Raw genomic sequence first — 55,513 nt, forward strand, 5'->3', positions numbered from 1 at the left:
CCAGGTGATCGGCTTGCCGAGAATCGCCGTCAGCGTCGCGGCGATCTCATCGCCGGTCAACGCCTGCGGCCCGGCGATGTCAAACGTGCGGCCTGCGAGGTCGGGCCGGGCAAGCGCGGCGGCGCAGTACGCCCCGACCTCGTCGGCCGACACCCACGAGAGGGGATAGTCGTTGGGCAACGCAAAGGCGAGAACGCCGGAGCGTTGGATGCCCGGCAGGATCCACGGACCCAGCCACACGTCCATGTAGAACGTCGGGCGCACCACGATGGTCGGCACGCCGCTGTCGCGCAGCCCATCGAGCACCTCTTGGCGCACGTTGTAGACGTCGACGTCGGTTCCCTCGTAGACATGGGCAGTGGTGTTGATCACCACCAGTTCGACGCCGGCCTCGCGCGCCGCGGCAATCGCGTTGGCGCCGTAGGTTCTGTGCAACGCGAAGTCGTATTGGAGTGGTAGGTGAAGGAACACGCGGTCAACGTCGCGATGCGCCTCCCGCAGGCTGTCGAGGTCGCCGAGGTCGCCGACCGCCACCTCCGCCCCGCGCGTCTCGAGATCTCGAACCGTCGCCTGGTTGCGCACCAGCAACCGCACCCGCTCGCCGGCACTGACAAGCTGTTGCGCCACCGGCCCGCCTTGGGTTCCGGTCGCTCCGTAGGACAGCACCACACCCATGCCCACTCCATTCGGGTTGCAGGGCGCACGGTCCTGTTACGCGCATGCCGCGGGCCCCGCTGCGCAGGTCCCGCTCAACGTACCGCTTCCGGGCGAAACGGACGTGAAAACTTCGCCGGGGAGAAAGCGCGGTGAGCCTGGGCGTCGTTGGCTGACCGAGGCGAGGAGCAGCACCGCCTTGGGGGGTGGCGCGTCATCCGGCCCTCGGACCCCAGTGTGACGGGCGACCCTCGGGGCGGCTCGACGTGTGGCCTCATGAGTCGTCAATCGGCCGTCGTCGGCTGGTTCGCGCGCGTGTTCGTTGGTGTCGGTCGCCTCGCTGACGTCGAGCGCCTCGACGCGGTCAGCGAGGTCGTCCACGCGGGCGACCTGCGCGGCGGCGTCGCCCTCGACCCGCAGCGCTGCCGCGACCGGCGCGCGGTTGTGTGGCTGTACGTCTCGGATCTGCCCGTCGCTGGACGCGACGAACACGGGCTGTCATGCTCGACGCTCTCGGGAGGGTGAATCCGTCGCCTGTCAGCGTAGGCGATCGCCTCGTCGTTGGCCGCCCGGTGCGCTGATGTGTCATGCGACCGATCCGGTGTCGACGCCGTGGTGTGACATGTGGTCAACTACGAGGAATCCGTGAGCGTGCGGCCATCAGCTCACGAAGTCATGTTGTGCACAAGTGAGACACCCGAACGTGCGAACTGCCCTGCGCGTGCTGAGAGGGGTCGATCCGACGTCGGGCGCCCTGCGCGAGTCGCTGGTCGCCGGCATCGGGCTGCGGCGCGACGGTCGCGAGACGGTCGAGCGTCGGCTGCTGGACTCGTTCGACTGGCGCGTGTGGGATGCGGGAGCCGTGCTCGAGCACGACATGACACCCACGGCCGCATGGCTCACGTGGCGCCGTCGCGCCACGTCCGCGGAGCCTGCACGTGTGCTCGGCCGTCAGGCTAGCCCGACGACGCCATCGACTGCGGCCGATCTCGCAGGCGGCCCCGTCACCAGGCTGCTCGCGCCGGTCCTCGGGCTCCGCGCCCTGTTGCCCCGCGCCGAGATGAGGGTCGAGCGGGAGCTCTTCAGCCTTCGCGACGGCGAGGACAAGAGCGTGGCCCGTGCGGCGATCGAGCACATCACCGTGACCGGGCCTGGCGACATGGACGACAGGGACCTCGGATGGCGCGTCGTCGTCACCGGCGTGAGGGGGTACGACGACGTGCTGGCGGACCTCGTCGACCGGCTGGAGGGCGCACCGGGTCTCGTCGCCGGACGCGACGACGCCGACCGGTCGCTGTTCGAGTCCGCCGGCGCGCAGCCGGCGGACTACTCCTCGAAGCTACGGGTGGCGATCGAGCCGGAGGCGCCGACGCTGCAGGCGCTCAGCACCATATGCTCGACGCTCCTCGACACGATCGAGGTCAACGAACGCGGGGTCCGCGACGACATCGACACCGAGTTCCTCCACGACTTCCGGGTGGCGATCCGGCGCACGCGCTCGATGTTGAGCCAGGCGGGGGAGGTGATCCCCGAGACGGAGCGCAGGTTCTACGGCGACGCCTTCAGATGGCTCGCAGGGGAGACGAGCGAGCTGCGGGACCTGGACGTGTACCTGCTCGGATTCGACGATCTCACGGCCCAGTTGCCCGCCGAGCACCGAGCCGACGTCGAACCGCTCCGGGATCTGCTCGAAGACCTCCGGCGGGACGCGTACACCCGGCTCATGGTTGCGCTCGACTCCCAGCGCTATCGGGAGCTGATGGCCTCGTGGCGCGCGTTCCTCGACGCTCCGGACGGAGCCGGGGCTGCATCGACCCCCGTCGGACGCACCGCCGGCGAGCGCATCTGGAAGGCGTACCGCAGCATCGTCAGGCACGGCCGTCACATCGACGACGACTCGCCGGCCGAGGCCGTCCACGACCTCCGCAAGCGGGCCAAGAAGCTCCGGTACCTGCTCGAGGCGTACCGGTCCCTGTACCCCAGGGGCGACATGAGGTCTCTCACCGCCGAGCTCGTGACGCTGCAGGACAACCTCGGCACCTACCAGGATTGTGATGTGCAGATCAGCAGCCTGCGGCGGTTCGCTGAGCTGCTCGGCCAACGCCCCGGCGCGACCGGACCGGCCGTGCTGGCCATGGGGGTGCTCTCGAGCCAGTTGGCGCAGCGCCAGCAGCAGGCGCGTGCGGAGTTCCAGGAGCGCTTCGCGCGCTTCGACCGTCGGAAGAACCGGCAGCGCTTCCGCCGGCTCTTCGAACCGATCGCGGAGCCCGTCACATGAGGGTACTCGCCGCGTACAGCCTCAAGGGTGGTGTCGGGAAGACGGCGGCCGCGGTCAGCCTCGCGTACCTCGCCGCCCGCGATGGCACGCCGACGCTCGTGTGGGACCTCGACCCGCAGGGCGCAGCGAGCTACAGCTTCCGGACCCGACCCAGGATCAAGGGTGGCGTCAAGGCGCTCGTCACGGGCACGCGAGATCTGGACGACGTCATCAAGGGCACCGACTACCCGTCGCTCGACCTGGTGCCGGCCGACTTCTCCAACCGCTACCTGGACCTCGTGCTCGACGCAGTGAAGAAGCCGATCCGCCGCATCCGGCGCGCACTGCGCGAGGTCGGCGACGAGTACGAGTGGGTGATTCTCGACTGCCCCCCGGGCATCTCGCTCGTGTCGGAGATCATCATCGGGGTGTCCGATGTCCTGCTCGTGCCGGTGATCCCGACGACGCTGTCGCTGCGGATGCTCGAGCAGCTGGGCACGCTCACCGATGATGCCCACGGCACCGATGCGGTCGTCCTGCCGTTCTTCTCGATGGTCGACCGTAGGAAGCGTCTCCACCGCGAGATCGTGGCGAACCTGCCGGGCGAACGTCCCGAGCTGCTCCGTGCGGTGATCCCGTCCTCGACGGACGTCGAGAAGATGAGCGTCAGACGCGAGCCGGTCGTCGCGTACGCGCCCCGCAGCGTCGCGACCGCCGCCTACACCGCGCTGTGGGCAGAGATCCGGTCGCGGGTCGACGGGACGACGACCGCGGCCCGATGACCACCACGCTCCAGGGGCGTGGAGCGTGGCACGTGGCGTGCGTCACCGAGCTGCGCAGGGTGTGCCGTCGCAGCGCAGCGACTCAGCGGTCGTGCGGGCTGCGCCGCACGCCGACCAGCACAGCGATGCCCGCAGCGACGAGCAGCAGGGGCCACGCGCGCAGCACGACCAGCAGTCCAGCACGCTCGCTCCGCCCAGCAGGTGCGCACCGCCGATGGCGACGAAGAGCAGGCCCGCGCCGAGTGACAGCACGTCGAGTCGATGGGGTGCATCAGTTGACCCCGCGCGCTGTTGCTGCTGTCGCGCCACCGGCGACAACGCCGCCATGCGGGTCGAGATCCTCGCCAACCGGCTGCGCGACGACCGCGTCGTCCCGGTCCTCGCCCCCACCGCCCGCACCACCAGCGAACTGCTGCGCGTCCGCGACGCCACCGGCCGCGTCGTCCGCCTGGGCGATCAGTCCGAGCGTCGCTACACCACGATCGACCTGCTAACCGCCTGAGGCCGAACTGCTCCACCGCGCCATGCGTCGCCAGCACGGTGGGGTCGCACGCATCCCGAAGACGACCGTCGACCAGGTCCGCGCCGCACACCCGTCCCTCGACGAAGACCAGCGGACCCATGGTCCGCACGCTCGCCACGTCCGGCGCCGGGCGTCGACGTCGTCGTCGGCAAGGCCGGGACCGGCAAGTCCACCGCGCTCGGCGCCTACCGCGCCGCCCTCGACGCCGCCGGCATTCCTGTCGTCGGCGTTGCACCCTCTGCGACCGCCGCGCACCAACTCGCGGTGTCCGCCGGCATCACCGACACCGCCACCGTCGACCGGCTCCTGGTCGAGCTCCGTCACGGCCGCCGCAAGCTGCCTGGCGGTGTGGTCGTGATCCTCGACGAGGCCGCGATGTGTCCCACCCGCACCCGCCTCGCCCTGCAACGCGCGGTTGATGCGGCCGGTGGCAAGGTAGTCGACGTCGGTGACCACCGCCAGATCCCCTCGGTCGATGTCGGCGGCGGCCACTACGCCCTCGCGCAACGCCTCGGCGCCGCCGTGCTCAGGCACAATCACCGGTTCCGCGACCCCGTGTACCGTGACGCCGCCGAAACTCCTCCGCGACCATCAACCGCCGCCGCCATCGACGTCCTGCGCGCGCGCAAGGCGCCGTGTCCGACTACCACGCCAGGCCGGTCGACGTCATCCGGATGACGTGACGACGACGTAGCTTGCTGGCCGAGTGTCGATCAGCGACTCCCACGCTTGGAGTAGACGCAAGGGTGTGCGACGACAGCATCTGTCGGTGCGATGGCGTGGTCTGGCCTGGTTTCCCGAAGCCTCCAACGAACCCGCGGCGGTTCAATTGATGATGTTGCGTTCCTTGAAGATCGGGCAGCGTTGGGCTGACCGCCAAGCCACCGAGCACGTCGTTGACGGCCTTGTCGGTGGGCTTGGCGCCACCCACGACGAACAGCGCCGGCGGGGCCGACTCAGGGAGAGATCGGGATAGACCGCCACCCGCGCAGAACGTACCGTCTCGTCGGGGACGTGAAGTCGGTGGCTCCGCCAGCGTTCCGGTTCTCGCGCCTGGGCCCGAGCAACCAACGGCATCCGGACGCGGCACTGCGTTGACGGTTGGCGCTGGCGATGCGCTTCTTTGGGACCGAGGAACACATCCCCGCCGGCCACACCTACTTGGGGTCAGACGCGGCGCCTCGAGGCCCGATGTAGTGCGGCTCTTCCCCAGGGTCGCTGGCGGACCGCAATTGGCGTATGGCATGATATCCCGACCTAATTGGACCAGGGAGTCGGTCATGGCGTTGGACGCCAACCCCAGCGAGAACTTCGATACGACTGCGTCGGACGTGCGCTTGCGGCTGCCGCTGCTGAGACGCAACGACGACGACGAGAACATCGGCTACACACGCCGGATGAAGCAGATGCTGATCGAATTGAACGCGCAGACTGGATTCACACACATCCAGTTGCACATCGACCGGCCGTTCGGAGCGAAGACAGAGGAAGTGGTAAGACGGTTTCAGCAGATTCCGGGTTTCCATCACGAGAGCCCGCTGCCCGAGACGGGCACAGTGGACAAGGCGACCTGGCAGGCGTTGCTCCGGACATGGCTGAGCGACTTCAGCGCAGGTTGAACCCACGCCGCCGCTGCCCTTCATTCGATATCGCTGGGCGGTGGCACCACGTTCGATATCGCTGGGCGGTGGCACCACGTTGTCGCGCGTCGGACCGACTCCTGCGGGCTTGAGCGGTCCACCGTCGCGGGCCTGCTCCGGACACCGCCACACGAATCACTGCGTCAATATTTGGGTGCTTGATTACTGCGTCGCGCAATTAGCAATTCTCCGCAAGCAGATAAATTGGTTCCCGTCAAACAGATCTCACGGCAGTCCATGCCACCTGCTGACGGTCCGGTGTATGCCGGTCGAGACTAAAGGGTTGAGCGCGACGATGCGGCCGTCCCTTGACACCGTCCGCGAGTCTGCGTCGGTGCGGCGACCCGATCGATGGCGAGGTTGCCGAGTAAGCTGCCGGCTCGAGGAGGACGGGTCGTCGACGATGACAGCTCGGCGCCGGTCGTTGCACGCGGGCTCTTCGGACTGCGTCGATGGCGCGACACGCTCAACGTGATCTGGCCCTCGGGCAACGTCAAGGTATCCCCTGATGGATACCCTCAGTGGCTGGCTTCTATGTTCGATGAGTACGTGGCAGCCGGGGCGGGTGCTGCCTCCGACGAGGTGACGTCGTGAACTGCTTGTCGTGCTGTGTGTGCGTTTCGTATCAGCGATGCGTGTCGATGAGGGCTCGCGCGGCGGCCGTGAGCCCGGTGGCGGGGTTGTGGGGTCCGAACATGCGGGCGGCGACCCATGCGCCGTCCATCAGCAACAGCAGCTGGTTCCCCAGATCGTCGGGGTCGCGGAGACCCGCCTGGCGGGCCAGTTCGGCGAACCGGTCGCGGACCTCCTTCTTGTGGGTCAACGCGACCTGGTGGCCAGGATGGCCGCGGTCGGGGAACTCGGCGGCCGTGCCCTGGAACGTGCAGCCCAAGCACTCCGGGCTCGTCGAGAGCTTCTCGATGGCCTCGAACATGGCGATCAGCCGGTCCACCGGATCGTCGGCGCCTGCTGTTGCGCCCTCGAGCCATTCCCAGAACTGCCGGTTCGACTCCTCCAGGTAGGCGACGATCAGGTCGTCCTTGGAGGGGAAGTGACGGTACAGGCTCATCTTGGCGATGCCAGCCTCGGCGATGATGGTGTCGATCCCCACGGCGCGGAACCCGTCCCTGTAGAACAGCCGCTGCGCGGTCTCCAGGATCCGCTCCCGTACCGGCCGCTCTCGAGTGTCGCTCATCGGGTTGACATGATACAGACCGGTCTGTACGTTGCCAGCCACCGATAGACAGACCTGTCTCTATCAGGAGGAGGCGGCATGAGGATCGCAGTGTTGGGTACCGGCCCGGTCGGCCAAGCGATCGCGGGCAAGCTGGCGGAGCTGGGCCACGACGTGACCGTCGGAACCAGAAGCGTTGCGACCGCGATGGCGCGCACCGAGCCCGACACGTTCGGGAACCCTGCGTTCCCGACGTGGGTCGCACAGCACCCCGAGGTCGGCGTGGCAACGCTCGCCGATGCAGCCGCTGCCGGAGAGCTGGTGGTCAACGCCACCAACGGAGGCGGATCCATCGCGGCGCTGGAGGCGGCCGGGGAGGAGCGTCTGACGGGCAAGGTGCTCATCGACATCGCCAATCCGCTGGACTTCTCCGCCGGCATGCCTCCGTCGTTGTGGGTGAGCAACACCGACTCCCTGGCGGAACAGATCCAGCGCCGCTTGCCCGAGACCCGGGTGGTGAAGGCGCTGAACACGATCAACGCCTACGTGATGGTCGATCCCAAGCAGCTGGCCGGCGGGGACCACACGGTGTTCGTCTCGGGCAACGACCCCGCCGCCAAGACCCAGGTGACCGAGCTGCTGCGATCGTTGGGCTGGTCGGACGTGATCGACCTCGGCGACATCACCACGGCGAGGGGCACCGAGATGTACCTGCCGCTGTGGGCCCGCCTCTGGGCAGCCACCCAGAACCCGATGTTCAACATCAAGGTGGTGCGGTAGCTCGCCGTCGACGTCGACCGCCACGCCGCACCACGTCGGGGGGCCGTGGCACCGACGGGATGACCGAGGCGACCGCGGCGGCGGCCCGGGTTGCGTCTGGCGTGCGACGGGCGACGACCCACGCGGTGTCGAACGAGGAGACCAGCATGGACCATGTGACCCTGGGTGGCAGCAGCCTGCGGGTTCCACGCCTGGGCGTCGGCGCCATGACATGGGGCCAGGCACGCGGGCTCGCACGTCTGCACCCGGCCAAGCTGGCGTACGGAGGCGCCCACGGATACGAACAGGAGAGACGCGCGCTGCAGGCGAGCCTCGATGCTGGTGTCAACCTGTTCGATACCGCCGCCATGTACAGCGGCGGCGCCTCCGAACGGCGTCTCGGCGAGCTCGCCAAGGGTACGACCGCGCTGGTCGCCAGCAAGTTCCCGGCCGGGTTCCGCTTCCGCGTCGAGGACTTCCCCAACGAGCTCGAGGCCAGCCTGACCCGACTGCAGCGCTCCACCATCGATCTGTACCAGCACCACTTCCCGACGAGACGGGTGTCGATCCCGCAGCTGATGGAGCGGCTGGCGGATGCGGTCGATGCGGGAACAGTGCACGCCGTGGGGGTCAGCAATTACTCCGCGCACCAGCTGCGTCACGCCCACGCCGCGCTCGCCGAACGCGGCATCCCGCTCGCCTCCAACCAGGTCGAGTACTCCCTGCTGCATCGACGACCCGAGACCGACGGCGTGCTCGACGCGTGCCGCGAGCTCGGTGTCACGCTGATCGCCTACACCCCCCTCGCCGGGGGTCTGCTGACGGGCAAGTACTCCAGCCAGAACCGGCCGGGCGGGCTGTTCAGGCGCATCCTGCCCCGCTACCGGCGCACGGCACTGGACGCCATCCAACCAGTGGTTCGCCTGCTGACCGAGATCGGCGAACGGTACGCGAAGACCGCCAGCCAGGTTGCGCTGCGGTGGCTGATCGAGAACCCGCTCGTGCTGCCGATCCCCGGCGCGAAGAACGGCACGCAGGCACGAGCCAACGCCGGCGCCCTGGCGTTCTCGCTGACGCCCGATGAGGTCGACGCTCTCAGCCGGGCAACGCTGGCGTGGAAGAGGTGACCGACGCAGCGGCGACCGTGAGGGAACACTCCGCGGTACCGCCAACCTTCGCGGAGCCCCGGCTATCGAGTGGTCTGAGGATGCGGGACGGCGACGACGTCGAGGTCGTCGATGCCTGAGAAGTCGTTGGGGTTGACCGTGTAGATCGGCAGACCGTTGGCGATCGCCACGGCTGCGATCATCGCGTCGTATGCTCGCGCGGTGGTCTTGCGGCCAGCGCGCCGCAGTGACGCCGCGACGCGGCCGAATGCTCGGGCAGCGGCCGTATCGAATGGCAGCGCGGCGAAGTCGGCTTCGGCCTGCTGTACGTGTGCCTGTCTGGCAGCGCGCTGCTCCTCGGTGGTCGCGACCAGCGGCCCGACCGACAGTTCCGCGAGCGTGATCGTGCTGATAAGCGGCTCGGTAGGCAGCAGCGACGGGTCGTCGAGCTGCGGCAGGAGGATGACCGTGATGGTATCCAGCAGCCCATGCTCGGCCGGTTCGGTCACAGGCTGGCGTCCATGACCGCGTCGAGGTCGCGACGGAGCTGGTCGGGGTCGATGTGTGGTAGTCGGCGCCATCTGGCGAGCAGCACGGAGGCCAAGGTCGCCTTGCGCGGCAACGGGCGGAGCTCGGCCACCGGGACCCCGGCACGGGTGACGGTCAGGGTCTCACCTCGGGTGACGCGGTCGAGCACCTCGCTGCCGTGGTTACGCAGCTCGCGCACGTTCACTTCGGTCATGACCTGAATGTATCACCCGTGATACATGTCGGCCAGCGCGTGCCGATCGAGTCGGTCCGGCCTCGCGCGCACTTCGCCAGTGACGTCACTGCGAGAACCGAGCCCTCCTGTGGCTACATCGACACGATCGCCGTGCCGAATCCGACGTCCACAATCGGCGACCGCGGACGACGCCATGACGGATCTTCCTCGTCCGCCCACACACGAAGAGCGCTCGGCTCGCGACCATCCGTGGACCCGCGACACACAACGCGGCTATCCGTTGATCTCGGCGCTCATTCGTGGCGGCAGCACGCGGCCCAGCGGCTGACCTTGAAGATCCCCGAACGAGGAGGCGACATGGGCACCGACACGCATCTCAGGACCAACGTCCATGAACGCGGCGCCCCAGCTGGTAGCTGTCAGTCCCCAAGGCTCCCGGTGGTCCTCGAGGAACAACAGATGCGTTGCTTGTCGATCAAGGTTGGGTGGTGTGCCCTCGATCTCGAGGGTCCCGACGCGGGCGTCGCTGGATCGTGCGCTGGTCACGTACTTCGGCCATCGGATGGTCAAGCGACCATCTCCGGAACCCTTCAGGTACTCGTCGACCCTGAGGTGCAGATCGACGTCCTCCATCCACTCCTCGCCTCCGGTGTTTCACCATCGTTGCCATCGAAGCGCGCGCCGCCGGTCTCGCCGACGACCTGCGCCAACACGACGTAGTCGCTCGCGTTGACGGCCCCGTCGACATCGCGGGGACCATCCTCGTCGAGCTGCATGCTGACGACAGGGAGGTCGGTGGGCAGCCGGAATGGCTGCCGGAGTCGATGCAGCGCCCATCGGAAGACCCCGGCTCACCCATCGCTGCCTCCAGCCTGGGCGTGCCGAGTGGCCGTGCACCGCTCGGCGGGAACCGGTGTGAGTTCGCAGACGTCGTACGGTCATGTCGATGAGGTTTCGCAGCGTGCTGACGATGCTCGGGTGCCTCGCCGTGCTCGGTGGGTGTGGGCCCGCGTCGTCGGACGGCCTGTGCGCAGCCGTGCTGGAGTTCGACGGGCGCTCGTACACGGGGCACGGCGAAGGGACCGTGGTGCCGCCAGACGTCGGCGACCTCGGCAGCGGCACCTTCCCGCCGTGCGACGACGGGTACGGCGGCGGTTCGACCGACACGGTGTTGTGCGACGACTCGAGGGCTTCGACCCTGCCGAGATGTCGTCGTCGTCGTCGTCGACGACGACGACATCTACCTCGCCGACGACCTCGACCCCATCCCGAGGCAGCGTCTGCGGCCCTACTTCGATCCCGTGCGCTGTGCGACCGAGGGGCCGTTCGTCGTCGAAGGCAGCTGGCTCGGCGTGTCGGCCATGCCGACCGAACGCGACGGCGAGCTCGCACCGCCGTACCGGATCACGATGCAGGTCCGTTCCGGGGACGACGGCGGCGAGACCTACCAGCGATCCAACCTGGTCGTCCGTGTGACCCGCGACACCGATCCGCACCGGACCGCGGCGATGTCGAGGTCGCACTGTGGGAGCTCGGCACGCTCACTATCCAGATGCACTGCGAGGACGGTGACTTCGTCGCAGACGCGATCGACGCGACACCAACCGTATAGCTCGATCTTCGTTGTTGGCCGTTGCCTACCGGCATCCCGGTTACATGTCATTCACGCGTAGGCGCTTCGGCGGTGTGCGACACTGCAGCGGGCGGCGAATGTGCCGACCTGGCGAGGGACCTCGTGGTCGCACTGGCTGTCGGTATGGTCGCGGCGGTTCTGGGAACGGTGGTATTCCTGCTGCGGCGCAACGCGCAGCTGCGCCGGCAGGGGGATCGAGCCAGAGGACGCCCGCCGGTGAGGGCGCAAGGAAGCCTCGTTACATCCGCTCGACCCACTCTGCCCGCCATGGCGGCGCATCGAACTGCTCGCCGTAGTAGCGGGTTTCGCGCCAGATCCTCCCGTCGCGGAACTCGACGATGTCGGCCACGTGGAAGACCTGACCGTCGCCATAATCCGACCGGCCCTCGACCACCCATACGTCGCCCGATCCGACCACTCGACGTGGCTCGATGGTCGGCGGGTTCGGATACGCCTCTTGAAAGGCGCGCATCGCGTCGCGCCCGCGGATGCGTTCACCCGACTGGGGCATCTCCATGACATAGTCCGGATGCCGTAGCTCGTACTCGGCATCGGCGCTCAGGTGCTGAAGCCGCTCGAAGAACAGCTCACGGACCTCGTGTTCGTCCATGTTCATCCCGTCAGATCGTTCGTGGTTCGGTCGTCGGTAGACCACTGCGGCCTGAGCACGAGTGTCAGATGTTGAGGCGGGTTGAGCGACCCGGCGATCGCTTCGGCGCGGCTCGACGACAGGTGCCGTAGAGCTGGTGAGCTTGCGGTTTGCGGTCGCCCCTACCATGCGAGCCTCGACTGCTGTCGTCGACGATGACAGCTCGGCGCCGGTCGTTGCACGCGGGCTCTTCGGACTGCGTCGATGGCGCGACACGCTCAACGTGATCTGGCCCTCGGGCAACGTCAAGGTATCCCCGGTACTACGTCGGTCCATCGATCGTCCGGGCGGCCGTCTGAGGGGCGTCGACCCTCCACGTTCCGGCGCTGTGCATGGCAACGTGGTGGGCGATGTCCTCCTCCCTCAATGATCGCGTCAACGAGCTGCTCGCCGATCTGGCGCACGAGTGCATGGCTTCGAGTCAGCACCCGTTCGTGGCCGGTTCGATCGCCGATGTGGAGTGTGGTCGGGACGGCGCTGTCGGAACAGACACAATGCCGCATCCGTACGGCTTCGCGCATCTGGCGCTGCGTGCCCTTGTCTACAGTGCCGGTGAGCGCGTCGAGTCGACCCGACTGCTGATGTACCGCGACCCGCCACATGTCCTCAGCGTGCACGACACCGCTCGACCGGCTGCCGAGGCTGCCGCTACGGCCGCCTGGCTGGGACACCCGAGTGCGGACGGCCCCCGGCGGCTCAACAGATTCGTCGGCCTGGTGGCCGAGTCCTCGCAGTATGAGACGCAGCTGCGCGCTGCGCTCGGCCTCACGACCGGCTCGATGTATGAGCACAACGTGCTCGTTTGGGCTGAGGACTCAGGTATCGAAGGTGAGCGAGTCGGACTCGCCGAAGGCGTGCGGCAGGCGGCCACGCATCGCGGCCGTGCCGACTACAAGCGACTGACGAACGTGACCCACAACGCGTTGTGGGCCGTCGTCGCGGGCTGGCAGGCAGTCGTCGCCGCGCAGGACGGCCACGTCGAGCCGATCTGGGCGCACGCCATGCTCGCGGCGTTGGCCACCTGCCCCTACGTGCTGGCAGGCGTTGAGGCTGCTGACCGAGCTGCAGGTCAACGCGACTCACAGCGTGACGCGCTACAGCAGAGAGTGGCCGCCTTGGAAGACGAGGTGCACTCGCTTGCGGATGCCACTGCATGGCCGGACCTCGGGAACGCTGCTGCCACGTGATCGGAGACGCTCGAACGCCGATGCTGGTGTCAAGGTGGCGACATGGCGTCTGACAACTCGTGTAGATCGCGAGCTGCGACCAACTCGGAGGCGGCGTCCGTCAAGCTGACGCCATCAATCCCTTCATCCCGGTTGCAGCCGTCCAATTCGCGGTTGTCCAAGACATGAAGGCCGGAGCCCTTCGGGTGGTCACAGCGCCCCGTGAGTAGGCCCGACCGCGCCTGGGTCGGGACCGAGCTGGTCGTCACGCGCGCCGCCGGTGATGCGATGTGGCCGTACGGTCCTGGCCAGGCCGGGTACAGGCCGGGTGAGTCCGGCCACGAGTGGCAATGCGCGGCAAGGAGTGGCAGACGCTCGACACGGCCTATGGCCGTCTGACCAGCACAAACACCGGTCTGACCTGGGTGCCCCCGGCAGGAATCGAACCTGCGACTCCCGACTTAGGAGGTCGGAGCTCTATCCACTGAGCTACGAGGGCGTCCGGCTAGCAGCGTAGCGACTCAGCGGTCGTCGGCGCGGCGGATGATGCCGGCGAGGACGGCGACGCCGGCGCCGACCAGCAGGATCGGCCACAGGCGCGTGATGCTGAGCCAGATCGCCGCCGCCGGACCCGCCAGCAGGTGCCCCAGGCCGAGGGCCAGGAACAGCAGGCCGGCGAGCAACGACAACAGATCCAGCCGGTGGCGTTCCATCAGATTCCCTCCGCAGCCGGGCGCAATGCAGGGCCTCGCTCGCCGGATCGGGCGACCTCGATCTCACCGAGCACTGCTGACAGATCGAGGTCGATGGTGCCACCGTCCTCGTCGCCCTCCTCGGCGATGGTCAGCGTGGCCGGCGTCCCGTCGCTCGTCCGGTCGAGCACGTCGACCGCCCCCACCTGCACCTCTGCCTGGCCTTCGAGGGTTGCGCCTTCGGGCACGACCACCTGGAGCGACCCAATGGTGGTGGACGCCTCCAGCGTGACCTCCTCGCCCGGCTCGAGCTCGAGGCGCGTGAGGTCGATCTGCATCTCGCCCATGCCCAGCCGATACTCGTCCGCGATTTCGCTGACGTTCTCGGGGACGTATCGCCGCTGACCGACGCCGGTCGGCACGTCCGGGACGGCCGCCGACGCGGACAGCCCCATGAGCATGACGACGCCCAGGACGATCAGGCCACGTGCCCGGCCCCATCGGGCTCCGACCAGCAGGCCGCCGCCCACGATGGCCAGCGCCACTGCCACGTACGTCGCCGTCGCCACATCGAACCACGGCAGCAGCGACTCCAGCAGCGCGACGGCACCGACCACGATGAGCACCGCCGCGACGGTGACGCGCCCGAGGATCGACGGAGGAGGCGGCGGCTTCGGTGGTTCAGCCAGGGGCGTCGGCCGCCAGCCGTCGTCCGTCCGCCGGGGCGGAGGCACGGTCATCAGGTCGCTGTAGTACGCGTCGTCGTACGGGTTGGTCGACCTGGCCTCGAAGGGGTTCTCGTCGGACGGCGGGCCGCCTGATGGCTCGGACGCCGTGGTACGGGATGCCGGCTGCCGTTGCGGCGACGACGTCGGCGCGTCGCCGCCCACGGACGGCCTGCCGGGCCGGTCGTCGTCATCGTCGGAGTCCCGGAACAACAGGAAACCCAGGCCGACCAGCAGTGCGGCCCATAGCCACTCGCCACCGAAGGCGCGTCCGCTGTTGGCCAGAATGACCACGACGAGCACCGCGAGCACGATCCTTCCGGTCGAGCGGCTGCCGACGTTGAAGCGGCTCAACAGGCCGTCGCCGACCGATCGGCCCGAATCCCGGTCCGGGACGAACAGCCATGCGACGCCGTACAGCGGCAGGCCGGCTCCACCGATGAACATCAGCCCGACGAAGGCCAGCCGGAAGATCGCGGGGTCGACGTTGAAGTAGTCCCCGAGCCCTCCGGCGACACCGGCGATCACGCGGTCGCGGCTGCGGCGCGTCAGCTGGCGCGTGCGGAGTGGACGTGGTGGCGGGGGAGTGGCCCTCGCGGAGCCGGACGCGCCGCCGGGCGGCGGGGGCGGGGGGCCGCCCGGCGACGGTCCGGGGCCGCGGGGAAGTGGTGAGCCGGTCCCGGACCCCGACGTGTCGCCGGACGCCGGTCCAGCGTCTGCGTCGTTGGCCGGTGGCGTGCTGGCCTCAGATGGGGGTGGGGAGCTGGCGTCCGATTGACCGGCGGCGCCCGGGTCGATGTCCGGTGGAGTTGTGCCCGGGTCCGACGGGGACGGTGCGTCCCACGCTGCACCCGGTGGCGCCCCGTCGGCGGTGGACGGTGCGCCCGGGTCCGACGGGGACGGTGCGTCCGACGCTGCCCCCGGTGGTGCCCCGTCGGCGGTGGACGGTGCATCCGTACCCGACGGGGCTGCCGTTGCGGTGTCGTCCGCGCCTGGGTCCGGCCCGGTCGCTGAACGGCGCTCGGGACCGGGTTCCGACGGTGTCTGGCGTGTGTCCATGGCCCTGATGATGGTCCGCCACGGCGTCCGCGACCATCAGGGAACCCCCTGGCCACCCCCGATGCACGCTCTGATCCCTCAGGGGAGTCACCCATGGGCCTGCGCGTGCGCCCGTGCGACCATGGAGCGCACGCCATGCATCGACCCGACGACGGATCCCGCCATCGCCACGCAGACGGAGCCGACCAGCACCCGACGAGGTGTCGGGCTATGGCGTAGCCATGACAGGCGGGTGATCGCCGGGATCGCAGGCGGGCTGTCAGAGCGGTTCGGCATCGACCCGGTGTACGTACGTGCGAGTTTCGTCGCGCTCGGCATGGCCGGCGGGTTCGGCGTGTTTGCCTACCTGTTGCTGTGGACCGCTGCCGACCAGGAGCGTCCCCCGGACGCCGTCGTGCGCCGCGCCAGGCCACGCCACGACCTCGGAACGCTGTCCATCGTGCTCGGCATCATGCTGATGCTGCGGTCGACGGGCATCTGGCTTGGCGACGGGGTCGTGTGGCCGGTCGCGCTCGTCGCGTTGGGCAGCAGTGTGATCTGGTCGCGTAATGACGACGGCGGTGCGTGGAACCGGTTCGCCTCGGCCGCGACGAACGCCGAGAGCCCCGGGCGGACAGGGCTCGTGCGTCTCGCGCTGGGCGGTGTGCTGGTCGTCGCAGGCGTCGGCATCTTCATCGCCGGCAGCAGCGCGTTACCGCAGACCGGTGGCGCCGTGGTCGCCGTCGTGATCACCGGTCTGGGCGTCGGTCTCATCCTTGGACCATGGATGGTCCGCCAGGCGCAGCAACTGACCCAGGAACGTCACGAGCGCATCCGTTCGCAGGAGCGCGCCGAGGTCGCCGCCCACCTGCACGACTCGGTGCTGCAGACGCTGGCGATGATCCAGCGCAGCGACTCGTCGCGCCGGATGATCAGCCTCGCGCGCAGTCAGGAACGCGAACTGCGCGCCTGGCTGTACGGCGCCGACGACCAGCAGGCCGACCGCCTCCAGCCCATGTTCGAGGACGTCGCCGCGCGGATCGAGCAGCGGTACGACCTTCCCGTCGAGCTCGTGGTCGTCGGTGACATGCTGGTCGACGACCAGGTCCGCGCGCTGTCGGCAGCAGCCTACGAGGCGCTGCAGAACGCCGCGCGGCACTCACAGGCGGACACGGTGTCGATGTACGTCGAGGTCGAGCCCGCGCACGTCACCGTGTTCGTGCGCGATGAGGGCAAGGGCTTCGACCCTCGAGCCATCCCCGACGACCGCCGCGGGATCGACGAGTCCATCCGCGGCAGGATGTCGCGCCACGGTGGCGTGGCGACCGTCCGTAGCGAGCCCGGGTCGGGCACCGAGATCGAACTCCAACTGCCACGGGAGCACACACGATGATCCGCGTCTTCCTCGTCGATGACCACCGTCTGTTCCTGTCCGGCGTGAAGTCGGAGCTGCGCGTGGGGTTCGAGGTCGTCGGCACCGCCAGCGACGTCGACACCGCCATCTCCGGCATCCGCCGCACCCGTCCGGACGTCGTGCTGCTCGATGTGCACATGCCGGGCGGTGGCGGCCGCACTGTCATCGAGGCCATCTCGGAGGAACGCCCCGAGACGCAGTTCCTGGCGCTGAGCGTCTCCGATGCCGCGGAGGACGTGATCGCCATCGTCCGCGCCGGCGCGCGCGGCTACGTGACGAAGTCCATCTCTCCTGCCGAGCTCACGGACGCGATCCGCCGGGTCCACGACGGCGACGCGGTCTTCTCGCCGCGGCTGGCCGGTTTCGTCCTGGACGCGTTCGCCAGCGACGCGATCCAGCCGGTCGACCCGGAGCTCGACCAGCTGACCAACCGCGAGCGGGAGGTCCTGCGTCACATCGCCCGGGGCTTCACCTACAAGGTGATCGCCCAGCGCCTGCACATCTCGGTCAAGACGGTCGAGACCCACGTGTCCGCGGTGCTGCGCAAGCTGCAGCTGAGCAACCGCCACGAGCTGACCCGCTGGGCGACCGACCGCCGCCTGGTCTGACCGCGGCTCTGTCCTGCGGGGCGAGTTCGGCTGCTGGGTGTTGACAGGTCGCCCCGGTGGTGGGTGGTGCCGCTTGCGTGGGGTGTCCTCGGCTGCTGGGTTTTGACAGGTCGTCCCGGTGGTGGGTGGTGCCGCTTGCGTGGGGTGTCTTCGGCTGCTGGGTGTTGACAGGTCGCCCCACTGGTGAGGTCAGGCGTGGGGGATGACCGACGGCCCGCCGTGGGCGGTGAAGCGCCATGCGTCGCGCGATCCGAGCGCCACCATCTCGCCGTTGATCGGCAGCACGCCGCAACAGGCGGGGATCCCCAGGATGGAGATGTCGCTGCCGACCTGCTCGGACACCCGGTCGACCAGATCGCCGCGTGGTTCGTCGTAGTGGGGCAGCACCAGCACGCCGGGCACGACGGCAAGGCCGGGCCGGACCTGCATGTCGCCGCCCGGTACGACCATCACCTCGCCCAGCACCATCGCGCCGGCGCTCGCGCCGATCAGCGTGCCGCCGCGCACGAGATGCGCGCGCAACGCCCCGCCGATCGCGGTCTCGACCACCCGCCGGTGTATCCGCACCGGTGAGCCGCCCGGGATCACCACGGTGTCGGCGTCGATGATGGCGCGCACCGACCCCCGCAGCGACGTCTCGGGCTCGGGCACGGCGATGATGTCGGACACCCCGAGATCGCGCAGGTACTCCGCGCCGTTGGTGGCGGCCGTGCGGTACTCGACGCCGATGGCGCAGGCCAGGGGGGCGATCGCGACGACCCCGGCATCGATGCGCGCGAGCCAGTCCTCATCCATGGTGCGGCAGTCGGGCGTGAACTCGTCGCCGCCCTGCAGGCAGATGAGGCCGTTCACGACTGACCCTCGCGCGCTCCCTGTCCGCCGAAGCGCTCCCGCACGCGTGCATCGGCGGCACTCGAGTGGTCGCGCAGCCCGTCCCGGTGCGCATCCATCGCCCGGGCCAACTTCGGGTCGGCCACCGCCAGCATGCGACATGCCAGCAGCGCGGCGTTCTCCGCGTTGCCGATCGCGACGGTCGCCACGGGCACGCCGCGGGGCATCTGCACGATCGACAGCAGCGAGTCCAGCCCGTCGAGCCTGCGCAGCGGGACCGGTACGCCGATCACCGGCAGGCGCGTGACGCTGGCGAGCATGCCCGGCAGATGCGCTGCGCCGCCGGCGCCTGCGATGATGACGGCGATCCCGCGGTCGGCGGCCGCGGCTCCGTACGCCAACATCTCGTCGGGACGCCGGTGCGCGGACAGCACCCGCACCTCGTGCGCCACGCCGAAGCGGGCGAGCGCGTCGACGGCGGCCTGCATGCAGTCGAGGTCCGAGTCGCTGCCCATGACCACCGCGACGCGCGGCGGTGCGTCGGATCCACCGGTTGCACCCGTGCCGGCGTCGTCGGGTGACGCGTCCGTCATGTCTTCCTCCTGCGGCTACGGCGGGTTCTGGGCCGTCGCCGACGCGCCCGATCGCGGTGCGTCACGCGGCAGCCCTACCCACTTCGGACCGAACCTGTACCTCATGAGTCGCCACCCTGGACCCGGCACGGCACCCGTCACAGGCCGGCCGCCTCCGCCGCCGTGCTCCGGTGGCGCACGCCCATCAGCGCGTCGGCGGCGGCGTGCGCGTGCCGGGCCGCGCCGGCGTGATCCTCGGCGACCGCGGTCACGTGTCCGAGCTTGCGGCCGGGCCGTGGCCCCTTGCCGTACAGGTGGACGTGGACGCCCGGGACGCCGAGTGCGGACCGCAGCCGCGACTGCGGCCACGCTCCATCGGGTCCGCCCACCACGTTGACGCTGCAGACCGCCGGGCCGGTGGCGTCCATGCTGCCCAGCGGCAGATCCAGCACGGCGCGCAGGTGGTTCTCGAACTGCGACGTGGCGGCGCCGTCGATCGTCCAGTGACCCGAGTTGTGTGGTCGTGTCGCGATCTCGTTGATCTGCAGGGCGTCGCCTGTCCAGAACAGCTCGACCGCGCAGATCCCGACCGCGCCGACCAGTTCGACCACCCGGGCGGCCAGGCGCGCCGCGTCGCGCCGCACGGTACCCGGCACGCGGGCGGGGACGAACAGCTCACGCAGCATCCCGTCGTGCTGGACGGTCTCGACGACGGGCGCGGCCACCCGTTGCCCTCCGGGGCGACGCGCGACCACGACGGCCAGTTCGGTGGCGATCGGCACGCACCGCTCCACCAGCACGTCCACGCCGTCGTCACCGCCGGCCTCCGACCACACCTGCGTCAGCTCGGCCCTGTCCGCGACGCGCCACACACCGCGGCCGTCATAGCCACCGCGCGGCCGTTTGCACATGACCGGCCACCCGTGCTCGCCGGCGAACGCCTCCGCGACGCCAATGTCAGCGGTCACGACGAACGCGGGTACCGGCAGCCCCGCCCCGGCGAACGTGTGACGCTGCAGGGCCTTGTCCTGCGCGTGGCGCAGCGCGGTCGTCCCGGGGCGCACCACGTGGCCGGCGGACTCCAGCGACGCGAGGGTGTCCCTGTCGACGAGCTCGTGGTCGAGCGTCAGCACATCGCAGTCGGCGGCAAAGCGGCGCAGCGCATCCGGATCGTCCGCAGCGCCGATCACCGCGCGCGTCATCACTGTGGCGGCTGCGTCGTCGGGCCGCGACGCCAGCACGCGCAGGTCGACGTCGAGCCCTATCGCGGCCTGCCAGCACATCCGCGCGAGCTGTCCGCCGCCCACGATGCCGATCGTCGGTCGAGGGTCGTCCATGGCGCGCAGGCTACCGCCGGCGGCGCCGGGAGCTCGTGCCTGGTGGCCACCGACGCGCACAGCGGCGTGCGGTCGCCGTCGGTGGGGCACCACCCGCGTCCGGTCGGTGGCTGCCCGGACGTGCGGCGTATGGCGGCGTGGCGCCCGGCGGCCGGTGGTCGCAGCTCGCGTCCGTGCGCATCCGGCGCCCGGCGGCCGGTGGTCGCAGGCCGCGTCCGTGCGCATCCGACGCCCGGCGGCCGGGGGTCGCAGCCCGCGTCCGTGCACATCCGACGCCCGGCGGCCGGATGGTCGTGCGAGACTGGCGCATCTCCCTGCGACAGGTGGTGCCCGTGACGCTTCCCGAGCTCGACGACGCTGACGTGCGTGCGATCCTCGACGCCGCGCTGTCCTCAGGTGGCCAGTTCGCCGACCTGTACGTCGAACAGCGACGCAGCCGCTCGGTGGGCGTCGACGACCAACGGGTCGAGGACCTGGTCACGGGCCTCGACCGCGGTGGTGGCGTGCGCGTGATCGCCGACGGCCGCACCGCCTATGCGTTCACCAACGTGCTGACGCGTGAGGCGCTGATCGACGCCGCGCGCACCGCGGCGGCAGGGATCGACGGGCGCGATCGCGCGACGATCGCCGACCTGCGCACCGTGCAGCCGCCCTACAGCCATCCGGCACGGCGTGACCCGGCGGAGCTCGACGGTCCGGGCATGGCCGACATCGTGCGGCGCATCGACGAGGCAGCGCGCGACGTCGACGGTGCGGTCCGGCAGGTCGGCGCGACCTACGGCGACACGACCCAGGACGTGCTGCTGGTCAACTCGGAAGGTCACCGCCACACCGAGCACCGCGTGCGCACGCGGCTGGCCGCGCGCGTGGTCGCGGCCCGCGACGACGTCGTCCAGACCGGGCTCGAGGCGCCGGGCGCCGCGGCCGGCCTCGAACTGCTCGACGAGCACCCGCCCGACCAGGTGGGCCGCCGCGCCGCCGAGCGTGCCGTGCTGATGCTCGACTCCCGGCCGGCGCCTGCGGAGGACATGACGGTCGTGCTCGCGCCCGGCAGTGGCGGCGTGCTGTTCCACGAGGCGTGCGGCCACGGCATGGAGGCCGACATCGTCGCCAAGGGCGCCAGCGTCTACCAGGGCCGCCGCGGCGACAAGATCGGCTCCGACCTGATCTCCGGGGTCGACGACGCCACGATCGCCAACGCGTGGGGCAGCTTCGGCTTCGACGACGAGGGGACGCCGGCGCAGCGCACCGTCCTGTTCGACCGTGGTGTGTGCACCGACTACATGACCGATCGGCTGCGTGCCGACGAACTGGGCCTGGCACGCAGCGGCAACGCGCGTCGCCAGTCCTACGCGCACCTGCCGATCCCGCGGATGACCAACACGTACATCCTGCCGGGTGACGACGATCCCGACGAGATCGTGCGGGCGGTGCGACGCGGGCTGTTCTGCGACCAGCTGGGTGGGGGACAGGTGGACCCCGCATCCGGCGACTTCGTGTTCGGCGTGGCGGTCGCGTGGCTGATCGAGGACGGCGAGCTGACCCACCCGGTGCGCGGGGCCAACCTGGTCGGCGACGGTCCGTCGATCCTCGCCCGCGTCGACGCGGTGGGCACGGACTTCGACGTGCGGGAGGGCATCTGCGGCAAGGACGGTCAGGGCGTCCCGGCCGGCCTGGGCAACCCCACGGTCCGCATCAGCCGCATCACGGTGGGAGGGACGGGCGCGTGATGGCCGGACATCGCACCGCTCAGCGGTCGTCCCGCGGACGTGGGGGTAGGTCATGAGTGCTGACGAGTTGCTGGGCGTGCTGGACCGCATCGTCGATCGCGCGAGGGCCGACGAGGGCGTCGAGGCGTTCGGGCTGGACGAGACCGAGACCACCGTCAAGGCGCACGACGGCGCGGTCGAGTCGCTGTCGAGCGCCCGGCGTAGGGGTGTCGGCATCCGCGTCGTCAGTGACCGTCGTGTGGGCTACTGCTACACCGTCGATCTGTCGGACGATGCGCTGGCCGCCGCGCTGGACGAGGCACGCGACAACGCCTCGGTCGGCACACCCGACGACGGCAACGTGCTGCCCGGTCCGCGACCGGTGGACGACTTCGACGAGGACCAGCTGTACGACGCCGCAGTCGAGCGTGTCACGCCCGACGAGAAGGTCGAGGCGGCCATCGCGGTGGAGCAGGCCACCCGTGGCGGCGGTCGGCACATCACCGGGACCGACGCGGCGCGCTATGGCGACAGCGTGCGGATCGCCGCGATCGCGTCCAGCACCGGCGTGCGCGCCGACTACCGGCGCAGCGACGCCTACCTGCTGGTCGAGGCGCTCGCCGGTCGCGACGGGTCGACGACCAGCGCGCTCGGACTGTCGATGGGGCGCAGCCTCGCCGAGCTCGACACTGATGCCACTGCCGCCGAGGCCGTGGACCGCGCCACGCGCCTGCTGGGTGGCACCGCGCCGTCGACCGCGCGGCTGCCGGTGGTGTTCGACCCATTCGTCACGGCGTCGTTCCTCGGGCTGGTGGCCGGCGGGCTGACCGCCGAGGCCGTCCAGCGCGGCCGCAGCCTGTTCGCCGGCAAGGTCGGCGAGCAGCTCGCCCCGTCGTTCGTGCAGCTCGTGGACGACGGCCGGCTGGTGGGGGGTCCGGCTGCGGCGCCGTGGGACGGGGAGGGCACACCGACGCAGCGGACAGTGCTGCTGGAGGATGGCGTGCTGCGGGGCTACCTGCACCACGTCGCCAGCGCCGTGCGCGACGGCACGTCCAGCACGGGCAACGCCAGCCGCCCGAGTTACAGCGCGCCTCCGGGGCTGAGCCCGACCAACTTCTACATCGAGCCGGGTACGACGAGCCCGGCCGGGCTGATCGCCGACATCGACACCGGTTTCTACTGCCAGCAGGTGATGGGCCTGCACTCGGGTGCGAATCCCATCACCGGGGACTTCAGCGTGGGCGCCGCGGGTGTGATGATCCGCGACGGCGTGTTCGCCGAGGCGGTGCGCGAGGCCACCATCGCCGGTTCGATCCCGCAGATGCTGGAGCAGTTGATCGCGGTCGGCGACGACCTGCGCTTCCTGCCGTTCGGTGGCGCGATGGGTGGCGCGACGCTCGTGGTGGACGGCATGACGCTCGCGGGCGGGGCACAGGGGGACGCATGAGGTTCGCAACGCTCCGGCACGGGGACGGGACGACCACGGCGGCCAGGCTCGACGGCGACCGGTTGGTCCCCGTCGAGGCCGCCGACGCCGTGACGGCGCTGATGACCGGTGCCGGCGACGACGTGTCGGCGGAGGACGTCGCGGTGGCCGACGCCGATCTGGCGCCTGTCGTCGTCAACCCTCCCAAGATCGTGTGCCTGGGGCTCAACTACGAGACACACATCACCGAGATGGGCCGGGACCTGCCGGAGCACCCGACGTGCTTCGCCAAGTTCGCGGTGGCGTTGATCGGCGCCCGCGACGACATCGTGCTTCCGTCGGTGTCGACGAAGCCCGATCACGAGGTCGAACTGGCGCTCGTGATCGGTCGGCGCGCACGCAACGTCGACGCGCCCGACGCGTCGGATGTGATCGCCGGCTACACGATCATGAACGACGTGTCGATGCGCGACTGGCAGTTCCGCACACAGCAGTGGCTGCAGGGCAAGACGTTCGACCGGACCACCCCGCTCGGTCCGGTCCTGGTGACCGGCGACGAGATCGACCACGCCCGGGACCTGGCGATCAGCTGCGCGGTCGACGGCGATGTGCGTCAGTCGGCGCGGACGAGCGACCTTGTGTTCCCCCCGGCGGAGGTCGTGTCGTACCTGAGTCGGATCATGACGCTGCAGCCCGGCGACGTGATCTCCACGGGGACGCCGGGCGGCGTCGGCGCGGGCTGTGACCCGCCCCGCTTCCTGCAACCCGGTCAGGTGGTCCACACGCAGATCGAGGGCATCGGCGAGCTGGTCAACACCTGTGTCGCCGACACGACCTGACCGCGGGATCAGGCGCCGAGCGATAGCGCGATCAGGCTCGCGACGCCGACGACGACGCAGTACACCGCGAAGCCGGTGAGGCGGTCCCGGGCGACGAGCGCGAGCAGCCAGCGGATCGCCAGGTAGCCGGACACGAACGCTGCCAGGATGCCTGCCGCGATCGCGGGTGCGCCGAACACGCGGTTGCCCGCCGTCAGGTCCGGCAGGCTCACGATGGTCGCACCGACCAGGGCCGGCAGCGCCAGCAGGAACGAGAACCTGGTGGCCGCGGGCCGCGTCAGCCCCGCACCCATGCCCGTCGCGATGGTCGTGCCGGATCGCGAGACCCCGGGGAACAGGGCGAAGCACTGCCCGACGCCGATGATCAGCGCGTGCCGGATGCCGATCCGATCCAGCGTCATGCCCTCGTGATCGCCGGCGTCGTAGCCGACCATGATCTGCTTGCGGTCGGTCGGCGGGCGCGCCGCCGTGATGCCTCCACGTCGCGTGCGTGCGGCCTCGCCTAGCACCAGCAACGCCCCGGTCGCGATCAGGAACGTCGCGGCCGTCGTCGGGGATTCGAACGCGGCCTCGACGACGTCGCCGAGCAGCACGCCGATGATCGCCACCGGCACGCTGCCGACGGCCAGCAGTGCCGCGAGGCGGCGGTGATAGGGGATGAGGACGGGGTCACCGATGCCGAAGACTGCCGCGAGCATCAACTTCAGGTCGGTGCGGAAGTAGAGCACGACCGCCGCGAACGTGCCCAGGTGGAGCGCGACGTCGAACGCGATCCCCGGGGTCTCGATGCCCAGGAAGTGCGGCACGAGCACGAGGTGCCCGCTCGACGAGACGGGGATGAACTCGGTCAGGCCCTGGATGAGCCCGAGCAGGACGGCACGGAGCACTTCGCCCACGGCTGGATCGGTCCTCGAGGTCGCCCGGATGCTCCGGCCGAACGGCCGGAGATGACGGACACGAGCATAGGCTCTCGCCCGCCGGTGCGTGCAGGTCCGGATCGGTCGACCGGCACCGTCGCGGGTTGCGCGATCACGGCGGCGCCTGTGTGAGCAGCACATCACCACCCGCCAGTCCCCGCATGGTCGCCGCCACCTCGGCCGTCGCCAGCCCCACGAGCGCGACGGGATCGTCCCCGGCGGACACGCGAAGCACAGGTCGGCGCTCGGCCACGCGCCGTGACCGGTCCGGTGCGGCCTCGAGCACCCAGACGTCGACCGTTCCACCCGCCGTGACCTCCAACCCCGGTGGGACGGGCAGCGGCACGGCGCGCAGCTCCGGGTCGAGGCCAGCTGCCGGGCCCTCGGGTGACAGGTGCGCCCTGGTCAGCACCGCACTGGCGGGTAGCGCGAGCGCGAGTCGCTCGTCGCCGTCGACCGAGCGCGGGGCGTCGGCCGGCACCATCGCCGGTGGCAGCAGCACCGACCGCACCTGCGGACGGTCACCGACGTTGGCGTGCTCGACGGCGATCAGCGCGCGACGGGCGGGTCCGCCCCAGCGACGGTGCACGTGCGCGGTCCACCACTGACCGACCGCGACGACGGCCAGGAACGCCGCGACGAGCGCGAGCGCGCGTCGGCGTGGCGTCGTCCGCCACCAGCGTTCGCTGCACGCGTCGAGCGCCGCGGGCAGGGCGTATGGTGGCCCGTCGAGGTGGCGTCGCAGGTGGGACAGTGAGCGCATGGCCCGGCAGGCTGACAGCCTGCCGCCGGGCGTGCACGGCGAGGCCATGCCGGGGTGTTGACAACGTCACCGCCGTGCCGGTCCGGACGCGCCGGCGGTCCGTGGCGGGGTGTCCTCGGAGCTACGGCGAGAACTGGGCGCCGTCGAGGGCGCGCAGCGTCGGCCGGCCGGGCGACAGGGGCAGCCGGGGCACCATTGCGAAGAGCAGGTCGCGCAGGCGGGAGTTGTTCGCAGCGAAGACCTCCACCACCCGGTCCTTGCTGACCGGTGGCACGCTGGGGTCGTCCTCGAGACCGACGTCGTAATCGGTGATCAGTGAGACGTTGACGGCGGCCATCTGCAGCTCCCTGGCCAGCGCGACCTCGGGGTACTGCGTCATGTTGATGACCTCCCAGCCCATCGACGAGTAGAAGCGCGACTCGGCGCGGGTCGAGAACCGCGGCCCCTCGATCACCACGACCGTGCCGCGGTCGTGGACGGGGATGCGCAGGTCGCGGGCGCACTGCACGGCGACCTGCCGCATCTCCTCGTCGTAGGGGTCGGCGAGTGAGACGTGGGTCACGGGCGTCTCGTCGTGGAACGTGTCGACGCGGTTGCGGGTTCGGTCGACGACCTGGTCGGCGACGACGAAGTGACCCGGCATCACGTCGGGCTGCAGTGAGCCGGCCGCACACGGCAGGATGACGTCGGTGGCGCCGAGCTCCGACAGGGCCCAGAGGTTCGCGCGGTAGTTGATGCGGTGCGGCGGCAGCTCGTGGTTCGGGCCGTGGCGTGGCAGAAAGCCGACCGCGCGCCCGTCGATCTCACCGATGACCACGGGCGCGGACGTCGCGCCGTACGGCGTCTCCGGGGTCACCTCACGGGCGTCGTCGAGCAGTTCGTAGAAGCCCGAGCCGCCGATGATGCCGACCGCGATCGCGCCGGGCGCCATCCTCAGGCGCTCTTGGCGTCGGTCGATGCGGCCGTGTCCGACGACGTGCTCTTCGCGCTGTCGGCCGTCGAGCTCGACGAGTCCGACGAGCCGGATCCGTCACCGTCCGACGACCGCGACGACCCGCTCGTCGAGCCGCTGCGCGACCGCTCGTTGCGGGTGTCGGTGACGTAGTAGCCCGAACCCTTGAAGATGATCCCAGCGGCGCTGAAGACCTTGCGCAACTGCCCTCCGCAGTGCTGGCAGGTCTGCAGCGGGTCGTCACTGAACGACTGCACGACCTCGAGGTGCCGTCCGCAGTCGCGGCACGCGTACTCGTACGTTGGCATGGTTGCTGCTCCCGGCGTTGAAACGGGTGTGACCGGCCCGACCGGTCCACCGGGCCCGGGCACGCGGGGGTGGCCGCGGCCGGGGCCGACCGGGGTTCGGCGGCGCACCCGGCCGTGCGGGACTGTCACGTCCGCGCGCCAGTATGCCGAGTTGGTGCACGCCGCGGGCGCACGGGCCCCGGCAGAGGTCACGTCACGACCACGCCCTCCTCGGTGACGACCATGTCGACCGGCACGTCACGGTCGTCACGCGGCACGCGGTCGACGATCTGCGTGGCGAAGGCGACGCCGATGACGGGGGTCTCCGGCCGCAGCCGCAGCAGCAGCCCGTCGTAGAACCCACCCCCGTAGCCGAGCCGGCCTCCCGCGCGGTCGAACGCGACGCCCGGAGCGACGACCACGTCCAGCCGGTCCACCCGGGCGGGGCGGCGGCCACGCCGGACGGGCTCGCGGATGCCCATCCGCCCCGGCACGAGATCGGCGTCGAGATCCGTCACCCGCATCATCTCGAGCCACGGCGGCGACATCCGGGCGATGTAGGGCAGGAACACCCCGACGCCCAGGGCGATGCGGTCGACCAGGAAGGGGTCGAGCGCGACCTCCGACCCGAAGGACGCGAACGCCAGCAGGGTCCTGGCCGTGCTGACCTCGGGGAGCTGCGACAGACGTGCACGCACCGCCGCGCTGGCGCGCGCGTGCACGTCGTGTGCCAGGGCGTCGCGGCGCGCGAGCAGCTCCCGCCGCACCCGGGCCTTCTGGTCGCGCACCAGCTCCACCACCCGTCGGCAGGCCCCGTCGGGGACCCGTGAGCGTGCCTTCGCCGCACCGCAGGGAGGGTCCGGCCGGCCACCTGAACGGCGCCGGGGCAGCGTAGCCCGCGCGCCGTCCGGGCACCCGCGTTCCGGCGGGCGGGTCGACCCCGTAGACTTCCGTCCAGCCACATCCGACCGCAGCTGATCCCGGTCGGAAGTCGACGAGGCGAGAGGCATGGCGTTGCGAGCGCGCAAGGCGGTCATCCCGGCCGCGGGTCTGGGCACCCGGTTCCTGCCTGCCACGAAGTCACAGCCCAAAGAGATGCTGCCACTCGTGGACAAGCCCGCGGTGCAGTACACCGTCGAGGAGGCGGTGACGGCGGGCATCGACGACCTGTTGGTGGTCACGGGTCGTGGCACGCGGTCGTTGGAGGATCACTTCGATCGGGACGAGCAGCTCGAGGCCAGCCTGGCGGCCGACGGCCGTGACGATCTGCTCGCGGCGATCCGCCAGCCCGCGATGCTGGCGCGCCTCCACTACGTGCGACAGGGCCGGCCGCTGGGCCTTGGTCACGCCGTGGGATGTGCCCGAAACCACGTCGGTGACGAGCCGTTCGCCGTGCTGCTGGGTGACGACGTCCTCGGCGACGGTGGGCAGTTGCTGCGGCGGATGACCGAGCTCAACTCCGTGACCGAACGCACGGTGCTCGCCGTCACGGAGTTCGACGACGACCAGTTGCACAAGTACGGCGTGATCGCGGGTGAGCCCGATCCGAGCGACCCCGACGTCTATCACGTCACCGACATGGTCGAGAAGCCCGGGCCGACCAGCGCGCCCTCCAACCTGTGCATCATCGGCAGGTACGTGCTGACACCCGACATCTTCGATCAGATCGACGCGCTGCACCCGGGACAGGGTGGTGAGATCCAGCTCACCGATGCGATGCGGGCGCAAGCGCTCGAGAAGCCGATCCGGGCGATCCGATACACGGGTCCACGCTTCGATCTGGGGAGCAAGGCCGACTGGCTGCGGGCGACCGTGCGCCTGGCGACCGAGCGTGCTGATCTGGGTCCTGAGTTCCGGGCCTTCCTGCGTGAGGTGGTGCAGTCGTGGTGAGCCAACCATCCGCCGACCGACCTGACGACGACGTGCACGACGCACCGCCCGACCAGCATGGCGGTGCCCAAGACGAGGTCAGCCACCACGACCACGGTCCGCCCGCGTCCGAGCTGGTTCCGCTGTCGGAGTACCTGCAGGGCATCATCGACGCGGTCTCTCCGCTGCCGCCGATCCAGCTGTCGCTGCTGGATGCGTCAGGCTGCGCGCTGGCCGCCGACGTCGTCGCGCACACCGACGTCCCACCGTTCGACAACTCGGCGATGGACGGCTACGCCGTGGTCGCCGACGCCGCGGACGGGTGGCTGCCCGTCGTCGGCGAGGTCGCGGCCGGCGACGACGAGCCGATGCCCGCCGAGCCCGGCACCGCCGTCGGGGTGATGACCGGTGCCGTGATGCCACCGGGTGCGGACGCGGTCGTGCCGGTCGAGCAGGTCGAGCGCGATGGCGACCGGGTCCGGGTGACGTCGCCGCCCGCGCACGGTGCCCACATCCGTCGCGCCGGCGAGTCGGTGCGCGCCGGCGAGACGATCCTGGTCACCGGCACCGTGCTCGACGCCGCGAGCGTCGGCATGCTCGCCGCGTTGGGTCACTCGTACGTCTCGGTCTACCCGCAGCCGCGCGTGGTCGTGGTGTCGACCGGCGAGGAGCTCGCCGACCCCGGGACCGAGCGGTCAGCCGGGGCGATCTACGATGCGAACAGCTACGTGCTGACCGTGCTGGCGCGTGACACCGGCGCGCAGACGCTGCGGCGCATGATCGCCTCGGACGACAAGGCCGACCTGCGTGAGACGATCGAGGAACTGCTGCCCCACGCGGACGTGCTCGTGACGACCGGCGGCGTCAGCGCCGGCCGCTACGACATGGTCAAGGTGGTCCTCGCCGAGCTCGGTGACGTGCAGTTCCGCAAGGTCGGCATGCGGCCGGGCATGCCGCAGGCGTTCGGCTTCATCGAGGCGGACCCCGACCGCTACATCCCGTGCTTCGGTCTGCCGGGCAACCCCGTCAGCGCGTACGTCAGCTTCGAGGTCTTCGTCCGCCCGACCATCCGTCGGCTGCAGGGCCGCCGCGACCTCAGCCGGCCGCGTATCAGCGCGGCGCTCGAGGCCCCGTTGGACTCGGTCGCAGACAAGGTGGAGTTCACCCGCGTCACGCTGCGACGGCGGGACGGGGAGTGGCAGGCGCGGCCGACCGGCGCGCAGGGCAGCGGCATCCTGCGCTCGCTGGTCGATGCGGACGGCCTCGCCGAGGTGCCGGCCGACCGGGACCGCCTGGAGATCGGCGAGCGGGTCGTCGTGCACCTGCTGCGCAGCGTGTGACGCTGTGACCGATGACCGGCTGACCCACCTCGACGCGCGCGGTCACGCACGCATGGTGGATGTCGGCGACAAGGCACCGTCCGTCCGTGAGGCCACCGCGAGTGCCGAGGTCGTGTTGCGCGCGGCCACCGCGGAGCAGCTCGCGGCGGGCAGTCTGCCCAAGGGTGACGCGCTGGCCGTGGCCCGGGTGGCCGGCATCATGGCCGCGAAGCGCACCCCGGAGCTGATCCCGCTGTGCCACACCGTCGCGCTGGCGGGCGTCGAGGTCGATGTCGTCGTCCACCACGATCCGCCCCGAGCCGAGATCCGCACCACGGTCCGCGCCGCCGACCGCACCGGTGTCGAGATGGAGGCACTGGTCGCGGCCAGCACCGCCGCACTCGCGCTGTACGACATGATCAAGGCGATCGACCGGGGCGCCGTGGTGCGCCACGTGCGGCTCGAGCACAAGTCCGGCGGCGTGCGTGGCGAGTACCGGCGGGGTGGCGACGATGGCTGAGAAACCGCGACGGGCGACGGTGCTCACCGTCTCGACGCGCGCCGCCGCCGGTGTCTACGACGACGAGGCAGGTCCGCTGCTCGCCGAGCAGCTGCGCTCGGCGGGGTTCACCGTCAATCCCGTCGTCGTCGTGCCGGACGGCCGCGACGTCGTCGCCGACGCGCTGCGGACCGCACTGCCGGACGCCGACGTGATCGTGACGACCGGCGGCACGGGCCTGCACCCGCGGGACCGCACGCCCGAGGCGACCAGCGACGTCATCGAGCGCACCGTCGACGGCATCGCGGAGGCGATGCGTGCGGCCGCGCTGCGCATCACGCCGATGGGCATGTTGTCCCGCGCCATCGCGGGCGTCGCGCAGGACACGTTGATCATCAACCTGCCTGGATCGCCCAAGGGGGCGACCGAGAACCTGTCGGTCGTCCTGCGTGTGCTCGGTCACGCCGTCGATCAGCTGCGCGGCGGCGATCACCCCCGCTGAAGCGCCGGCGCCGCGGGGCCGGATCACGGCGTGTGTGCCCGGCATGAGCGAGGATGAGGCCCAGTCGTCGGCGGTGCGCCGGACATCCGCCGGGAAAAATCACTTCGTTGGTAGTCTGCGCCGCGATGAGCTTCGTCGTCGTCGGACTGCTGGTCGCCCTGTGGACCTGGGTGCTGCTGCCCGGCCTGCTGCGCAACCGACGTGACGCCTCGACGCAGGAGCTGGGTACCGACGTCGATGGCGACGGTGACGCCCTGCCCCGGTCCGCTTCCGACCGGCGCGACGGCGACGGAGCCGGCCGCCGGATCCTCGTCCTGAGCGATCCCGAGAAGATCGTCGCCGCACAGCCGCGCAGCCGCGCCGAGCTGCGCCGACGTGCCGTGCTCGCCCGCGGCGGCTTCGCGCTGGTCGCCGCGGTCGTGGCGGGGCTTGCGCTCGGCGGCCCGTGGTGGGTGCCCGCCGCTGTCATCGGCGTGCCGTACACCCTGTACGTCGGTTTGGCCGTGCGGCTCGAACGACGCCTCGCCGAGCAGCGCGAGACCCTGCACGACATCGCGGAGGAACGCGCGCGACGACAAGCGCCGCAACCCACCGTTGCCGATCCCGACGCGATCGAGCTGGTCGTGGGCGACGCGTCGGGCATCATCGTCACGGGCTGGCAGCGGGGCCGCTCCACCGATTCGTGACCCCACGGGCATCACCGAGGAGGACGCGTGGCACAGCTCGACGACATCGGCGAGCGCGCACGGACTGAGCTCGAGACCCTGCACCGGGCGCGTGAGGACGCGTACGCGGCGTCGCGCCGCGTCATCCGTTCTGCGGCAAACGCGATCCGCGCGGTGCATCGCTCCGAGGGGGCGACGGCGCGCGCACTGCTCGACGAGGCGACCGACTCGCTCGACGTCGTACGGGGCGCCTCACGTGAGCGGCCACAGCTGACCGGCGCCGGCTTCGTCCTCGACGCCCAGAAGGAGTACGCCGAAGCCCGGCTGGTCTATGGACTGCTCGTCGCCGCGTCCGACGACCTGCCCGGCCCCGACGAGCTCGACATCGACACGGCGGCGTGGCTCAACGGGCTGGCCGAGACCGTTGGCGAGCTGCGTCGACGGATGCTCGACCTCTTGCGCGCGGGCGACCACGACGGGGCCAGCGCCGCGCTCGCCGCGATGGAGGACATCATCGCGGTGCTGGTCACGATCGACTTCCCGGACGGCGTGACCGGCGGTCTGCGGCGCTCGACCGATGTCGCGCGGTCGATCACCGAACGCAGCCGCGGCGACCTGACGACGGCGCTGCAGCTCGATCGAGTACATCGTGCACTCGCCGCCGCTGACCTCGACGGACGGGTCGGGAGCGCGGACGGCTGAGGTCGTCGTCCAACGACGACACCTGTCCTCCGCGTGGTCGTCGACGTGTGCCGTCGAGTGCTAGCATCGCGTGCCGCGGGGCTGTAGCTCAGTTGGTAGAGCGCCTCGGTCGCATCGAGGAGGCCAGGGGTTCGATTCCCCTCAGCTCCACCTCACCCCGTTCTGAACCCCGGAGCCATGCCGAGGCCGGGGGTTTGCTGCGTCCGAGGTCCGATGCGTGGTCGCAACATGCACCAAATTGCCACGAATGCGACCGCAGTGCGGCGTTGTCCACGTCTTGACACGGAATGCGCAGGTCTTGTTGACACGTGCCGCCGCGGATGCGTATGTCTCGTGCCAGGCGCCATGGCACGTGCCGGGGTGAGGGTGGTGAGCCGGCCATTGCGACCGCGACCCATGACAGAGCGCTGGTTTCTGCCAGGCCGACATCATCGAGGTCCACACACTCGACTCGACCGGCGGACTGGCCTACGCAGAGCTCGACCGCGAGGACCCGCTGCGGGACGTGGCGATGCAGTCATCCTTCCTGCAGGCGTCGTTGTTCACGTCGGTCGTCGCCCCGGACGCGCCGTGACGACATGGGTCTCGTTGTGGAACACGAGGCCCGTGTCGTCCACGTGCGCTGCCAACGCGTCCTCGCACGCCGCGACGAGTGCGCCGAGGCGTACATCGTCGAGCGCGGCGAGTGGTCCGGCCAACGGTGAGCTCGCTGCCTCGCGACGTACGAACTCCGCGACCGAGGGGAACCGCTCCTCGCCGACTGCGATGCGCACGACGACATCGGTCAGGCCGGCCTCGTCCGCCGCCGCCCGCAGCGCTCCCGCGTCCCCGAACGCGAAGGGCGAGGCCATCATCCGCGCCGCCGCGTCACCTGCGTACTGGCCGAGCAGCCGCGAGAACACGGCGTACACCGGGTTGTGGGCCAACGGGCGCAGAACGCTGAACGCGATCGTCCCGTCCCGTGTCGCGACGCGGCGGATCTCACGGAGCACCGCGACCGGGTCGGGGAAGAACTGCACGGCCTCCTCGCACAGCACGACGTCGAACGTGTCGTCGTCGAACGGCAGCGCACCGGCGTCGGCGAGGCGCCAGTCGATGTCGGACGTCACGTCGGCCGCCGCGGCCGATGCGGCGGCGAGCATGTCGGGGTTGATGTCAACGCCCGTTATCGACCCGGTCGGGCCCACCCGTCCGCCTGCGGCACGAGCGACGACCCCGGTGCCGCAGGCAACGTCGAGCACGCGGTCGCCCGGGCGCACGTCGGCGATGGCGACGAGCCGACGTGCCATGGCGTCGAAGATCGCCGGAACCAGATACCGCTCGTAGGCGTCCGCCGCGTTGCCCTGCAGTTGCCAGCCGTCGCCCGTCATCATGTTCCGCATCACGCGTGCTCCTGTCGAGGTGCCGCCGTGAGGATGGCGTCGGGCGTCGACACGCGCATCGGTGGATCCACGCATTCCGACACCTGTCCCCGTGTGGCACGCTGACGACATGACGGGTCAGGCAGCCGCACTCGTTGACCGCGGGCGACGCGCGCTCGACGCGTGCAACTGGACGGCGGCGAGCGACGCGTTCGAGCAGGCGCGGGCATCGGAGGAGTCCGCCGAGGTCCTCGACGGCCTGGGGGAGGCGCGGTACTGGCAGGGCGCGTACGCCGAGTCGGCGGCGCTCCGCGAACGCGCGTACGCCCTCTACCGCCGCCGCGGCGACCGGCCGGACGCCGCGCGTGTCGCGGTCCACCTGGCGCAGCTGCACGGCCTGGTGTACGGGAACGCGGCGGCGGTCAGCGGATGGATCGGTCACGCGCAGCGGATGCTGGCCGACTGTGACGTGTGCGTCGTGCACGGGCTGGTCGAGCTGTTCCTCGGCGCCGTCGCGTCCGACCCCGACGAGCGTGAGCGGCGCGCCCGCGCGGCCGTCGGGATCGGACGCAGGTTCGACGCGCCGGGCCTCGAACACGATGCGCTCGGCTACGTCGGCAAGGCGCACATCGAACGGGGTGCCGTTGCCGACGGCATGCGACTGATCGATGAGGCCGTCGCCGCCGTCGCCAGCGGCCTGGTCAGTGACGCGTGGGCGGCCGGCAGCATCTGGTGCAGCCTGTTCCATGCCTGCGAGATGGCGATCGATGTCGGACGGGCCGAGCAGTGGCTCGGCGCGGTGGATCACTACGTCGAACGCACGGACGAGCTGCCGATCTCCGCGATCTGCCGCATGCACTACGGGGGTCTGCTGACGTCCGCCGGACGTTGGGTCGACGCGGAGCGCGAGCTGCAGATCGCGCTGTCGATCTACGACGACACCTACCGCGGCACCCGGTTCGAGCCGCTGCTGCGTCTGGCAGAGCTGCGGGCGCGCCAGGGCCGCATCGAGGAGGCCGCGCGGCTGATCGGAGGGTACGAGGACCATCCGCTCGCCGTGCTGCCCAGGGCGCGCGTGCTGCTGGCCCGCGACGCGCCGGACCACGCGCGGGCGGTGCTGGATCGCCACCTGCCACGCGGCACGTGCGACCTCCCGGCAGCGCCCGGTGTGGCGCTGGCCGTCGACGTCGCGCTCGCGTGCGGCGCCGTCGACCAGGCGCGCGAGCGCACGGACCAGCTCGAGGCGCTCGCCGACAGCTGCGGTGTGCCCTCGGTGCGAGGGTTCGCCGCCCGCGCCCGGGCGGGGATCGCGGCCGCCACGGCCGGCCAGGCGGCGGCGGCCCACCTCGAGGAGGCGCTCGTCGCGTTCGCCGATGGTGGCATGGCCCACGACATCGCCGGCACACGACTGCAGCTCGCGACGCTGCTCGCCGACGAGCGACCACAGGTCGCGACCGGTGAGGCCCGCTCAGCGCTCGAGGGCTTCCAGGCCATCGGAGCCGTGCGTGGCGCCGACGCCGCCGCACAGCTGCTGCGCCGTCTCGGTGAAACCGGCCCCGCTCGCCCACCTGTCGACGGCGTCCTGACCGCCCGACAGCACGAGGTGCTCGATCTGGTCGCCGAAGGCCTGTCGAACGCCGACATCGCCGAACGGCTGTTCATCAGCCGCCGCACCGTCGAGCACCACGTCAGCAGCATCCTGTCGGCGCTCCAGGTGAGGACCCGGGCGGAGGCCGCGGCACGCGCGCTGCGGGGCATCCGGACGTAACGGTGTCCGGATGCCCGGACGCGCTGTGACGTGCGTTGACGCTACCGTGTCCACGGCAGGCGCGGATGGCCACGACCCGGAGGCCGGACGCAGGGCGGCAGTGACGCGGGGTGTGGGGAACTCCACGTTGCGGCCGGGCCGTGTCACGCCGACGGGAGGACGCGGTATGCAGGCAGGGACGACCATCGGACCGTACGAGCTGCGTGGCCTGTTGTGGACCGACGCGGTGTCGCAGATCTGGGACGCCCGCACCGACGGCGGGCCGGCGGCGGTGTACCGCGGCGTGCGCCAGGAGGCAGGCGTCCCGCATCGGGTGCGCATCTACGACGCGGCGGATCGGCGTGAGCGTGAGGCGCTCGTGCGGACCATCGAACGCGTCGCGCCGCTGCGGCACCCGGCGCTGGCTCCGATCCACGACGCGGGCACGATCGACGAGCGCGTATACGTGGTGACCGGTGACGTCGGCGCGCTGACCCTGGGTGAGGCGGTCGGACGGTGGGGGCCGGCCGACCCCACTCGCGCGATCGAACTGCTCGAACCGCTCGCGATCGCGCTCGACGCGCTGCACGACGTCGCACTCGCGCACGGCGCCATCGGGCCACGGACGGTGCTGGTCGATGTGGACGGCGACCGGCTCGTGCTCACGGACTTCGGCCTCGACGACCGGTTGGGCCGTGGCCGCGCCAGCGGTGCAACGGCTGAGGAGGTGCCCTACGTCGCTCCCGAGCAGATCCGGGGACGTGGCACGCGCCCGGAGTCGGATCAGTACGCGCTGGCGTGCGCGCTGGCGCACCTGACGGCCGGACGACCGCCGTTCGCGGCGGGTACGTCGAACGGCCGCGGAAGTTCGGCGCCGGTGCCCGACGGTGGGGGCGCGGTCGCGTTGAGAGCGGCCGTGCGCACCGGCATGGCGCCGAACGCGGCTGACCGGTACCAGTCGTGCGCGGCCTTGCTGGCCGCCGCCGGCGCGCCTGCGCAGGCGGCCGTGGCCCCGCCCGAGCCGCGGCAGCACGATGCGGGCGTGATGTCGGGTGGTCGCCTGGGCCGTTGGCTACGTCGTGGGGCAGGTCCCGAGCGGCGACTGTGGTGATGACGCGTCGAACGCGTGCGGCGGGCCTCGTGGTGGGGGCCGCGCTGCTGGCGTCGGCGTGCGCCGGCGCCCCGGCCGAGGTGGCCGGCGGGGCGTCTCCGGCTCCCGACGACGGGACGACCGGGCGCCGCGACGGTCCGGCGACGCCGGCCGGCGGCCCCACGCGTCCAGCGGACGACCGGTCGGCGGCCGCTGGCGACCCGGCCGCCCAGGCGTCGCCACCGGTCACGTCGGGCGCACCGGGCGCCGTGTCGTGCGCGGGCGTGGAGCGTCCACCCCTGCAGACCGGTTCGCACCTGCTCGGTGGCCGCGAGCCACCCGTGCCGTTCTCGTCCCAGCCGCCGACGTCGGGTTGGCACGCGTCCGGGCACGTCGACGTCGACGTACGCAGTCGGGCGCGTCCGCTGACCGAGCCGGAGCAGGTGTCGGTGCTGGAGGCTGGTGGCGTGGTGGTGACCCATCGGGGCCTGGCGGCTGACGACGTCGCTCGGCTGCGCGACCGCGTGCGCTCCCGGTATGCCGCACGCGTGGCGGTGACGCCGTACGACGGCGTCCCGAGCGGGGCCGTCGCGTTCGCGGCGTGGGGCAGGTTGCAGCGCTGTGAGGGTCTCGACCTGACCGCGCTGGATCGCTTCGTCGAACGGTTCGGGCCGAGCGGACCGATCACGGCCGGCCACTGATCGTCCCCGAGGCGCGGCTTCGGGTGCGAACCGTTGCGGTGCACCGCCCCGCAGCATCCGCGTCGTGCGCGCCACGCTGTGCGTCACACGATGCCGCCGACGACCGCGCCGAGCACGAGTACCACCGCGTAGGCGCCCAGCCCGCCCAGCACGATCGCCGTACGGAACCAGACGGGCAGGCTGGCGCGCGCCAGCAGATAGGCGACCACCCCGACGAACGGCACGAGCAGCACGACCGCCATCCACGCCAGCGTGGCGCCGCGGCCCAGATCGTCGCGGCGCGCCAGGTCCCACAGCGCCAGCGCGATCCAGGCGGCGACCAGTGCGAACGGCAGCAGGTAGGCGTACAGCCCGAACAGGACCGACCAGAACCCGGTCGCGAGCAGCGGGAGTCCGGACACGAGCACCTCCGGTGCGTGGTGCGGGGCGACCTCGCCGTCGGGAGCGGCGGGCACGTCGATGGCGGCGAGATCCAGGCGTAGCTGGTCGTAGACGTCGACCGCCGGGCGGACCGGTGCGTCGACACCGCCGACCAGCTGTGGTTGCGGTGGGGGAGGGGGTTGGTCGCGCGGCGGGTTGTCGGGTGCGAGCCCGCGCGCCGCCTCGGCGACGTAGCCCAGGTTGTTCGCGGCTGTCGACAGATCCCACCGCCACGGCAGGCGCGGGCCGTCGCAGCCCTGCACGGACTGGAGGGCGACCGGGACCGTGCGGCCCGCGTCGTTGTCCGAGAAGCAGTTGGCGGCGCCCGCTGGTCCCGCGAGCGCGAGATCGGCGCGGCCCGAACCGCCCACGACGTTGTCGCGGACGTGGTTGTCCGACGCGAGCCACAGGTGGTCGGACAGGTTCGGCGTGACGAGCACGCCGTGCATCGCGTTGCCGATGATGCGGTTGCGCTCGATGCGCACGTCATTGGTGCCGGCGGCGATGATGCCACCGCCGTACGACGGCCACTCGATCTCCAACGTCGGCACGTCGTCGACGCCGTTGTCGTAGACGAGGTTGCCCACGATGTCGACGCGCTCCGCCGGCGGCAGCAGTTCCGTGTCGAGCGTGTTCGGCACGATGCCGGCGATGTTGTGGCGCCACGTCGACGACACGATGTGCAGATCGCCGCTGGCGTTCGTGCCCGAGTAGCCCAGTCCGTTGCGCTCCGCCACCACGTCGCGGATCACCGCGCGACAGGGGTCACACTGCCCGATGTAGAAGCCGGCGTCGGCCGACCCCGATGCCCACGAGCTCTCGAACAGCCCGTCGACCGAATCGAACGCGTAGATGCCGTAGACCTCGTTGTTGACCGACGTCACGTTGGTGGCGCGATAGCCCGTCACGCCGGTCCAGAACAGGCCGTTGAGCCGGGCGTTGCGCACCGTGAGGTTCTCGACGGCGACGCCGTCGGCGGTGACGCTGACCGCGTTGGGACGAACGAACCCGCCGTCGATGACGACCGCGTTCCGGTCGGTGCCGCGCAGCACCAGGGACGGCGTGTCGATCTTGACCTCTTCGCGGTACACGCCGGGCCCCACGAGGACCAGGTCCCCCGGATCGGCGGCGTCGACGGCGCCCTGGATCGTGCGGTGGTCCTCGGGCACCCGGCGGGTCACGCCCGATGCCGCCGCCACGGCGCGCTGCGGCGCGGTGTCGGGATCGGCGGCGTAGGGTACGTCACCGACCACCAACGTGGCGTACATGCCGTCCCCGTCAGCCGTGCCGTGGAGCGTGCAGTAGTAGCGGTAGACGCCGGGACGGTCGACGGTGATCGTGGTCGCCGCGCCGGTGGGCAGCACGTCGGCGCCGAAGGTGTCGGCGGTGGACCACGACCCGTCGACCGCGACCGCGTTGTGCACGGTCTTGCCCTGGTTGTGGAACACGATCTCGGCGTCCACCGGCACCCGGGTCACGTCGCGGGTGAACACGTTGTCGAGCATGCCGATGCGGACCTCACCAGGATCGTCCCGGCTTCCGCACCCGGCGAGCACCAGGCCGGCCAGCAGCGTCAGCGCGACGCGCCACCACACCGTCGGGCACCTTCCGCCGTGTCCTCGGACCTCATCATCGCACCACCGGCGACGCGCACCGAGGGACGCAGCGCTGTCGAGCGGGTGGGCGCGCACGCGGTCGTGCAGACCGCTGGCGGTCGCACGTTGGCGCTCGCCCCGGGAGCCGGCCGGGTGCAGGTCCTGGGAAGGTCGTCCGGGTTGCCGCCCGCGCGCCCGGATCGTGTCTGGCTGCTCGCCGACGGTGGCGGCGGCCCGAAGCGGATGGAACAGGTCGCCGAGCCCGGTCGTTGCGGCCGTGCTGGCCCCCCGACGAACGGCGCGTGCGCTGCTGGCCGGTGACGAGGTCGCCACCGGGACGCTGCTGATGGTCGACGACGCGGCGGTCGGGGACGCGTCGGCGTTCGTGGCAGTGGCCATCGCGCAGTGAGTGACCGCGCGTGGCCACGCTCCCCGGTCGGGGGTGACCGCTACGACACCGTCGCCGTGTGGCGTCACCGCCAGAGCGATGGCACCGAGCCACCGGCTGCCGAGCTGCGTTGACGACTCGGCCGTGCGGCAGGCGCGATGGCAGCGGCGACCGCGCCCACGCTGTCGACCGGTGCGTCAGCACGCGACGCGGCGAGCTCGCGCCATATCGCCGGCACCACCGCGCGCAGGTAGTGGTGCAGCTGGACGAACGACCGTCCATGCTCCCGGAACGCGTAGGAGATCGGGACCTCCGCGTACCGGAGGCCCTGGCGTAGCAGGTTGAGGGTCAGCACCTGGGCGTAGTTGTAGTCGTGGACGATCTCGGCGGTGCGCGCGGCGTCGGCGGACAGCGCGCGGTACCCGCTCTGACCGTCGGTGATGGCGGTGTCCGCCAGGCGACGCAGCGCCCAGGTGAGCACGTGGTTGCCGGCGCGGCGGTGCGGATGCATGCGCCTGATCGTCCCGGCGAAGCGCGATCCGACGACGTAGTCGGCGTCGCCACGCAGGATGGGCAGGACGAGGTTGCCGAGCTCCTCCGGCGCGTACTCACCGTCGGCGTCGCAGAAGGCGACGACGCGCACACCACAGCGCACCGCGTGACGCAGCCCGGTGCGCACCGCGGCGCCGAGCCCGCGCCGGGCGCCATGACCGATCACCGTCGCACCCGCGAGGCGCGCGAGCTCGGCGGTGGCGTCCGTCGAGCCGTCATCGACGACCACGCAGCTCACGGCGATGCCCGCTACGGTGTCCGGCGTCCGGTCGATCACAGCGGCGACGGTCGCCGCCTCGTTGTGTGCGGGCAGCACGAGCGCGATGCCGCCGGCCTGCGGAGCGGTTGGTGATCCCATATGAGCTTAGGCTAACCTAAGTCATCGCTCGATGTCGCACCCACGTGCGACGGTTCCATCGGTCGGGGTCGGAGGGCTGACAGCGTGATGACAGATGCAGGTCCCACTCGTGCCCGCGCCGCCACGCGAGGCGTGGCTGGCGCACATCGCCGTCGGCTGCTCGCCGTCGGGCTATGGCTCGTCGGCGCGGTCGTCCTCGCCGCGTGCACGGGCGCGGCCGGCTCGGAACGGCTGACGATCTACTCCGGACGTGGGGAGAGCCTGGTCACGCCCGTGCTCGAGGCGTTCAACGAGGAGACCGGCATCGCCATCGACGTGCGCTACGGCGACTCGGCCGACCTCGCCCTGCTGATCGACGAGGAGGGCGACGCCTCTCCGGCCGACATCTTCTACTCGCAGACGCCGGGTGCCACCGGCTTCCTGGCTGCCAACGACCGCCTCGCCCAGCTGCCCGACGACGTGCTGACGCAGGTCGATGAGCAGTTCCGCGGAGATGACGACCGCTGGCTGGGCGTGACGGGTCGGCAACGCGTACTCGTCTACAACGCCGACGAGTTGGATGAGTCCGACCTGCCATCGTCCGTGCTGGACGTCAACGATCCCCCATACGCCGGGCGCGTCGCAGTGGCGCCGTCGAACGGATCGTTCCAGGACTTCGTCACGGCGTTGCGTCAGACCGAGGGCGACGACGTCGCGCGTGCGTGGCTGGAGGGACTCGCGGCCAACGACGCCCCGACCTATGCCAACAACAACGCCATCGTCGAGGCGGTCGGTCGCGGCGAGGTGCCCATGGGGCTGGTCAACCACTACTACAACTACCGGTTCCTCGAGGAGGACCCCGATCTGCCCAGCCGCAACCACGTCTTCGGCGGACGCGACATCGGCGCGCTGCTGATCGACTCGACCGTCGCGGTGACCGCGGCCTCCGACCACCCGGACGCACAGCGCCTGGTCGAGTTCCTGCTGAGCGAGCCGGCGCAGCGTTTCTTCGCCGACGAGACGAAGGAGTACCCGCTGGCCTCGGGGGTCGAACCCGCCGATGACGTGCCGCCGCTCGACCTGTCGACCGTGCCCGCCGTCGACGTCAACGACCTCGGTGACGGCCTGACCGCGACACTCGAGCTCATCCGCGACAGCGGACTCGATGGGTGATCGGATCCGCAGCGCGGGCACGTGCGGTACCGCGCCGCCGGCGTGCACGTCCGCCGCCGCTCGTCGTGGCGATGGCCGTCGCCGCGTTGGTCGCGCTGGCCGGCGCGCTGGCGGGCGTGCCGGCGCGTGCCACGTATGGCGCGCGCACGACGGCCGATGAGCCCCAGTACCTCCTGACCGCCGTCAGCCTCGCCCGCGACGGAGACCTCGACATCAGCGATGAGCTGGCGGGTCAGGTGTGGCGCGCGTTCCACGCCGCCGACCTGCCACAGCAGACCCGCCCGCTGCCCGGCGGGGTCCGCATCAGTCCGCACGATCCGTTGCTGCCCGTGCTGCTGGCGCCCGGCGTGGCCCTCGGCGGATGGGTGGGCGCCAAGGTCACGCTCGCGGTGCTGGCGGCGCTGCTGGCGGCGCTGCTCGTCGCCGTGGCCGTGACGCGCCTCGCGGTGCGACCGGCCGTCGCCGCCACGGTGACCGCGGTGCTCGCGACGTCGGTCCCTCTGGCTCCCTATGGCTCCCAGGTGTATCCCGAGCTCCCGGCGGCGCTCGTCGTCGGCATGGCGCTGGCGGCGCTGCTCGGCCCGTTGCGGCGCCGGCGTGCGGTCGCCGTGGTGGTGCTCGCGTGCTGCGCGCTGCCGTGGCTCGGCGTCAAGTACGCGCCCGTCGCGGCCGTGCTGGCCGCCGCGTTGCTGGCGCGACTGGCGCAACGGGGCCACCTGCGCCGGGCGGAGGTGGTCGTCGGCGCGCTCGCGGTCGCCGGCGTCGTCTACCTGCTGATCCACCATCGTGTCTGGACCGGCTGGACCGTCTACGCGAGCGCCGACCACTTCGTCGGCACCGGCGAGCTCGGTGTCGTCGGCACCGCACCGGACCACTGGGCGCGCACGACCCGGCTGCTCGGCCTCCTGGTCGAGCGCGCGTTCGGCATCGCGGCCTGGCAGCCCGCGTGGCTCCTGCTGGTGCCCGCCACCGTCGCCGCGCTGCGCGCACGCGTGTCGGGCTCCCGCCTGCTGGTCGCCGTCCTCGCGGTCGGCTGGCTCACGGCGTCCTACGTGGCGCTGACGATGGCCGGCTGGTGGGTGCCCGGACGTCAGATCGTCGTCGTCCTGCCCGCGGCGGTGCTGTTGATCGCCTGGTGGGCCGACCGGCATCGCCCGGCGCTGCTGGCGACCGCGGCGCTGGGCGCGGTCGGCGTGGCGTCATGGCTGCTGCTGGCGTGGGAGGCGTCGTCGGGGCGGCTGACGCTGGTCGTCGACTTCTTCGCCACGGCGAACCCGTGGTACCGCCTGTGGAGCGGCGCGCTGCCGGACTACCTCGCTCCGACCGCGGCGACGTGGTGGCGTCACGGTGTGTGGCTGGTCGTCGTCGCCTGCCTTGCCGTGGTCGGAGCGCGCACCGCACGCCGCTGAGGCATCACCGGGGCGACGCCGCCCCGCGGTCGTCGGCCCGATGGCGCTGCTGGTACCGCGCGGCGACGGTCTGCAACGCGACCTGCGGCTCGAGAGCGTCAGGCACCGGCCCCAGGCGAGGTTCGAGCGCCGCGAGCAGCTCGCGGCCCACGTCGTCGCGTCGCGCAGGGGACAGGGCGTCCGCCCGCAGCAGGTACGCGCGGACCGCCGCGTAGTCGCGCGGGCCCAGCGCGCTCGTGTCGATGTCGTCGGCGAGCACCCCGGCGGCGGCCGGCACGGTGAAGTCGTGCGGTCGTGAGGTGCCGGATCCGACGCGTTCGCGGATCACGACGGTGCCGGCGACCATGTCACCGAGCCGCTGGTTGCGACGCGACAGCATGCTGGCCAGCACGGCGCCGAGGCCGAAGGTCGCGGCGAAGTCGACGAGACCCAGGGCCGCACGGATCGCAGCGTGGCGGAACCGCACGGGCGCGCCTTCGACGGTGACGACCCGTAGGCCCATCAGCGCCTTGCCCGGGGTGCGTCCGCCGCCGCGCCACACCGTCTCGAACGCGATCGGATAGCCGAAGTACGCGAGGAACACGACGAGGGTGATCGCCGTCACGATCACCCACTCCGGGGCGCCCGGCCTGGCCACGGACGCGCCGACGGCGGCGATGAGCACGAAGTACGCGATGGTCTGCAGCGCCCAGTCGATCATCACCGCGACTCCGCGCGAACCGACCGTCGCCTCCGGAACGTCCAGCGGGACGGCCTCGGGGGAGACCAGCACATGGTCGCGGCTCATGTGATGTCGCCACCTCCCGGACCGCTCGGACCGTGCCACGATAGGCGCTGTGGACATCGACGGCTTCATCGCGGGCAACCGTGCCGGTTGGGAACGGCTCGACGAGCTCGTCGGCACGGTCGAACGCGGGCGGCACCTGTCGGCCGACGACGTCGACGAGCTGGTGTCCGGCTACGAACGGACGTCGACGCACCTGTCGATCGCGCGGACCCGCTACGACGACGCGGCGCTGACGGCCGAACTGACACGGCGGGTCGGGCGGGCACGCGCGGCGATCTACGGCAGTCGCACGGGCACCTGGCGGGACGCCGCGCTGTTCGTGACGCACGGCTTCCCCGGAGCCGTGTGGCACGCGCGCCGGCAGATCGCGGTGTCGTTCGCGCTGTTCATGGTCCCTGCGGTCGCCATGGCCGTCTGGCTGGCATCGTCGCCCCGCGCGCTCGACGTCGCGGCGCCGCCGGTGCTGCGCGAGGCCTACGTCGAACGCGACTTCGCCGACTACTACACGGCGCAACCCTCGGCGCAGTTCGCCACGCAGGTGACGACCAACAACATCCGCGTCAGCGTGCTCGCGTTCGCCGGCGGGGTGCTGGCATGCGTGCCGACCGCCTGGGTCCTGGTGCTCAACGGCGCCAACGGTGGCGGCGCGGCCGGCCTGTTCGCCGCGGCGGGTGAGTTGCCGCGCTTCTGGGGACTCATCCTGCCCCACGGCCTGCTCGAGCTGACGGCCGTCTTCATCGCGGGCGGTGCCGGGTTGAAGCTGGGCTGGACGCTCATAGACCCCGGCGACCGCCCGCGGGGCGAGGCGCTGGCTGCAGAAGGGCGGCGATCGGTGGCGATCGTCATCGGCCTGGTCGCGGCGTTCGTGCTTGCAGGACTCGTCGAGGGCTTCGTGACCGGGTCACCGTTGCCGACCTGGGCCCGGGTCGGCATCGGTGTGGCCGTCGAGGTCGTCTTCGTGGGCTACGTGCTGCGGTTGGGGCCACGCGCCGCGGCCGTGCCCGTCGCCGACCCCGCCGCGGCCGCCGGCGCACGGGCCCGCGGCGAGCGCCGCTGATCCGTCGCGCGGTCGCGTCGCTGCGGGGTCACCCCGGTGCACCCATGTCCGCGAGCGCCGTCGGGAGATCGGCCAGCGTCGCCAGGACCAGATCGGGTCGAGGGTCGTCCGTCGGGCGCTGGAGCAGTCCCCAGGGGCCCCGGCGCAGCCACGCCGTGCGCAGTCCGGACCGTGCGGCGGGGACCACGTCGTTGTCGATCCGGTCACCGACGTAGAGCACGCCCGCCGGTGCGCTGGCGGCGAGCTCGCACACCCGGGCGAAGAACGCGGCGGCCGGCTTGTCGGTGCCCAGGTCGTCGCTCGTGGCGAGGGCGTCGACGGGCAGGTCCAGCGCCGCGAGCTGCGCGCGGCGCCGCGCCGGCTGGTTGCCCGCCACGACCACCGTCAGCCCCATCCCGCGCACGGCGGTCAGCGTGGCGCGCACGTCGGAGTAGACGTCGGCGTCGGTGAACCCGCCGTAGCGCCGTTCGTGCTCTTCCTCGAGTGCATGCCAGTCGACCCCGGGCGCGACCAGATCGAACACGGCGTCGTGCTCCGCGCCGCCGGCGATCACGGCGCCCAGCGCTGCGACGAAGGTCAGCCTGGTCAGCCCGAGCAGGTCCGCCCACGTGTGCCACACGCGCGTCTCGTCGATCAGTACCTCGCCGACGTCGAAGACGACGGCCTCGAGCCCCGACGGGCGCCTCACAGGCGCCCCCTCGCCTTGACGTCGGTGTAGGCGTCCGCCAACGTCGTGGCCAGGGCGCCGGGCGCGGCGTCGACGACGGTCGCACCGGCCGCGCGCAGCCGTGCGGCGGTCGCCCGGCGGCGCTCCAGCATGTGGATGGCGGCCGCCTGGCGGTACACCTCCTCGATGCCGGTCGCGGGGGTCGAGCTCCAGCGCTCGACGACCGGGTCACGGACGGCGCCGACAACCACCAGGTGGCGCCTGCGCATCAAGCCCAGCGCAGGCAGCAGCGTGTGCGCCGCCGCCTCGTTGGCGAGCTCGCTGAGCACGATCACCAGGGCACGTCGCGGGAACTGCGCGAGCGCAGTCGTGAACGCCGTCCGGTAGTCCGACTCCACCAGCTGAGGTTCGACGGCCGCGAGGAACAGCGTCAGCCTGCGCAGCTGATCGGTCTGGCTGCGGGGTGGCAGCGTCGCCAGCACGCGGTCGGCGAACGCCAGCATCCCCACCCGGTCACCGAGGCCCGTGGCCAGCCGTGTCACGCCCTGCGCCGCGTCGATCGCATGCTCGAGCCGCGAGATGCCGTCGGCGCCGAGGCCGTCCATTTCGGGCCCCGTGGATGCGCCACGGGCCGCGCCATCACCGTCGGCCACCCCGCCGACCAGCGTCGCCATCGTGCGCCCGCAATCGACCAGGATCAGCACCACCTGGTTGCGCTCGGCGCGGTAGGTGCGCACCACGGCACGCGGCGAGCGTGCCGTGGCCGCCCAGTCGATGCGCCGCACCTCGTCGTCGACGGTGTAGTCGCGCAGGCTGTCGAAGTCGAGCCCGGCGCCGACCAGGCGGACCGCCCGGTCACCGGCCTGCAGTTGCAGCGCCCGCCGCAGACGCAGTTCGATCGGCGTGCGCGATCGGAACCGTGGATAGACGATCACGGCGCCAGCGAGCTCGCGCCACCGCTGCCGGCCGATCAGGCCCCACGGTCCGCAGACGCGGACGGTGACGCGTCCGAGCGTGAAGTGACCGCGCCGGGACGGGTGCAGCACGACCGTGCGGTGGGCGCGGCCCCGCGGGGGGACGGTCATGGCGGCGCGGCGTGTCGGCGCGCCGAGCGCCCGGTCCAGTTCATCGGCCAACGCGACCCGCAGCGGTGCGTCGCCCGGGTTCGCGACGGTCCACGTGAGCCGGCCGGTCGCGCCGACCGTCAGCACGTCGGGTGCGTCACGGCGCACGTCGACGCGCGCGGGTCGGGGCGTGCGGAGCCAGTCGGCGGTCGCGGCGGCCAGCAGCAGCACGTCGTACGCGAGCACCCACCACAGCCCGCCGACCAGGGCGACGGGTGCGCCGACCGCTGCCAGCACAGCCAGGCGGCGGGTGACGACGGGCAGCATGTGCGAGCTCAGCGCGGGACGGGCGTCGAGCGCAGCAACCCCCGGAGGACGGCGTCCGCTGTCGCGCCCTCCAGCTCTACCTCCGGGCGCAGCTGCAGCCGGTGCCGCCAGGTGGGCAGGACCATCGCCTGGACCTCGTCGGGCGTGACGAAGTCGCGTCCGGACAGCCACGCCCACGCCTTCGCGGTGTGCAGCAGCATGGCGGTCCCGCGGGGACTGACGCCGAGCTGCACCGACGGTGCGGCCCGCGTGGCACGGGCGAGCTCGACCAGGTAGCCAAGGATCCGATCGTCGACGTGGATCGAGCCCACGGCCTCGCGGGCACGGCCGATCGCGGCGGCGTCGGCCACGGTCGTCACCCCTGCGGCCGACAGGTCGGTCATGTCGAACCCGGCGTGGTGGCGGACGAGCATGGCCTGCTCCTGGTCGGCGTCGGGGTAGCCGACCGCCAGCTTCACGAGGAAGCGGTCGACCTGGGCCTCCGGCAGGGGATAGGTGCCCTCGTACTCCACCGGGTTCTGCGTCGCCACCACGAGGAACGGTGACGGCAGCGCGCGCGGTTCGCCCTCGACCGACACCTGGCGTTCCTGCATCGCCTCGAGCAGTGCCGCCTGTGTCTTGGGTGGCGTGCGGTTGATCTCGTCGCCGATCAGCAGGTTGGTGAACACCGGACCCTCGTGGAACACGAACGTCCCGGTGTCCTGCCGGTACACGACCCGGCCCAGCAGATCGCTGGGCATCAGATCCGGCGTGAACTGCACACGCTGCACGCCGAGGTCGAGCGTCGTCGCCAGCGTGGTGGCGAGCAGCGTCTTCGCAGTGCCGGGGACACCTTCCAGCAGCGCGTGGCCGCCGACCAGCAGAGCCACGAGCAGCCCGTCGACGACCTCGTCGTGCCCGACGACGATCTTGGAGAGCTCGGCGCGGACCGCCGTCAGCAGATCGTGGTGGGTGGCGGCGTCAGTCGGCATCAGCGGGCTCCATGTCCAGCGTCAGGTTGCGCTCCACGACCTGCTCGAGCGTCGCCAGGCCGGAGGCGATCTCCAGCAGCTCGGGGTCGTCGGTCGGTGGCGGGGGATCGAGCAGTGTGGTCACCCGCCCGGCATCCTCGCCGGTGACGGCTGCGACGGCGCGCGCGACCTCGTCGTCCGCCGCGTCCGGCGACAGCCCGAGCTGTCGCGTCAGACGGCGCCGCGATCCCGCGACGATCCGCCGCGCCGCGCTGCTCCGTGTCCGGTTGCGGGCCAGCAGCGCGCCGACCGCGGCCGTCAGATCCGAGCTCGGCAGCCGCACGCGTGATGCGTCGCGCAGCGGCCTGCCCAGCCGCCGCGCCCTCCACAGCACGACGACGCCGAAGGCGAGCAGCAGTTGGCCCACCATCGTGCGCACACCCGTCGGCACGAGGTCGGACAAGGTCTCGTCGTCACCCGCCGTGCGCAGCACCGGACGGACGATCTCGATCTCGCGACCGCCACCCGGCGTGAGCAGGCCCACCACGAGCGGCGCGTGGTCGGCGACGGCGAGCCGGGCGTTGGTCAACGGCGACGGATCGCCGAGCGCGATGACATGGCCGCGACCGAGGGGCTCGGCGACCAGCCAGGCACCGTCGGCGGCGGGGAAGCATGCTGCGGCGTCATCTGGCGTCTCGAACAGCGCGGCGCCACTGCCGGGCCTGATCTCGCGTGCGGCCAGCGTGGCGGACAGGTCGCAGTCGGCGGTCAGCCGGCGGTGGAGCAGACCGGTGCGAGCCGTCGTGTCGGGGACCAGTTCGGACGCGGGATCGGCGACGACGACGCGCGCGCCGGCCCGCACACGCTCGCGGAGGTGCTCGCGTTGCCGGGTGGTCAGCTGATCGCGCAGCAGCAGGACGACGTCGGCGTCCCCGATCGCCCCGGGGTCGACGACACCGGCCGGGCGCCCGAGCGCCGCGAGCACGTCGACCAGCGCGCGGGTGCCGTCGGCGCCCGTGGCGGTCGGATCCAGCGGCAGGCCGTCATCGGGCATCGTCGCCGTCAGCGCCGCGGTCGCCAGGATGGCGGCCGCGAGCGTCAGCAGCGCCCAGTGCCGTCGCGCCCGGTGCCACACCCATCGCCACAGCACCTGATCGTCGACGTCGTGCGGTTCCGGTGCGGTCCCGGGGCCGTGACCCTTGCGCTGCGGCGTCGTCATGCGGCGACGAGGAGGAACGAACGGACCTGGTCAGCGGCCGTCCGCACCCGCGCGACGTCGGACGCGGTGACCGCACCGCCGTCGTACCAGGCGGATTCGAACGCCTCGGTCACGATGGACATCGGCCCTTCGGCGTCGGGCGCCGAGGCGGTGACGTCGCGGAGGTAGCCCCGCGCGGTGCGTCCTGCAACCTCGTCGATCGCGCCGACCGAGACCAGGTCTGCGAGCAGGGCCCGGTACAGACACCGCAACGCGCGCGCCCAGGCCTCCTGCGCGACGTGCACCTCCGCCTCCCGACGCCAGTCGTCGCCGGTGCGCCCCGCGATGCGACCGGGTCGCGGCCGCCGCTGGCGGTCGCGGCGGACACGGCGTGTCAGCAGCCACGCGATCACGACGATCACCACGACCGCGCCGGCCACGACGGCCAGTGCCACCCCACCCCCTCCGGCGGACAGCACCCGATCCAGTCCGCCGGCGACCGCATCGATGACCACGGTGAGCACCCGCGACAGCAGCCCGGGTCGTGCGGGCCCGTAGGCCGGGCCGGCGAGCACCTGCTCGGTCGCGTCGCGGATGGCGCCCGCGTCGAGGTCGGACGGGGTCAGCGACGCCACGTCACCACGGGGGTCGGGGCGCCTGGCCCAGCTCGCGCGCGAGCTCGGACAGGTCGTAGCCCTCGGTGCGGACGCGGCGATCGAAGTACAGCAGCACGAACGCGACCGCGAACAGGCTGTAGCGCAGGAGGTCGCCGACGATGGCGCCGGCCGTCGCGAGGACCACCCCGATCGTCTGCGGGACGGCGGGCACGAACAGCGGCGCCTGGAACGGCAGCGAAACGACCGACGCGATGATCGACACGATGATGCCGACGAGCAGCAGGATGCCGAACATGCGTGCAGTTCCACCGCGCACCAACTCGTTCGACCGCCGCATCGCCCCCGTCACCCCCGCCCGTTCGACCATGATCGCGGGCACGACCAGCGACAGCCGGATCAGCACGACGATCGCCGCGACGATCCCGACGAGCACCGCGAGCAGGATCAGGGCCAGGGCCACCGACTCATCGGCGCGGGCGACCGCCAGCAGGAGGATGGCCGCGATCGGTGCCACGGCACCGGCCGCGAACACGGCGAGCGAGGTCAGGAACGCTGCTCCGAGCAGCGGCCCGTAGTGGCTGCCGGCAGCGCGGACGGCGGCCATCGCGTCGATCTCGCCCATCCGGTAGCCGTGCGCGGCGACCTGGACGGCGATCCCGTACAGCAGCGGTGTCAGCAGCAGCGAGCCCAGGCTCGACAGCAGCGCGGCCGGGCCCGTCACCATGAAGTTCGCAGGGTCGGGAGGCGCCCCGGGATCGCTCACCGCACCCTCGAGCACGTCCGAGATCATCGTGCGCAGGTCCCCCACGGCGCCGATCGTCGAGACGCTCGACAGCAGGGCCAGGGGCACGACGATCACGCCGACGGCGACGGCGAACGTCCGCCAGTGTCTGCCGGCGATGCGGAACATGCCGTCGAGCACGTCGCCGAGGTTCAGGGGCCGCAGCGCGTCGCGGTCCGGATCGCGCCCCCACTGCGGGTCGCGTCCCAGCTGGGGGTTGCGGCGCATCTCGGGGTCGCGGGGTCTGCCTGTCGGATCGGGCTGCGGCTGCCAGCGCGCATCGTCGGCGCGGCCGCGGTCGTCGCCGGGGCGGTGATCGGCACCCCGGTCGCGTCCGTGTCCCCCCTCGTCGGGACCCTGTCCCCAGCTCACGCACCCAGTCCTTGGTCGCTCATCCGGTCGTTGCCCGCGTTGACGGGCGTCGTCGCGGCGGTCCGATGCGTGCGAGCCTATCCGCCCACGCCGACGGCCGGTGCCAGTATCGGCCGGACGGCTCACCGTTGTCCCGGAAGACGCGACGGCGGCGGGGTGAGGGCCACGACACGCCCGGCGACCGCCAGCCACGTCGTGGCGGCGTGGTCCGCGACCGTCGCGTTGACCGCGCCCAGGAGGTCCCGGTAGCGGCGTGTGGCCGGATCCTCGGGCACGATGCCGGACCCCACCTCGTTGCTCACGACGACGGTGCCTGCCGTACGCCGCGCCCCGCTGGCCCCGAGGTCGTCGGCCCGCGCCAGCACGGTCCGATCGTCGGACCGCTCGAACATGTCGGCGACCCACAGGGTGAGGCAGTCGACGATGACGAACGCCTCCGCGGGCGCGGCCTCGACGGCGGCGACCGGATCGTCCGGCTCCTCGACCGTGGTCCACGACGCCGGACGTTGCGCGCGGTGACGGGCGATGCGCTCGCGCATCTCGTCGTCGCCGGCGCGGCCGGTCGCGACGAACACCACCGGTCGGTGCGACGCGCGGGCCCACCGGACGGCCAGCGACGACTTGCCGCTCCGCGCGCCGCCGAGCAGGACGGTGAGCGCGGCGCCGGCTGCCGGTTCGTGTGGCACGGCGGTCAGTAGTCGATGCCCCGCCGCGCCTGGATGCCGCGGTCGAAGGCGTGCTTGATCTTGCGCATCTCGGTCACGGTGTCGGCGATGTCGATGATCGCCTGCGGGGCGTCCCTTCCGGTCACGATCACCGTCGTCCCGTCGGGACGGTCGCGCAGGACCGACACGACCTCGTCGAGGTCGATCCAGCCGAAGTTGATCGGGTAGGTGATCTCGTCGAGCATCACCACGCGGTAGGCGCTGCTGCCGATGATCTCGCGCGCCTGGCGCCAGGCCTCCACGGCGACCGCCTGGCTGCGGTCCAGGTCGTCGGACTCCCACGTGAAGCCGTCGCCGATCGTCCACCAGTCGATGCCGAGCGCGCGGGCGGACTGCTCCTCACCGACCTTCCAGTCGCCCGACTTCATGAACTGCACCACGCAGACCGGCCAGCCACGCGCCCGTGCGCGCAGCAGTGTGCCGAGCGCGGCCGTCGTCTTGCCCTTGCCGTCACCGGTGTTGACCAGGAGCAGCGACGGCGCCCACGAGCGCTCCGCCCGCGGCGGCGTGTCGGTGGGAGGGACGGTGGGGTCGCGATCCGGTGTGGGCTCGGACGTGGTCATCGGTGTCGCCTTTCGGGAGCGGCCGCCGGCGTGGCGGACGGTGGTCGGGTCGCCGACCGGCGTCCCGGGGTGCACAGGTCGTCGATCACGGTCGGGTCCAGATGTTCGGCCACCGTGTCAGCGAGCAGGTCGAACGTCTCGGTGAGTGGCGTCAGTTCGACGTCGAGCAGGGCCCGCACCAACCGGGCGTCCTCCAGCAGGCCGTGCACGCTGACGCCCAGCACGTTGCCATCGGCGAAGCCCCGGCCAGCCGGCAGTGCCGCGGTGAGATCCCCGGGTGGGATGGTGCGGCCGTGGCGGATCTCGTACCCGTCGACAGTACGGCACGTACGGATGTCGTCCCACAGCGCCGCGGAGCGCTCCTCCCCGCGCCGCGCGCTCAGTGCGTGGTCGACGCGACCCAGCCGGATGAGCTGGCTGCGGGTGTCGGCCTCGGGCTTGACGAGCACGGGGTTCATGCGCACGTCGGGTCGGACGCCCGCGGCCCGTGCCTGGAGCGCCTGCGCCGCGCCGATCTCGCCGCCGCCGCCGTCGACGACGCGTGCGTTGTTGGACATGTTCTGTGCCTTGAAGGGCGCGACCGCCACGCCGGCGCGCGTGGCGTGGGCGCACAGCGCGGTCGTGAGCAGGCTCGTGCCCGCCGAGCTGGCGGTGCCCTGCACCATGATCGCCCGCCCCATCAGCGCGCCCGCATCGAGCGGTCGGCCGTGACGTCGGGGCGCCCGTCGCCTGCGGCGCGGCGCAGGTCGGTGCGGCTGACGTGCCGTCGGGAGGTGCGCGCGTCAGGCACGGCGAGCGGCTCTGGACCGGGCGGGGAGCAACGCCAGGCTGCCGTCGGGTGCCTCGACCACGTGGACGTCGGCGTCGAAGTGGGCGGCGATACGCTCCCGCGTCAGCACCTGTTGTGGCGCACCGGCGGCGGCGACGCGCCCGTGGTCGAGCAGGACGAGCCGGTCCGCGTACTGTGCCGCCAGCGTCAGGTCGTGCATCGCCGCGAGGACCGTCAGTTCGCACTCGTGGCGCAGCTGATCAACCAGCTCGAGCACCTGTTGACGGTGCCCGATGTCCAGTGCCGAGGTCGGCTCGTCGAGCAGCAGCACCGGGGTCTGCTGGACGAGCGCGCGGGCCAGCACGACCCGCTGCTGCTCACCGCCGCTCAGGGTCTGCACCGGTCGCGCGGCGAAGTCGGTCAGGCCGAGGCGCTCGAGGGTGCCGGCGGCCACATCGAGATCGCTGTCGTCCTCGACGCCCAGGTACGACAGGTGCGCGGTGCGACCCAGGAGCACGTAGTCGAACACGGTCATTGCGTCGGGGATCACCGGACGCTGGGGCACGAGCGCCACGCGTCGTGCGCGGTGGCGGGTGGTCGCGGCCAACAGGTCCGTGTCGCCCACCCGGATCCCTCCGCTGGCGGGCACCGCACCGGACGCGGCGTGCAGCAGCGACGTCTTGCCCGCGCCGTTGGGACCGATCAGCGCCGTCCACCGTCCCGCGCGGACGGTCAGCGTGACGCCGTCGACCGCCGTGTGGGCGCCATATCGGACGCGCAGATCGGTCACGGCGAGATCGGCCGGTCCGTCGGTCGGGTGTCCGGACCCGCGTTCCGCGGCGCCGGTCCCTGTGCCGACGCCGGTCGTGCCGCTCACCGGGCGCCCCGGCGTCGCAGGACCACGATGAAGAACGGTGCACCCAGGAATGCGGTGACCACCCCGATCGGCAGTTCGGCCGGCGCGAGCAGCAGCCGGGCGGCCAGGTCGGCCAGGGCCAGGAACGCGGCGCCGAACAGCATCGACAGCGGCAGCACCGTGCGGTAGCTCCAGCCGGCGAGCAGCCGCACGGTGTGCGGCACGATGATCCCGACGAAGCCGATGAGCCCGCCGACCGCCACCGCGGCGGCCGTGCCCAGCGACGCGGCCACGACGACGATCACCCGGACCCTGTTGACGTCCACGCCCAGCGCCGTGGCCTCGCGGTCGCCGACGCCGATCACGTCGAGCAGACGCCGGTGGGCGAGCAGCACCGCCGCCGACACGGCGACGTAGGGCAGCACGAGGTTGACATCGCTCCAACCCGACGTCGCGAGACGACCGAACAGCCACGAGTAGACCTGTCTGATCGACTCGATGTTGCGCAGTTGCAGGTACGACTGGATCGCGGTGAAGAACGCCGCCACCGCCACGCCGGCCAGGATGAGTGAGACGGTGCTGCGCTCGCCGGTCACCGACCGCGACAGCGTGTAGGTCGCGGCCACGCCGACCAGCGCGCCGGCGAACGCGGCGAGCGGCAGAGGATCGACGATCCACAGCCCGGGCGGTGGCCCGTGCACGATGGCCAGCGTCGCGCCGACCCCGGCGCCGGCGGCGATGCCGAGCAGGAAGGGATCGGCCAGCGGGTTGCGGAACACGCCCTGGTACCCGGCGCCGGCCGTGGCGAGCATGGCGCCGACCAGCAGTCCGAGCGCGACGCGCGGCAGACGCAGCTGCCACAGGATCGCGAGATCGCGATCCGACAGGCCGGACGGCAGGTCGACCATCGGCAGGCCGTCGATCAGCGCGCGGAGCACACCGTCGACAGGCAGGTCGACTGGACCGAGCGCGGTGCCCGCGACCGTCGCCACCAGCACCGCACCCACACCGGCCGCCAGGGGCAGCGGCCGCACGCGACCGGTCACGCGCGGTCGCGACGGCCGCCCGTCGGCGTCGCCGCGCACCGGATCGCCCGCGTGGTCGGCGGTCGTCGGGTCCGGAGCGGTCACGCTCATGTGCCGTTCACCCGTCGGCGTGCTCCGCGACCGCGTCGCCCACGGTCCGCAGCATCTCCACGATCCGCGGTCCCCACCGCGAGGCCACGTCCTCGTCGAGCTCGACGACGGCCCCCTCCCGGACGGCCCTGATCTGGT

General features: G+C 71.6%; 59 protein-coding genes and 2 tRNA genes (1 of these 61 cut by a window edge). 27 read left to right on the forward strand and 34 right to left on the reverse strand.

What is annotated here, in order from left to right; all coding sequences use genetic code 11:
• Positions 1-675, reverse strand: a 675-nt coding sequence (locus VFZ70_11270; GenBank protein ID HEX6256376.1) for an NmrA family NAD(P)-binding protein, incomplete at its 3' end; no start/stop codon positions are given.
• A 255-nt stretch (positions 676-930) separates the two neighbouring features.
• On the opposite strand from VFZ70_11270, the gene VFZ70_11275 reads away from it, so the two are divergent.
• The 4 genes from VFZ70_11275 to VFZ70_11290 all read left to right on the forward strand — a co-directional run bounded on the left by VFZ70_11275 (position 931) and on the right by VFZ70_11290 (position 4,195).
• A complete protein-coding gene (locus tag VFZ70_11275) occupies positions 931-1,179 on the forward strand; it encodes a hypothetical protein (protein ID HEX6256377.1) in 249 nt (82 codons plus the stop codon).
• Positions 1,180-1,375: 196 nt separating this feature from the next.
• Positions 1,376-2,932 (forward strand): CHAD domain-containing protein, encoded by a 1,557-nt coding sequence (locus VFZ70_11280; protein HEX6256378.1) that lies wholly within the window; start codon positions 1,376-1,378, stop codon positions 2,930-2,932.
• A complete protein-coding gene (locus tag VFZ70_11285) occupies positions 2,929-3,693 on the forward strand; it encodes a ParA family protein (protein ID HEX6256379.1) in 765 nt (254 codons plus the stop codon). The genes VFZ70_11280 and VFZ70_11285 overlap by 4 nt, the downstream gene beginning before the upstream one ends.
• 325 nt (positions 3,694-4,018) lie before the next feature.
• A complete protein-coding gene (locus tag VFZ70_11290) occupies positions 4,019-4,195 on the forward strand; it encodes a hypothetical protein (protein ID HEX6256380.1) in 177 nt (58 codons plus the stop codon).
• On the opposite strand, the gene VFZ70_11295 is transcribed toward VFZ70_11290, so the two are convergent.
• Complete coding sequence (locus VFZ70_11295; protein HEX6256381.1) at positions 4,184-4,750, reverse strand: hypothetical protein; 567 nt, start codon at positions 4,748-4,750, stop codon at positions 4,184-4,186. The two genes, VFZ70_11290 and VFZ70_11295, sit on opposite strands and share 12 nt — an antisense overlap.
• 746 nt (positions 4,751-5,496) lie before the next feature.
• On the opposite strand from VFZ70_11295, the gene VFZ70_11300 reads away from it, so the two are divergent.
• Entirely contained in the window at positions 5,497-5,835 is a 339-nt protein-coding gene (locus VFZ70_11300; GenBank protein ID HEX6256382.1) for a peptidoglycan-binding domain-containing protein, read from the forward strand.
• Positions 5,836-6,481: 646 nt separating this feature from the next.
• On the opposite strand, the gene VFZ70_11305 is transcribed toward VFZ70_11300, so the two are convergent.
• On the reverse strand, positions 6,482-7,051 hold the full coding sequence (locus VFZ70_11305; protein HEX6256383.1) for a TetR/AcrR family transcriptional regulator: 570 nt from the start codon (positions 7,049-7,051) through the stop codon (positions 6,482-6,484).
• Positions 7,052-7,129: 78 nt separating this feature from the next.
• On the opposite strand from VFZ70_11305, the gene VFZ70_11310 reads away from it, so the two are divergent.
• Both VFZ70_11310 and VFZ70_11315 read left to right on the forward strand, forming a co-directional pair.
• The gene (locus VFZ70_11310; GenBank protein ID HEX6256384.1) at positions 7,130-7,810 is read left to right on the forward strand and encodes an NAD(P)-binding domain-containing protein; all 681 of its coding nucleotides are present in this window, start codon (positions 7,130-7,132) and stop codon (positions 7,808-7,810) included.
• 146 nt (positions 7,811-7,956) lie between these two features.
• Positions 7,957-8,916: an aldo/keto reductase gene (locus VFZ70_11315; GenBank protein ID HEX6256385.1), complete on the forward strand. Its 960-nt coding sequence runs from the start codon at positions 7,957-7,959 to the stop codon at positions 8,914-8,916.
• A 62-nt stretch (positions 8,917-8,978) separates the two neighbouring features.
• Here the strand turns inward: VFZ70_11315 and VFZ70_11320 are convergent, their stop codons facing one another.
• The 4 genes from VFZ70_11320 to VFZ70_11335 all read right to left on the reverse strand — a co-directional run bounded on the left by VFZ70_11320 (position 8,979) and on the right by VFZ70_11335 (position 11,868).
• The gene (locus tag VFZ70_11320; protein HEX6256386.1) at positions 8,979-9,404 is read right to left on the reverse strand and encodes a type II toxin-antitoxin system VapC family toxin; all 426 of its coding nucleotides are present in this window, start codon (positions 9,402-9,404) and stop codon (positions 8,979-8,981) included.
• A complete protein-coding gene (locus VFZ70_11325) occupies positions 9,401-9,637 on the reverse strand; it encodes a type II toxin-antitoxin system prevent-host-death family antitoxin (protein HEX6256387.1) in 237 nt (78 codons plus the stop codon). The genes VFZ70_11320 and VFZ70_11325 overlap by 4 nt, the downstream gene beginning before the upstream one ends.
• 255 nt (positions 9,638-9,892) lie before the next feature.
• Positions 9,893-10,252, reverse strand: a complete 360-nt coding sequence (locus VFZ70_11330; GenBank protein ID HEX6256388.1) for a hypothetical protein — start codon at positions 10,250-10,252, stop codon at positions 9,893-9,895.
• 1,238 nt (positions 10,253-11,490) lie between these two features.
• The gene (locus tag VFZ70_11335) at positions 11,491-11,868 is read right to left on the reverse strand and encodes a nuclear transport factor 2 family protein (protein HEX6256389.1); all 378 of its coding nucleotides are present in this window, start codon (positions 11,866-11,868) and stop codon (positions 11,491-11,493) included.
• A 383-nt stretch (positions 11,869-12,251) separates the two neighbouring features.
• On the opposite strand from VFZ70_11335, the gene VFZ70_11340 reads away from it, so the two are divergent.
• A complete protein-coding gene (locus VFZ70_11340; protein HEX6256390.1) occupies positions 12,252-13,088 on the forward strand; it encodes a hypothetical protein in 837 nt (278 codons plus the stop codon).
• Positions 13,089-13,493: 405 nt separating this feature from the next.
• On the opposite strand, the gene VFZ70_11345 is transcribed toward VFZ70_11340, so the two are convergent.
• From VFZ70_11345 to VFZ70_11355, 3 genes are all read right to left on the reverse strand, one after another.
• A tRNA-Arg gene (locus VFZ70_11345) sits at positions 13,494-13,566 on the reverse strand.
• 22 nt (positions 13,567-13,588) lie between these two features.
• Positions 13,589-13,780: a hypothetical protein gene (locus tag VFZ70_11350; protein HEX6256391.1), complete on the reverse strand. Its 192-nt coding sequence runs from the start codon at positions 13,778-13,780 to the stop codon at positions 13,589-13,591.
• Positions 13,780-15,543, reverse strand: coding sequence for a PspC domain-containing protein (locus tag VFZ70_11355; GenBank protein ID HEX6256392.1), 1,764 nt, complete (start codon positions 15,541-15,543; stop codon positions 13,780-13,782). The genes VFZ70_11350 and VFZ70_11355 overlap by 1 nt, the downstream gene beginning before the upstream one ends.
• Positions 15,544-15,664: 121 nt before the next feature.
• Between VFZ70_11355 and VFZ70_11360 the strand changes: the two genes are divergently transcribed.
• Positions 15,665-16,915: a PspC domain-containing protein gene (locus VFZ70_11360; GenBank protein HEX6256393.1), complete on the forward strand. Its 1,251-nt coding sequence runs from the start codon at positions 15,665-15,667 to the stop codon at positions 16,913-16,915.
• Complete coding sequence (locus tag VFZ70_11365) at positions 16,912-17,544, forward strand: response regulator transcription factor (protein ID HEX6256394.1); 633 nt, start codon at positions 16,912-16,914, stop codon at positions 17,542-17,544. The genes VFZ70_11360 and VFZ70_11365 overlap by 4 nt, the downstream gene beginning before the upstream one ends.
• 189 nt (positions 17,545-17,733) lie before the next feature.
• Here the strand turns inward: VFZ70_11365 and VFZ70_11370 are convergent, their stop codons facing one another.
• From VFZ70_11370 to VFZ70_11380, 3 genes are all read right to left on the reverse strand, one after another.
• Entirely contained in the window at positions 17,734-18,396 is a 663-nt protein-coding gene (locus VFZ70_11370; protein ID HEX6256395.1) for a Type 1 glutamine amidotransferase-like domain-containing protein, read from the reverse strand.
• On the reverse strand, positions 18,393-18,968 hold the full coding sequence (gene purE, locus VFZ70_11375) for a 5-(carboxyamino)imidazole ribonucleotide mutase (GenBank protein ID HEX6256396.1): 576 nt from the start codon (positions 18,966-18,968) through the stop codon (positions 18,393-18,395). The genes VFZ70_11370 and purE overlap by 4 nt, the downstream gene beginning before the upstream one ends.
• 137 nt (positions 18,969-19,105) lie before the next feature.
• Entirely contained in the window at positions 19,106-20,284 is a 1,179-nt protein-coding gene (locus VFZ70_11380) for a 5-(carboxyamino)imidazole ribonucleotide synthase (protein HEX6256397.1), read from the reverse strand.
• Positions 20,285-20,616: 332 nt separating this feature from the next.
• Here VFZ70_11380 and VFZ70_11385 point away from each other — a divergent pair, with 332 nt between their 5' ends.
• The 3 genes from VFZ70_11385 to VFZ70_11395 are packed head-to-tail and all read left to right on the forward strand — an operon-like array spanning position 20,617 to position 24,258.
• Positions 20,617-22,014: a TldD/PmbA family protein gene (locus VFZ70_11385; protein ID HEX6256398.1), complete on the forward strand. Its 1,398-nt coding sequence runs from the start codon at positions 20,617-20,619 to the stop codon at positions 22,012-22,014.
• Positions 22,015-22,066: 52 nt separating this feature from the next.
• On the forward strand, positions 22,067-23,440 hold the full coding sequence (locus tag VFZ70_11390) for a TldD/PmbA family protein (GenBank protein ID HEX6256399.1): 1,374 nt from the start codon (positions 22,067-22,069) through the stop codon (positions 23,438-23,440).
• Entirely contained in the window at positions 23,437-24,258 is an 822-nt protein-coding gene (locus VFZ70_11395; GenBank protein ID HEX6256400.1) for a fumarylacetoacetate hydrolase family protein, read from the forward strand. Before VFZ70_11390 ends, VFZ70_11395 begins: the two co-directional genes overlap by 4 nt.
• A gap of 8 nt (positions 24,259-24,266) precedes the next feature.
• Here VFZ70_11395 and VFZ70_11400 read toward each other — a convergent pair whose 3' ends face one another.
• The 5 genes from VFZ70_11400 to VFZ70_11420 all read right to left on the reverse strand — a co-directional run bounded on the left by VFZ70_11400 (position 24,267) and on the right by VFZ70_11420 (position 27,965).
• A complete protein-coding gene (locus VFZ70_11400; protein HEX6256401.1) occupies positions 24,267-25,154 on the reverse strand; it encodes an undecaprenyl-diphosphate phosphatase in 888 nt (295 codons plus the stop codon).
• A 133-nt stretch (positions 25,155-25,287) separates the two neighbouring features.
• Positions 25,288-25,938: a hypothetical protein gene (locus VFZ70_11405; GenBank protein ID HEX6256402.1), complete on the reverse strand. Its 651-nt coding sequence runs from the start codon at positions 25,936-25,938 to the stop codon at positions 25,288-25,290.
• 121 nt (positions 25,939-26,059) lie between these two features.
• Positions 26,060-26,869: an S-methyl-5'-thioadenosine phosphorylase gene (locus VFZ70_11410; protein HEX6256403.1), complete on the reverse strand. Its 810-nt coding sequence runs from the start codon at positions 26,867-26,869 to the stop codon at positions 26,060-26,062.
• A 2-nt stretch (positions 26,870-26,871) separates the two neighbouring features.
• Positions 26,872-27,198: an FmdB family zinc ribbon protein gene (locus VFZ70_11415; protein HEX6256404.1), complete on the reverse strand. Its 327-nt coding sequence runs from the start codon at positions 27,196-27,198 to the stop codon at positions 26,872-26,874.
• 188 nt (positions 27,199-27,386) lie between these two features.
• On the reverse strand, positions 27,387-27,965 hold the full coding sequence (locus VFZ70_11420; protein ID HEX6256405.1) for a 5-formyltetrahydrofolate cyclo-ligase: 579 nt from the start codon (positions 27,963-27,965) through the stop codon (positions 27,387-27,389).
• Positions 27,966-28,185: 220 nt separating this feature from the next.
• Between VFZ70_11420 and galU the strand changes: the two genes are divergently transcribed.
• The 7 genes from galU to VFZ70_11455 all read left to right on the forward strand — a co-directional run bounded on the left by galU (position 28,186) and on the right by VFZ70_11455 (position 32,883).
• Complete coding sequence (gene galU / locus VFZ70_11425) at positions 28,186-29,067, forward strand: UTP--glucose-1-phosphate uridylyltransferase GalU (GenBank protein ID HEX6256406.1); 882 nt, start codon at positions 28,186-28,188, stop codon at positions 29,065-29,067.
• Positions 29,064-30,386: a gephyrin-like molybdotransferase Glp gene (gene glp / locus VFZ70_11430; GenBank protein HEX6256407.1), complete on the forward strand. Its 1,323-nt coding sequence runs from the start codon at positions 29,064-29,066 to the stop codon at positions 30,384-30,386. The genes galU and glp overlap by 4 nt, the downstream gene beginning before the upstream one ends.
• 4 nt (positions 30,387-30,390) lie before the next feature.
• On the forward strand, positions 30,391-30,885 hold the full coding sequence (gene moaC, locus VFZ70_11435; GenBank protein HEX6256408.1) for a cyclic pyranopterin monophosphate synthase MoaC: 495 nt from the start codon (positions 30,391-30,393) through the stop codon (positions 30,883-30,885).
• Positions 30,878-31,366 carry a MogA/MoaB family molybdenum cofactor biosynthesis protein gene (locus VFZ70_11440; GenBank protein ID HEX6256409.1) on the forward strand — a complete coding sequence of 163 codons (489 nt, stop codon included), beginning with the start codon at positions 30,878-30,880 and terminating at the stop codon, positions 31,364-31,366. The genes moaC and VFZ70_11440 overlap by 8 nt, the downstream gene beginning before the upstream one ends.
• 125 nt (positions 31,367-31,491) lie before the next feature.
• Complete coding sequence (locus VFZ70_11445; protein HEX6256410.1) at positions 31,492-32,052, forward strand: hypothetical protein; 561 nt, start codon at positions 31,492-31,494, stop codon at positions 32,050-32,052.
• Positions 32,053-32,079: 27 nt separating this feature from the next.
• The gene (locus VFZ70_11450) at positions 32,080-32,733 is read left to right on the forward strand and encodes a hypothetical protein (protein ID HEX6256411.1); all 654 of its coding nucleotides are present in this window, start codon (positions 32,080-32,082) and stop codon (positions 32,731-32,733) included.
• A 77-nt stretch (positions 32,734-32,810) separates the two neighbouring features.
• A tRNA-Ala gene (locus VFZ70_11455) sits at positions 32,811-32,883 on the forward strand.
• Positions 32,884-33,275: 392 nt separating this feature from the next.
• On the opposite strand, the gene VFZ70_11460 is transcribed toward VFZ70_11455, so the two are convergent.
• Positions 33,276-34,115 carry a methyltransferase domain-containing protein gene (locus VFZ70_11460; GenBank protein ID HEX6256412.1) on the reverse strand — a complete coding sequence of 280 codons (840 nt, stop codon included), beginning with the start codon at positions 34,113-34,115 and terminating at the stop codon, positions 33,276-33,278.
• 109 nt (positions 34,116-34,224) lie between these two features.
• On the opposite strand from VFZ70_11460, the gene VFZ70_11465 reads away from it, so the two are divergent.
• From VFZ70_11465 to VFZ70_11475, 3 genes are all read left to right on the forward strand, one after another.
• Positions 34,225-35,862, forward strand: coding sequence for a LuxR C-terminal-related transcriptional regulator (locus VFZ70_11465; protein ID HEX6256413.1), 1,638 nt, complete (start codon positions 34,225-34,227; stop codon positions 35,860-35,862).
• A 166-nt stretch (positions 35,863-36,028) separates the two neighbouring features.
• Entirely contained in the window at positions 36,029-36,952 is a 924-nt protein-coding gene (locus VFZ70_11470) for a protein kinase (protein HEX6256414.1), read from the forward strand.
• Positions 36,952-37,632 carry a DUF3105 domain-containing protein gene (locus VFZ70_11475; GenBank protein ID HEX6256415.1) on the forward strand — a complete coding sequence of 227 codons (681 nt, stop codon included), beginning with the start codon at positions 36,952-36,954 and terminating at the stop codon, positions 37,630-37,632. Before VFZ70_11470 ends, VFZ70_11475 begins: the two co-directional genes overlap by 1 nt.
• Before the next feature lie 83 nt (positions 37,633-37,715).
• On the opposite strand, the gene VFZ70_11480 is transcribed toward VFZ70_11475, so the two are convergent.
• Positions 37,716-39,647: a PLDc N-terminal domain-containing protein gene (locus VFZ70_11480; GenBank protein ID HEX6256416.1), complete on the reverse strand. Its 1,932-nt coding sequence runs from the start codon at positions 39,645-39,647 to the stop codon at positions 37,716-37,718.
• A 277-nt stretch (positions 39,648-39,924) separates the two neighbouring features.
• Between VFZ70_11480 and VFZ70_11485 the strand changes: the two genes are divergently transcribed.
• Positions 39,925-40,056, forward strand: coding sequence for a hypothetical protein (locus VFZ70_11485; protein HEX6256417.1), 132 nt, complete (start codon positions 39,925-39,927; stop codon positions 40,054-40,056).
• A gap of 64 nt (positions 40,057-40,120) precedes the next feature.
• On the opposite strand, the gene VFZ70_11490 is transcribed toward VFZ70_11485, so the two are convergent.
• A complete protein-coding gene (locus VFZ70_11490; protein HEX6256418.1) occupies positions 40,121-40,945 on the reverse strand; it encodes a glycosyltransferase family 2 protein in 825 nt (274 codons plus the stop codon).
• Positions 40,946-41,077: 132 nt separating this feature from the next.
• On the opposite strand from VFZ70_11490, the gene VFZ70_11495 reads away from it, so the two are divergent.
• Complete coding sequence (locus tag VFZ70_11495; protein ID HEX6256419.1) at positions 41,078-42,097, forward strand: iron ABC transporter substrate-binding protein; 1,020 nt, start codon at positions 41,078-41,080, stop codon at positions 42,095-42,097.
• Positions 42,094-43,506, forward strand: coding sequence for a hypothetical protein (locus VFZ70_11500; GenBank protein ID HEX6256420.1), 1,413 nt, complete (start codon positions 42,094-42,096; stop codon positions 43,504-43,506). Before VFZ70_11495 ends, VFZ70_11500 begins: the two co-directional genes overlap by 4 nt.
• A 4-nt stretch (positions 43,507-43,510) precedes the next feature.
• On the opposite strand, the gene VFZ70_11505 is transcribed toward VFZ70_11500, so the two are convergent.
• On the reverse strand, positions 43,511-44,293 hold the full coding sequence (locus VFZ70_11505; protein ID HEX6256421.1) for an RDD family protein: 783 nt from the start codon (positions 44,291-44,293) through the stop codon (positions 43,511-43,513).
• 49 nt (positions 44,294-44,342) lie between these two features.
• Between VFZ70_11505 and VFZ70_11510 the strand changes: the two genes are divergently transcribed.
• A complete protein-coding gene (locus tag VFZ70_11510) occupies positions 44,343-45,350 on the forward strand; it encodes a stage II sporulation protein M (protein HEX6256422.1) in 1,008 nt (335 codons plus the stop codon).
• 28 nt (positions 45,351-45,378) lie between these two features.
• Here the strand turns inward: VFZ70_11510 and VFZ70_11515 are convergent, their stop codons facing one another.
• The 12 genes from VFZ70_11515 to VFZ70_11570 form a co-directional block, all read right to left on the reverse strand.
• Positions 45,379-46,038: an HAD family hydrolase gene (locus VFZ70_11515; GenBank protein HEX6256423.1), complete on the reverse strand. Its 660-nt coding sequence runs from the start codon at positions 46,036-46,038 to the stop codon at positions 45,379-45,381.
• Positions 46,035-47,408 (reverse strand): DUF58 domain-containing protein, encoded by a 1,374-nt coding sequence (locus VFZ70_11520; protein ID HEX6256424.1) that lies wholly within the window; start codon positions 47,406-47,408, stop codon positions 46,035-46,037. Before VFZ70_11520 ends, VFZ70_11515 begins: the two co-directional genes overlap by 4 nt.
• 8 nt (positions 47,409-47,416) lie before the next feature.
• The gene (locus VFZ70_11525; protein HEX6256425.1) at positions 47,417-48,379 is read right to left on the reverse strand and encodes a MoxR family ATPase; all 963 of its coding nucleotides are present in this window, start codon (positions 48,377-48,379) and stop codon (positions 47,417-47,419) included.
• Positions 48,369-49,577 carry a DUF4350 domain-containing protein gene (locus VFZ70_11530; protein HEX6256426.1) on the reverse strand — a complete coding sequence of 403 codons (1,209 nt, stop codon included), beginning with the start codon at positions 49,575-49,577 and terminating at the stop codon, positions 48,369-48,371. Before VFZ70_11530 ends, VFZ70_11525 begins: the two co-directional genes overlap by 11 nt.
• Positions 49,574-50,191 (reverse strand): DUF4129 domain-containing protein, encoded by a 618-nt coding sequence (locus VFZ70_11535; GenBank protein HEX6256427.1) that lies wholly within the window; start codon positions 50,189-50,191, stop codon positions 49,574-49,576. The genes VFZ70_11530 and VFZ70_11535 overlap by 4 nt, the downstream gene beginning before the upstream one ends.
• Position 50,192: 1 nt before the next feature.
• Positions 50,193-51,326 carry a hypothetical protein gene (locus VFZ70_11540; protein HEX6256428.1) on the reverse strand — a complete coding sequence of 378 codons (1,134 nt, stop codon included), beginning with the start codon at positions 51,324-51,326 and terminating at the stop codon, positions 50,193-50,195.
• A 122-nt stretch (positions 51,327-51,448) separates the two neighbouring features.
• The gene (cobU, locus tag VFZ70_11545) at positions 51,449-52,012 is read right to left on the reverse strand and encodes a bifunctional adenosylcobinamide kinase/adenosylcobinamide-phosphate guanylyltransferase (protein ID HEX6256429.1); all 564 of its coding nucleotides are present in this window, start codon (positions 52,010-52,012) and stop codon (positions 51,449-51,451) included.
• 5 nt (positions 52,013-52,017) lie between these two features.
• Positions 52,018-52,614 carry a cob(I)yrinic acid a,c-diamide adenosyltransferase gene (cobO, locus tag VFZ70_11550; protein HEX6256430.1) on the reverse strand — a complete coding sequence of 199 codons (597 nt, stop codon included), beginning with the start codon at positions 52,612-52,614 and terminating at the stop codon, positions 52,018-52,020.
• Positions 52,611-53,294 carry a hypothetical protein gene (locus VFZ70_11555; protein ID HEX6256431.1) on the reverse strand — a complete coding sequence of 228 codons (684 nt, stop codon included), beginning with the start codon at positions 53,292-53,294 and terminating at the stop codon, positions 52,611-52,613. The genes cobO and VFZ70_11555 overlap by 4 nt, the downstream gene beginning before the upstream one ends.
• A 102-nt stretch (positions 53,295-53,396) precedes the next feature.
• Entirely contained in the window at positions 53,397-54,260 is an 864-nt protein-coding gene (locus tag VFZ70_11560; GenBank protein HEX6256432.1) for an ABC transporter ATP-binding protein, read from the reverse strand.
• Positions 54,257-55,375 (reverse strand): iron ABC transporter permease, encoded by a 1,119-nt coding sequence (locus tag VFZ70_11565; GenBank protein ID HEX6256433.1) that lies wholly within the window; start codon positions 55,373-55,375, stop codon positions 54,257-54,259. The genes VFZ70_11560 and VFZ70_11565 overlap by 4 nt, the downstream gene beginning before the upstream one ends.
• Before the next feature lie 7 nt (positions 55,376-55,382).
• On the reverse strand, positions 55,383-55,513 hold the end of the coding sequence (locus VFZ70_11570; protein HEX6256434.1) for an ABC transporter substrate-binding protein. It continues 982 nt past the right edge of the window; only the last 131 of its 1,113 coding nucleotides appear in the window; its start codon lies off the right edge, out of view; the stop codon is at positions 55,383-55,385.

Source organism: Euzebyales bacterium, from assembly GCA_036374135.1.
Taxonomy (GTDB): Bacteria; Actinomycetota; Nitriliruptoria; order Euzebyales; family JAHELV01; genus JAHELV01.

Bases quoted from the DNA above. Each gene is read 5' to 3' on its own strand.
- VFZ70_11350 (HEX6256391.1), bottom strand. From the start codon at position 13,780: ATGGAACGCCACCGGCTGGATCTGTTGTCGTTGCTCGCCGGCCTGCTG.
- VFZ70_11325 (HEX6256387.1), bottom strand. From the start codon at position 9,637: ATGACCGAAGTGAACGTGCGCGAGCTGCGTAACCACGGCAGCGAGGTG.
- VFZ70_11410 (HEX6256403.1), bottom strand. From the start codon at position 26,869: ATGGCGCCCGGCGCGATCGCGGTCGGCATCATCGGCGGCTCGGGCTTC.
- VFZ70_11365 (HEX6256394.1), top strand. From the start codon at position 16,912: ATGATCCGCGTCTTCCTCGTCGATGACCACCGTCTGTTCCTGTCCGGC.
- VFZ70_11330 (HEX6256388.1), bottom strand. From the start codon at position 10,252: ATGGAGGACGTCGATCTGCACCTCAGGGTCGACGAGTACCTGAAGGGT.
- VFZ70_11380 (HEX6256397.1), bottom strand. From the start codon at position 20,284: ATGGACGACCCTCGACCGACGATCGGCATCGTGGGCGGCGGACAGCTC.
- VFZ70_11275 (HEX6256377.1), top strand. From the start codon at position 931: ATGAGTCGTCAATCGGCCGTCGTCGGCTGGTTCGCGCGCGTGTTCGTT.
- VFZ70_11475 (HEX6256415.1), top strand. From the start codon at position 36,952: ATGACGCGTCGAACGCGTGCGGCGGGCCTCGTGGTGGGGGCCGCGCTG.
- galU (HEX6256406.1), top strand. From the start codon at position 28,186: ATGGCGTTGCGAGCGCGCAAGGCGGTCATCCCGGCCGCGGGTCTGGGC.
- VFZ70_11285 (HEX6256379.1), top strand. From the start codon at position 2,929: ATGAGGGTACTCGCCGCGTACAGCCTCAAGGGTGGTGTCGGGAAGACG.
- VFZ70_11490 (HEX6256418.1), bottom strand. From the start codon at position 40,945: ATGGGATCACCAACCGCTCCGCAGGCCGGCGGCATCGCGCTCGTGCTG.
- VFZ70_11355 (HEX6256392.1), bottom strand. From the start codon at position 15,543: ATGGACACACGCCAGACACCGTCGGAACCCGGTCCCGAGCGCCGTTCA.
- VFZ70_11360 (HEX6256393.1), top strand. From the start codon at position 15,665: ATGGAGCGCACGCCATGCATCGACCCGACGACGGATCCCGCCATCGCC.
- cobO (HEX6256430.1), bottom strand. From the start codon at position 52,614: ATGACCACGTCCGAGCCCACACCGGATCGCGACCCCACCGTCCCTCCC.
- VFZ70_11315 (HEX6256385.1), top strand. From the start codon at position 7,957: ATGGACCATGTGACCCTGGGTGGCAGCAGCCTGCGGGTTCCACGCCTG.
- VFZ70_11505 (HEX6256421.1), bottom strand. From the start codon at position 44,293: ATGAGCCGCGACCATGTGCTGGTCTCCCCCGAGGCCGTCCCGCTGGAC.
- VFZ70_11530 (HEX6256426.1), bottom strand. From the start codon at position 49,577: ATGACGACGCCGCAGCGCAAGGGTCACGGCCCCGGGACCGCACCGGAA.
- VFZ70_11520 (HEX6256424.1), bottom strand. From the start codon at position 47,408: ATGCTGCCCGTCGTCACCCGCCGCCTGGCTGTGCTGGCAGCGGTCGGC.
- VFZ70_11335 (HEX6256389.1), bottom strand. From the start codon at position 11,868: ATGAACATGGACGAACACGAGGTCCGTGAGCTGTTCTTCGAGCGGCTT.
- VFZ70_11440 (HEX6256409.1), top strand. From the start codon at position 30,878: ATGGCTGAGAAACCGCGACGGGCGACGGTGCTCACCGTCTCGACGCGC.
- VFZ70_11445 (HEX6256410.1), top strand. From the start codon at position 31,492: ATGAGCTTCGTCGTCGTCGGACTGCTGGTCGCCCTGTGGACCTGGGTG.
- purE (HEX6256396.1), bottom strand. From the start codon at position 18,968: ATGACGGACGCGTCACCCGACGACGCCGGCACGGGTGCAACCGGTGGA.
- VFZ70_11460 (HEX6256412.1), bottom strand. From the start codon at position 34,115: ATGCGGAACATGATGACGGGCGACGGCTGGCAACTGCAGGGCAACGCG.
- VFZ70_11470 (HEX6256414.1), top strand. From the start codon at position 36,029: ATGCAGGCAGGGACGACCATCGGACCGTACGAGCTGCGTGGCCTGTTG.
- VFZ70_11305 (HEX6256383.1), bottom strand. From the start codon at position 7,051: ATGAGCGACACTCGAGAGCGGCCGGTACGGGAGCGGATCCTGGAGACC.
- VFZ70_11310 (HEX6256384.1), top strand. From the start codon at position 7,130: ATGAGGATCGCAGTGTTGGGTACCGGCCCGGTCGGCCAAGCGATCGCG.
- VFZ70_11565 (HEX6256433.1), bottom strand. From the start codon at position 55,375: ATGAGCGTGACCGCTCCGGACCCGACGACCGCCGACCACGCGGGCGAT.
- VFZ70_11390 (HEX6256399.1), top strand. From the start codon at position 22,067: ATGAGTGCTGACGAGTTGCTGGGCGTGCTGGACCGCATCGTCGATCGC.
- VFZ70_11465 (HEX6256413.1), top strand. From the start codon at position 34,225: ATGACGGGTCAGGCAGCCGCACTCGTTGACCGCGGGCGACGCGCGCTC.
- VFZ70_11525 (HEX6256425.1), bottom strand. From the start codon at position 48,379: ATGCCGACTGACGCCGCCACCCACCACGATCTGCTGACGGCGGTCCGC.
- VFZ70_11290 (HEX6256380.1), top strand. From the start codon at position 4,019: ATGCGGGTCGAGATCCTCGCCAACCGGCTGCGCGACGACCGCGTCGTC.
- VFZ70_11300 (HEX6256382.1), top strand. From the start codon at position 5,497: ATGGCGTTGGACGCCAACCCCAGCGAGAACTTCGATACGACTGCGTCG.
- VFZ70_11405 (HEX6256402.1), bottom strand. From the start codon at position 25,938: ATGCGCTCACTGTCCCACCTGCGACGCCACCTCGACGGGCCACCATAC.
- VFZ70_11395 (HEX6256400.1), top strand. From the start codon at position 23,437: ATGAGGTTCGCAACGCTCCGGCACGGGGACGGGACGACCACGGCGGCC.
- VFZ70_11555 (HEX6256431.1), bottom strand. From the start codon at position 53,294: ATGGGGCGGGCGATCATGGTGCAGGGCACCGCCAGCTCGGCGGGCACG.
- VFZ70_11415 (HEX6256404.1), bottom strand. From the start codon at position 27,198: ATGCCAACGTACGAGTACGCGTGCCGCGACTGCGGACGGCACCTCGAG.
- VFZ70_11340 (HEX6256390.1), top strand. From the start codon at position 12,252: ATGTCCTCCTCCCTCAATGATCGCGTCAACGAGCTGCTCGCCGATCTG.